The organism is Actinoplanes sp. NPDC048988 (assembly GCF_043197815.1).
Classification (GTDB): Bacteria; Actinomycetota; Actinomycetes; order Mycobacteriales; family Micromonosporaceae; genus Actinoplanes.
Genome location: NZ_JBICTW010000001.1, coordinates 968591 through 1024225, shown reverse-complemented (window position 1 = coordinate 1024225; position 55635 = coordinate 968591). Strand labels below are relative to the sequence as shown.

The 55635-nt window shown below is 71.3% G+C and carries 58 protein-coding genes (2 of these 58 only partly in view); 31 read left to right on the top strand and 27 right to left on the bottom strand.

The window, feature by feature from the left end; genetic code table 11:
* Positions 1 to 264: the 5' portion of a TldD/PmbA family protein gene (locus ACGFJ7_RS04495; protein WP_360243229.1), read on the bottom strand. 1173 nt of this gene lie to the left of the window's left edge; 264 of the gene's 1437 nt are visible here — the first part of the coding sequence; its start codon is at positions 262 to 264; the stop codon falls past the left edge of the window.
* 32 nt (positions 265 to 296) lie between these two features.
* Positions 297 to 2177 (bottom strand): prolyl oligopeptidase family serine peptidase, encoded by a 1881-nt coding sequence (locus ACGFJ7_RS04490; RefSeq protein ID WP_392640882.1) that lies wholly within the window; start codon positions 2175 to 2177, stop codon positions 297 to 299.
* Between the two features lie 39 nt (positions 2178 to 2216).
* Between ACGFJ7_RS04490 and mshB the strand changes: the two genes are divergently transcribed.
* The 4 genes from mshB to ACGFJ7_RS04470 all read left to right on the top strand — a co-directional run bounded on the left by mshB (position 2217) and on the right by ACGFJ7_RS04470 (position 6413).
* Complete coding sequence (gene mshB / locus ACGFJ7_RS04485) at positions 2217 to 3122, top strand: N-acetyl-1-D-myo-inositol-2-amino-2-deoxy-alpha-D-glucopyranoside deacetylase (RefSeq protein ID WP_392640879.1); 906 nt, start codon at positions 2217 to 2219, stop codon at positions 3120 to 3122.
* 62 nt (positions 3123 to 3184) lie between these two features.
* Positions 3185 to 3703, top strand: a complete 519-nt coding sequence (locus ACGFJ7_RS04480; protein ID WP_360243220.1) for a hypothetical protein — start codon at positions 3185 to 3187, stop codon at positions 3701 to 3703.
* Positions 3704 to 4191: 488 nt separating this feature from the next.
* Positions 4192 to 5946 carry a VanW family protein gene (locus tag ACGFJ7_RS04475; RefSeq protein ID WP_392640876.1) on the top strand — a complete coding sequence of 585 codons (1755 nt, stop codon included), beginning with the start codon at positions 4192 to 4194 and terminating at the stop codon, positions 5944 to 5946.
* Positions 5943 to 6413 (top strand): hypothetical protein, encoded by a 471-nt coding sequence (locus ACGFJ7_RS04470; protein WP_360243214.1) that lies wholly within the window; start codon positions 5943 to 5945, stop codon positions 6411 to 6413. Before ACGFJ7_RS04475 ends, ACGFJ7_RS04470 begins: the two co-directional genes overlap by 4 nt.
* Here ACGFJ7_RS04470 and ACGFJ7_RS04465 read toward each other — a convergent pair.
* Positions 6410 to 7372 carry a GNAT family N-acetyltransferase gene (locus tag ACGFJ7_RS04465; RefSeq protein ID WP_392640873.1) on the bottom strand — a complete coding sequence of 321 codons (963 nt, stop codon included), beginning with the start codon at positions 7370 to 7372 and terminating at the stop codon, positions 6410 to 6412. The genes ACGFJ7_RS04470 and ACGFJ7_RS04465 overlap by 4 nt on opposite strands.
* Positions 7373 to 7454: 82 nt before the next feature.
* Between ACGFJ7_RS04465 and fdxA the strand changes: the two genes are divergently transcribed.
* The 6 genes from fdxA to ACGFJ7_RS04435 all read left to right on the top strand — a co-directional run bounded on the left by fdxA (position 7455) and on the right by ACGFJ7_RS04435 (position 12238).
* Complete coding sequence (gene fdxA, locus ACGFJ7_RS04460; RefSeq protein WP_218854020.1) at positions 7455 to 7772, top strand: ferredoxin; 318 nt, start codon at positions 7455 to 7457, stop codon at positions 7770 to 7772.
* Positions 7769 to 8860 (top strand): succinyldiaminopimelate transaminase, encoded by a 1092-nt coding sequence (gene dapC / locus ACGFJ7_RS04455; protein WP_392640870.1) that lies wholly within the window; start codon positions 7769 to 7771, stop codon positions 8858 to 8860. Before fdxA ends, dapC begins: the two co-directional genes overlap by 4 nt.
* A 163-nt stretch (positions 8861 to 9023) precedes the next feature.
* On the top strand, positions 9024 to 9665 hold the full coding sequence (locus ACGFJ7_RS04450; RefSeq protein WP_392640867.1) for a hypothetical protein: 642 nt from the start codon (positions 9024 to 9026) through the stop codon (positions 9663 to 9665).
* A complete protein-coding gene (locus ACGFJ7_RS04445) occupies positions 9653 to 10207 on the top strand; it encodes a hypothetical protein (protein WP_392640864.1) in 555 nt (184 codons plus the stop codon). Before ACGFJ7_RS04450 ends, ACGFJ7_RS04445 begins: the two co-directional genes overlap by 13 nt.
* A 10-nt stretch (positions 10208 to 10217) precedes the next feature.
* Positions 10218 to 10853, top strand: coding sequence for an SIMPL domain-containing protein (locus ACGFJ7_RS04440; RefSeq protein ID WP_360243199.1), 636 nt, complete (start codon positions 10218 to 10220; stop codon positions 10851 to 10853).
* Between the two features lie 65 nt (positions 10854 to 10918).
* Positions 10919 to 12238 (top strand): DUF4407 domain-containing protein, encoded by a 1320-nt coding sequence (locus tag ACGFJ7_RS04435; protein WP_360243196.1) that lies wholly within the window; start codon positions 10919 to 10921, stop codon positions 12236 to 12238.
* Here ACGFJ7_RS04435 and ACGFJ7_RS04430 read toward each other — a convergent pair.
* The 6 genes from ACGFJ7_RS04430 to ACGFJ7_RS04405 all read right to left on the bottom strand — a co-directional run bounded on the left by ACGFJ7_RS04430 (position 12231) and on the right by ACGFJ7_RS04405 (position 16884).
* On the bottom strand, positions 12231 to 13226 hold the full coding sequence (locus ACGFJ7_RS04430; protein ID WP_392640861.1) for an SDR family oxidoreductase: 996 nt from the start codon (positions 13224 to 13226) through the stop codon (positions 12231 to 12233). The two genes, ACGFJ7_RS04435 and ACGFJ7_RS04430, sit on opposite strands and share 8 nt — an antisense overlap.
* A 36-nt stretch (positions 13227 to 13262) precedes the next feature.
* Positions 13263 to 13916: a hypothetical protein gene (locus ACGFJ7_RS04425; RefSeq protein ID WP_392640858.1), complete on the bottom strand. Its 654-nt coding sequence runs from the start codon at positions 13914 to 13916 to the stop codon at positions 13263 to 13265.
* 420 nt (positions 13917 to 14336) lie between these two features.
* Positions 14337 to 15005 carry a hypothetical protein gene (locus tag ACGFJ7_RS04420; RefSeq protein ID WP_392640855.1) on the bottom strand — a complete coding sequence of 223 codons (669 nt, stop codon included), beginning with the start codon at positions 15003 to 15005 and terminating at the stop codon, positions 14337 to 14339.
* 23 nt (positions 15006 to 15028) lie between these two features.
* The gene (locus ACGFJ7_RS04415) at positions 15029 to 15505 is read right to left on the bottom strand and encodes a hypothetical protein (protein ID WP_392640852.1); all 477 of its coding nucleotides are present in this window, start codon (positions 15503 to 15505) and stop codon (positions 15029 to 15031) included.
* Between the two features lie 70 nt (positions 15506 to 15575).
* Positions 15576 to 16064: a hypothetical protein gene (locus ACGFJ7_RS04410; RefSeq protein ID WP_392640849.1), complete on the bottom strand. Its 489-nt coding sequence runs from the start codon at positions 16062 to 16064 to the stop codon at positions 15576 to 15578.
* Between the two features lie 430 nt (positions 16065 to 16494).
* The gene (locus tag ACGFJ7_RS04405; RefSeq protein WP_360243178.1) at positions 16495 to 16884 is read right to left on the bottom strand and encodes a RidA family protein; all 390 of its coding nucleotides are present in this window, start codon (positions 16882 to 16884) and stop codon (positions 16495 to 16497) included.
* 31 nt (positions 16885 to 16915) lie between these two features.
* Here ACGFJ7_RS04405 and ACGFJ7_RS04400 point away from each other — a divergent pair, with 31 nt between their 5' ends.
* Together ACGFJ7_RS04400 and ACGFJ7_RS04395 are read left to right on the top strand one after the other, a co-directional pair.
* Positions 16916 to 17638, top strand: coding sequence for a class I SAM-dependent methyltransferase (locus ACGFJ7_RS04400; protein WP_392640846.1), 723 nt, complete (start codon positions 16916 to 16918; stop codon positions 17636 to 17638).
* A 16-nt stretch (positions 17639 to 17654) separates the two neighbouring features.
* Positions 17655 to 18404 (top strand): SDR family NAD(P)-dependent oxidoreductase, encoded by a 750-nt coding sequence (locus ACGFJ7_RS04395; protein WP_392640844.1) that lies wholly within the window; start codon positions 17655 to 17657, stop codon positions 18402 to 18404.
* Here ACGFJ7_RS04395 and ACGFJ7_RS04390 read toward each other — a convergent pair.
* From ACGFJ7_RS04390 to ACGFJ7_RS04365, 6 genes are all read right to left on the bottom strand, one after another.
* Complete coding sequence (locus tag ACGFJ7_RS04390; protein ID WP_392640841.1) at positions 18401 to 19108, bottom strand: carbon-nitrogen hydrolase family protein; 708 nt, start codon at positions 19106 to 19108, stop codon at positions 18401 to 18403. The genes ACGFJ7_RS04395 and ACGFJ7_RS04390 overlap by 4 nt on opposite strands.
* A gap of 29 nt (positions 19109 to 19137) precedes the next feature.
* The gene (locus tag ACGFJ7_RS04385) at positions 19138 to 19878 is read right to left on the bottom strand and encodes a class I SAM-dependent methyltransferase (protein WP_392640838.1); all 741 of its coding nucleotides are present in this window, start codon (positions 19876 to 19878) and stop codon (positions 19138 to 19140) included.
* A gap of 88 nt (positions 19879 to 19966) precedes the next feature.
* A complete protein-coding gene (locus tag ACGFJ7_RS04380) occupies positions 19967 to 20347 on the bottom strand; it encodes an SRPBCC domain-containing protein (protein WP_392640835.1) in 381 nt (126 codons plus the stop codon).
* Positions 20344 to 20652, bottom strand: a complete 309-nt coding sequence (locus tag ACGFJ7_RS04375) for a metalloregulator ArsR/SmtB family transcription factor (RefSeq protein ID WP_392641295.1) — start codon at positions 20650 to 20652, stop codon at positions 20344 to 20346. The genes ACGFJ7_RS04380 and ACGFJ7_RS04375 overlap by 4 nt, the downstream gene beginning before the upstream one ends.
* Positions 20653 to 20713: 61 nt before the next feature.
* The gene (locus ACGFJ7_RS04370; RefSeq protein WP_360243157.1) at positions 20714 to 21766 is read right to left on the bottom strand and encodes a MerR family transcriptional regulator; all 1053 of its coding nucleotides are present in this window, start codon (positions 21764 to 21766) and stop codon (positions 20714 to 20716) included.
* Between the two features lie 46 nt (positions 21767 to 21812).
* Positions 21813 to 22409, bottom strand: a complete 597-nt coding sequence (locus ACGFJ7_RS04365) for a LysE/ArgO family amino acid transporter (protein ID WP_392640832.1) — start codon at positions 22407 to 22409, stop codon at positions 21813 to 21815.
* A 69-nt stretch (positions 22410 to 22478) separates the two neighbouring features.
* Here ACGFJ7_RS04365 and ACGFJ7_RS04360 point away from each other — a divergent pair, with 69 nt between their 5' ends.
* Positions 22479 to 23291 (top strand): LysR family transcriptional regulator ArgP, encoded by an 813-nt coding sequence (locus ACGFJ7_RS04360; protein ID WP_392641293.1) that lies wholly within the window; start codon positions 22479 to 22481, stop codon positions 23289 to 23291.
* Here ACGFJ7_RS04360 and dapD read toward each other — a convergent pair.
* Positions 23288 to 24229, bottom strand: coding sequence for a 2,3,4,5-tetrahydropyridine-2,6-dicarboxylate N-succinyltransferase (gene dapD, locus ACGFJ7_RS04355; RefSeq protein ID WP_360243151.1), 942 nt, complete (start codon positions 24227 to 24229; stop codon positions 23288 to 23290). The genes ACGFJ7_RS04360 and dapD overlap by 4 nt on opposite strands.
* Positions 24230 to 24304: 75 nt before the next feature.
* On the opposite strand from dapD, the gene dapE reads away from it, so the two are divergent.
* Entirely contained in the window at positions 24305 to 25384 is a 1080-nt protein-coding gene (dapE, locus tag ACGFJ7_RS04350; RefSeq protein WP_360243148.1) for a succinyl-diaminopimelate desuccinylase, read from the top strand.
* Here the strand turns inward: dapE and ACGFJ7_RS04345 are convergent.
* Positions 25381 to 25572, bottom strand: coding sequence for a hypothetical protein (locus tag ACGFJ7_RS04345; RefSeq protein ID WP_360243145.1), 192 nt, complete (start codon positions 25570 to 25572; stop codon positions 25381 to 25383). The genes dapE and ACGFJ7_RS04345 overlap by 4 nt on opposite strands.
* 180 nt (positions 25573 to 25752) lie before the next feature.
* On the opposite strand from ACGFJ7_RS04345, the gene ACGFJ7_RS04340 reads away from it, so the two are divergent.
* The 5 genes from ACGFJ7_RS04340 to ACGFJ7_RS04320 all read left to right on the top strand — a co-directional run bounded on the left by ACGFJ7_RS04340 (position 25753) and on the right by ACGFJ7_RS04320 (position 36240).
* Entirely contained in the window at positions 25753 to 26532 is a 780-nt protein-coding gene (locus tag ACGFJ7_RS04340; RefSeq protein ID WP_360243142.1) for a TIGR00730 family Rossman fold protein, read from the top strand.
* Position 26533: 1 nt separating this feature from the next.
* Positions 26534 to 27079 carry a TIGR00730 family Rossman fold protein gene (locus ACGFJ7_RS04335; protein WP_360243139.1) on the top strand — a complete coding sequence of 182 codons (546 nt, stop codon included), beginning with the start codon at positions 26534 to 26536 and terminating at the stop codon, positions 27077 to 27079.
* Positions 27080 to 27326: 247 nt separating this feature from the next.
* The gene (locus ACGFJ7_RS04330) at positions 27327 to 28349 is read left to right on the top strand and encodes a LacI family DNA-binding transcriptional regulator (protein ID WP_360243136.1); all 1023 of its coding nucleotides are present in this window, start codon (positions 27327 to 27329) and stop codon (positions 28347 to 28349) included.
* A gap of 29 nt (positions 28350 to 28378) precedes the next feature.
* The gene (locus ACGFJ7_RS04325; RefSeq protein WP_392640827.1) at positions 28379 to 32863 is read left to right on the top strand and encodes a PD-(D/E)XK nuclease family protein; all 4485 of its coding nucleotides are present in this window, start codon (positions 28379 to 28381) and stop codon (positions 32861 to 32863) included.
* Positions 32860 to 36240 carry a UvrD-helicase domain-containing protein gene (locus tag ACGFJ7_RS04320; RefSeq protein ID WP_360243130.1) on the top strand — a complete coding sequence of 1127 codons (3381 nt, stop codon included), beginning with the start codon at positions 32860 to 32862 and terminating at the stop codon, positions 36238 to 36240. The genes ACGFJ7_RS04325 and ACGFJ7_RS04320 overlap by 4 nt, the downstream gene beginning before the upstream one ends.
* On the opposite strand, the gene ACGFJ7_RS04315 is transcribed toward ACGFJ7_RS04320, so the two are convergent.
* Positions 36221 to 36643, bottom strand: a complete 423-nt coding sequence (locus ACGFJ7_RS04315; RefSeq protein ID WP_360243127.1) for a pilus assembly protein CpaE — start codon at positions 36641 to 36643, stop codon at positions 36221 to 36223. The genes ACGFJ7_RS04320 and ACGFJ7_RS04315 overlap by 20 nt on opposite strands.
* A gap of 223 nt (positions 36644 to 36866) precedes the next feature.
* On the opposite strand from ACGFJ7_RS04315, the gene ACGFJ7_RS04310 reads away from it, so the two are divergent.
* Positions 36867 to 37070: a cold-shock protein gene (locus ACGFJ7_RS04310; RefSeq protein ID WP_015625344.1), complete on the top strand. Its 204-nt coding sequence runs from the start codon at positions 36867 to 36869 to the stop codon at positions 37068 to 37070.
* A gap of 87 nt (positions 37071 to 37157) precedes the next feature.
* Here the strand turns inward: ACGFJ7_RS04310 and ACGFJ7_RS04305 are convergent, their stop codons facing one another.
* Positions 37158 to 37871, bottom strand: a complete 714-nt coding sequence (locus ACGFJ7_RS04305; protein WP_392640822.1) for a lysophospholipid acyltransferase family protein — start codon at positions 37869 to 37871, stop codon at positions 37158 to 37160.
* Between the two features lie 111 nt (positions 37872 to 37982).
* On the opposite strand from ACGFJ7_RS04305, the gene ACGFJ7_RS04300 reads away from it, so the two are divergent.
* A complete protein-coding gene (locus ACGFJ7_RS04300) occupies positions 37983 to 38156 on the top strand; it encodes a hypothetical protein (RefSeq protein ID WP_360243121.1) in 174 nt (57 codons plus the stop codon).
* Between the two features lie 34 nt (positions 38157 to 38190).
* Positions 38191 to 39060 carry a hypothetical protein gene (locus tag ACGFJ7_RS04295; RefSeq protein WP_392640819.1) on the top strand — a complete coding sequence of 290 codons (870 nt, stop codon included), beginning with the start codon at positions 38191 to 38193 and terminating at the stop codon, positions 39058 to 39060.
* Here ACGFJ7_RS04295 and ACGFJ7_RS04290 read toward each other — a convergent pair.
* Genes ACGFJ7_RS04290 through ACGFJ7_RS04275 form a run of 4 tightly spaced genes read right to left on the bottom strand, consistent with a single transcriptional unit; the run spans position 39047 to position 42099 of the window.
* Positions 39047 to 39904, bottom strand: a complete 858-nt coding sequence (locus ACGFJ7_RS04290; protein WP_392640817.1) for an ABC transporter permease — start codon at positions 39902 to 39904, stop codon at positions 39047 to 39049. The genes ACGFJ7_RS04295 and ACGFJ7_RS04290 overlap by 14 nt on opposite strands.
* Positions 39894 to 40625, bottom strand: coding sequence for an ABC transporter ATP-binding protein (locus tag ACGFJ7_RS04285; protein WP_392640815.1), 732 nt, complete (start codon positions 40623 to 40625; stop codon positions 39894 to 39896). The genes ACGFJ7_RS04290 and ACGFJ7_RS04285 overlap by 11 nt, the downstream gene beginning before the upstream one ends.
* A 1-nt stretch (position 40626) precedes the next feature.
* Positions 40627 to 41688, bottom strand: a complete 1062-nt coding sequence (locus tag ACGFJ7_RS04280) for an ABC transporter substrate-binding protein (protein WP_392640812.1) — start codon at positions 41686 to 41688, stop codon at positions 40627 to 40629.
* A gap of 12 nt (positions 41689 to 41700) precedes the next feature.
* Complete coding sequence (locus ACGFJ7_RS04275) at positions 41701 to 42099, bottom strand: Rrf2 family transcriptional regulator (RefSeq protein WP_360243106.1); 399 nt, start codon at positions 42097 to 42099, stop codon at positions 41701 to 41703.
* A gap of 175 nt (positions 42100 to 42274) precedes the next feature.
* Here ACGFJ7_RS04275 and ACGFJ7_RS04270 point away from each other — a divergent pair, with 175 nt between their 5' ends.
* From ACGFJ7_RS04270 to ACGFJ7_RS04245, 6 genes are all read left to right on the top strand, one after another.
* Positions 42275 to 43582 (top strand): pitrilysin family protein, encoded by a 1308-nt coding sequence (locus ACGFJ7_RS04270; RefSeq protein ID WP_360243103.1) that lies wholly within the window; start codon positions 42275 to 42277, stop codon positions 43580 to 43582.
* Positions 43579 to 44898: a pitrilysin family protein gene (locus ACGFJ7_RS04265; RefSeq protein ID WP_360243100.1), complete on the top strand. Its 1320-nt coding sequence runs from the start codon at positions 43579 to 43581 to the stop codon at positions 44896 to 44898. The genes ACGFJ7_RS04270 and ACGFJ7_RS04265 overlap by 4 nt, the downstream gene beginning before the upstream one ends.
* Before the next feature lie 20 nt (positions 44899 to 44918).
* Positions 44919 to 45845 carry an NAD(+) diphosphatase gene (gene nudC, locus ACGFJ7_RS04260; RefSeq protein WP_392641291.1) on the top strand — a complete coding sequence of 309 codons (927 nt, stop codon included), beginning with the start codon at positions 44919 to 44921 and terminating at the stop codon, positions 45843 to 45845.
* 95 nt (positions 45846 to 45940) lie between these two features.
* A complete protein-coding gene (locus ACGFJ7_RS04255; protein WP_360243094.1) occupies positions 45941 to 46828 on the top strand; it encodes a phytanoyl-CoA dioxygenase family protein in 888 nt (295 codons plus the stop codon).
* 21 nt (positions 46829 to 46849) lie between these two features.
* A complete protein-coding gene (locus ACGFJ7_RS04250; RefSeq protein WP_360243091.1) occupies positions 46850 to 47290 on the top strand; it encodes a hypothetical protein in 441 nt (146 codons plus the stop codon).
* On the top strand, positions 47287 to 47751 hold the full coding sequence (locus ACGFJ7_RS04245) for a hypothetical protein (RefSeq protein ID WP_360243087.1): 465 nt from the start codon (positions 47287 to 47289) through the stop codon (positions 47749 to 47751). Before ACGFJ7_RS04250 ends, ACGFJ7_RS04245 begins: the two co-directional genes overlap by 4 nt.
* Here the strand turns inward: ACGFJ7_RS04245 and ACGFJ7_RS04240 are convergent.
* Positions 47744 to 47989: a mycoredoxin gene (locus ACGFJ7_RS04240; protein WP_097318005.1), complete on the bottom strand. Its 246-nt coding sequence runs from the start codon at positions 47987 to 47989 to the stop codon at positions 47744 to 47746. The two genes, ACGFJ7_RS04245 and ACGFJ7_RS04240, sit on opposite strands and share 8 nt — an antisense overlap.
* 81 nt (positions 47990 to 48070) lie before the next feature.
* On the opposite strand from ACGFJ7_RS04240, the gene ACGFJ7_RS04235 reads away from it, so the two are divergent.
* The 3 genes from ACGFJ7_RS04235 (at position 48071) to ACGFJ7_RS04225 (ending at position 51104) form a co-directional block, all read left to right on the top strand.
* Positions 48071 to 50203, top strand: coding sequence for an ATP-dependent DNA helicase UvrD2 (locus ACGFJ7_RS04235; protein ID WP_392640805.1), 2133 nt, complete (start codon positions 48071 to 48073; stop codon positions 50201 to 50203).
* Between the two features lie 126 nt (positions 50204 to 50329).
* Positions 50330 to 50596, top strand: a complete 267-nt coding sequence (locus ACGFJ7_RS04230; protein WP_392640803.1) for a hypothetical protein — start codon at positions 50330 to 50332, stop codon at positions 50594 to 50596.
* A 145-nt stretch (positions 50597 to 50741) separates the two neighbouring features.
* Positions 50742 to 51104 carry a WhiB family transcriptional regulator gene (locus ACGFJ7_RS04225; RefSeq protein WP_203768959.1) on the top strand — a complete coding sequence of 121 codons (363 nt, stop codon included), beginning with the start codon at positions 50742 to 50744 and terminating at the stop codon, positions 51102 to 51104.
* Positions 51105 to 51378: 274 nt separating this feature from the next.
* Here the strand turns inward: ACGFJ7_RS04225 and ACGFJ7_RS04220 are convergent, their stop codons facing one another.
* The 3 genes from ACGFJ7_RS04220 to ACGFJ7_RS04210 form a co-directional block, all read right to left on the bottom strand.
* Positions 51379 to 52647 carry a M18 family aminopeptidase gene (locus ACGFJ7_RS04220; RefSeq protein WP_392640800.1) on the bottom strand — a complete coding sequence of 423 codons (1269 nt, stop codon included), beginning with the start codon at positions 52645 to 52647 and terminating at the stop codon, positions 51379 to 51381.
* Positions 52648 to 52652: 5 nt separating this feature from the next.
* Entirely contained in the window at positions 52653 to 54008 is a 1356-nt protein-coding gene (locus ACGFJ7_RS04215; RefSeq protein ID WP_360243073.1) for an AarF/ABC1/UbiB kinase family protein, read from the bottom strand.
* Between the two features lie 707 nt (positions 54009 to 54715).
* A protein-coding gene (locus ACGFJ7_RS04210) for a ThiF family adenylyltransferase (RefSeq protein ID WP_360243070.1) crosses the window boundary here: on the bottom strand, positions 54716 to 55635 show its 3' portion. The gene runs 259 nt beyond the window's last position; only the last 920 of its 1179 coding nucleotides appear in the window; its start codon lies beyond the right edge, outside the window; it ends in the stop codon at positions 54716 to 54718.

Sequence of the window (55635 nt, the reverse complement as noted above, 5' to 3'; positions counted from 1 at the left end):
GGCCGTGGCGATCTGAGCCGCGCGGCGGCCGGCGGCGCGGGCCGCGGACTCGGACAGGTCGGGCACCGCGAAGAAGCCCCAGCTGGAGCCGACCAGAGCCCGGACGCCCAGGCCGGCGCTCTCGCCCGAACCGAGCTCCTCCACGTCGCCGTCGCGGGCGGTCATCGACTCGGTGCGCCGCAGCATGACGCGACAGTCGGCGTAACGGGCGCCGGCGTCCAGAGCGGCTTGCACCGCCGTGGCCGCCTCATCGAAGTGGCTCATGAACCGACCCTAGGGGACGGGTACGACAAACTTCAGCGCAGGAACGCCAGCTCCTCTTCGAGCGTGGCCGACTCCACAGCCGCGAAACCCGGCAGGGTGGCCCCCACGACCAGCAGAGAGTCGGTGGGCTCGGCGCCGCGCAGGCTGTGGTGGGCGTAGACGTCGGCCGAGTCGTGCCGGTCGCCCAGGTAGCGCTCGGCGAAGGGGGCCGGCAGGTCGTGCCAGTCGAGCACCGGCGAACGGGCCACGCCGCGATGGAAGATGTCGGGCCGGCGCAGCACAGCCATCGCCGCCAGCCACCCGCCGAGTCCGGCGCCGCGCACGGCCACGGTCGACAGGTCGAGGTCGGGATGCTTGCCGACCAGCGCGAACAAGGCGTCCACCTGATCGGCCAGCGAGACGTCGACGAGCCGGCGGTGCACGACCTTCTCGAAACTGGGCGCCACACCCGGCGTACCCCGGCCGTCGATCGTGACGACGGCGAAGCCGGCGTCGGCCCACCACTGCTTCTCGGGCCAGGTCAGCGGGTCGTGCACCACCTGCTGCCGTCCGGGGCCGTCGCCGAGCGTGACCAGCACCGGCAGGCGGGTGCCGCTGACGAAGGCCGCCGGGTACCGCACCGCGGCCGGCAGCCGCCGGTCGGTCACCCGCTCGAGAATCGGCGGGTTCGCGGCGGGCGGCGTCGCGGCCAGCGTGCGCAGGGTGGAGACGTGAGCCTCGCCGCGCCACACCTCGCCGTCGACGACCAGGACGTCGCCGCCGGCCTCGGCCCGATGCCAGCCGGGGGCCGAGGTGATCTTCTTGGCCTCGGCGCCACCGCCGCCCAGAGACGTACGCACGCGGAAGACGTCCTGACTCCACGGGTCGCCCTCGGTGCCCTCGACGATCAGGTCGGGCGCCCCCGACGGCCCGCCCGGGCGGGGCACCGAGCCGACGACCCGCCGGACGTAGAGGCCGGGCGGCGTCAACAGGCTGCCGTCGGCGAACAGGCAGCGCGCGTCGAAGCCGTCGTGGGCCAGCTCGCCGCCGACCAGCACCCGGCCGTCGGGCAGGTGCCGGGGCGTGCCGGTGACCGGCTCGACCCAGCGCGCGTCGGCCAGCTCGGCGTGCACCTGCGTCTCCCCGGTACGCGGATCGATCGCCAGCACCAGGCCGTGCTGCTGCAGGCGGCGCAGCACGGTGATCAGCGGGCCGCCGCTGTCGGCCCAGCGCACGTTGACCACGTACGGATAAGTCTCCCGGTCCCAATGCACGTCGACCCAGCCGTAGTCCAGGTCGAGCAGGTGCAGGCTGGTCGAGGCGGCCGTGCGCGCGGCGAGGATCTGGTTGCCGTCCGGCGCCCACCACCAGCCACGCCGCCGGCCGAACCGGCGGGCCGCGTCGTCGGGTACGCCCCAGGAGATGGATCCGCCGTGCTCACGCCAGGCGCTGTCCGGCTCGCCGGCCAGCAGCCGATCGCCCTCGGGACCGGCCACCCGCAGCGAGGCCGCCCCGTCCCGCCAGGTCACGTAGCCGATGCGGCGACCCTCGGGATCGGGCCGGGGATCCTCGACCGGCCCCTCGGCCGGCACGGCGGTCACCTCGCCGCTGACCAGGTCGGCCCGGCAGAGCCGGCCCTCGAACGCGAAGGCCGCCGTCCGGCAGTCACGATCGACGGCGTACGAGGTCACCGGTTTCGCCGAGACCAGCGTCTCGGTGGCGGTCGCCACATTCAGGACCCAGAGATTGCCGTACGGATCCTCCGGCCCCGACGAGCGCAGGAAAGCCACCCGTGCGCCGTCCCCGCCGACCGTCACCGCGTGCGGCGCGCCGTAGCGGAAGTGACCGGTGCGCTCCGCGAGTCCGGGGTAGTCCACCTGGACAGCATCGCTGATCACAATGCCTCCGCGCGCCCCAAACCGGCAGCCCGGCATCGCGAAACCTCCGCCGCGGTCCCGCGTAGAGTTGCGCCCGTGACTGACGCCCTGCCCGCACGCCGGCTGCTGCTGGTGCACGCCCACCCCGACGACGAGGTCACCGGCACCGGCGCCACCATGGCCCACTACGTGGCGTCCGGCGCCCACGTGACGCTCGTGACCTGCACTCTCGGCGAGGAGGGTGAGATCCACGTACCCGCACTCGCGCAGCTCGAGGCCGCTCAGGCCGACCAGCTCGGCGGCTACCGCATCGTCGAGCTCGAGCGCGCCTGCGCCGCGCTGGGGGTGACCGACCACCGCTTCCTCGGCGGCGCCGGGCGCTACCGCGACTCCGGGATGATGGGCCTGCCCACCAACGACAACCCGCGCGCGTTCTGGCAGGCCGACCTCGACGAGGCGGCCGGGCTGCTCCTCGAGATCATCCGCGAGATCCGGCCGCAGGTCATGATCACGTACGACCCGAACGGCTTCTACGGTCATCCCGACCACATCCAGGCCCACCGGGTGGCCATGCGGGCGGCCGAGCTGGCCGGCGACGAGGGCCCGGAGAAGATCTACTGGACCGCGATGCCGCTCAGCGTCCTGCGCGACGGCATGGAAGCGTTCCGCGAGCTCTCCGACAACCCGTTCGCCGACGTCGAGCGCGTGGAGGACCTGCCGTTCGGCCACCCCGACGACGAGATCGCCGCGCGGATCGACGGCACCGACTACTACCAGCAGAAAGTGGCGGCGATGCGCGCGCACGCCACCCAGATCCCCGACAACTCCTGGCTCTACGGCATCGCCGGCGACTTCGGCGGCGAGTTCATGGGCGTGGAGTACTACACGATCGCCAAGGGCGAGCGCGGCCCCGGCGAGGGCCCCCACGGCTGGGAGAGCGACCTGTTCAGCGGCCTGGGCCTCGAGCAGTCAGCCACGGCCTCGGAGGGCTCGGCCCGATGAGCCGGGCGGACACGGGCGCCCGCGTCCCGATGGCCCGTGCCGCTTCGGACGAGGAGACCGCGGTGAGCGCATCACAGACGGACGGCGACGAGACGACGGCCGACGTCGCGTCCGGCGAGCGGCCCACCATCGAGGTCGCACCGAAACGCCAGCCGTGGGCCGGCTACGAGTCGCTGATCCGGTGGGGCGGCCTGGTCGTCGCCATCCTGGCGTCGTTCGTGAGCGGCGTGTTCGAGCTGCTGCTGACCACGCTGCGCGCGGGCGACCTGGTGTCGGTGTGGCGCGGCGACGCGATCGGCTCCGGCGGCGGCCCACTGCTCGGCCTGTCGGTGGTGCTGGCCGCGGTGCTGAACTACGGCATCGCCTGGTTCGCCGTCACGACCACGCGCCGCAAGTGGGCGCTCGGGCCGCCCTGGGCCCTGTGGACGCTGATGATGCTGCTCGCGGCCGGCGTGCGCACAAGCGAGGGCGACTACCTGCTCGGCGGCGAGAACTGGATCGCCCTGGTGATGATCCTGGTCGGCAGCCTGACGTACGCGGTGTACTCCTATCGCTTGATCTTGAAGCGCACCCTTCCCTGAACCACCCACCGCACGCGATCCTGGTCAGGCCATTTCCGCCGATCATTCGCGCGTTCTCCACAGCCCCGCGCCTTATCCACAGGCCACCAGCACGATCTTGCGACTTTTCGCCATACTGACCGACGGGGGCTCCCCCTGGGAGGGCGGGCGTTGGGCGTTGGGCGTGGGCATGTGACGGATGAGCGAATCGAGATCGGCTGATATCGTGGCCGGCCGATTCGCGGGGCTTCCCGCGCCCGACGGTGAGGTGAGCGCGCGTGCCATCCAGCCCGGAAACTCCGTCCGCGGTCGCGGGTTCTGCCGCTGCTGGGCCTGCGCCAGCTGCGTCCGCGCCCGCTCCCGCTGCTGTGCCCGCGCCGGCTGCTGCTGTGCCCGCGCCCGCTGCTGGGTCCGCGCTGGCTAGTGCGTCTGCGCCGGCTACTGGGTCCGCGCCGGCTGCTGCGTCCGCGCCGGCTACTGGGCCAGAGCCCGCGCCCGCTGCTGAGCCCGTGCCCGCTGCTGAGCCCGTGCCGGCTGCTGGGCCCGCGCCCGCTCCTGCGCCGGCGCCCGCTGCTGCGCCGGCGCCTGCTGACGTGCCCGTGGCGGCACGGCCGCGGGTGAAGGCTCGTTGGCTGGTCGCGGGTGGTCTCGTCGCTGTGCTCGGCCTGGGGGCGGCCGGCGGCGGGGCCTATGTCACGGCCGGGGACATCCCGCGCGGAACCCAGGTGTTCGGGATTGATCTCGGGGCCACGTCGCGGGCTGAAGCCGAGCGCCTGATCAGCGCTGAGGCGCAGGCTCGGGCCACGCGGCCGGCACGGGTCGCGGTCGATGGCATAGCGGTGACCCTTCAGCCGGCGGCGGTGGGGCTTGCCATCGACGTTCCGGCGACTGTCGACGCGGCGGCCGGCAGTGGGCCGCGGTTCTTCGGGACCAGGGAGATCGCGGCCGTCGTCCGGGTCGACGAGCAGAAGCTCGAGGCGGTGCTCAGGAAGCAGGTCCCGGCCGGGCGGGTCACCATGAAGCGGCCGGGCCTCTCCTTCGCCGGTGTCGCGCCCGTGGCCACGTACCCCCAAGCCGGTCTTGACCTTGACCGGCGGGTCGCGGCCGCCAGGGTGCGTGAGGCTTGGCCCCTGGGGGATCTGGCCGTGGTGCCGCTTGTCGAGCGGACCCCGGTGACCACCAAAGCGCAGGTCGATGAGCTGATCGCCGGTCTGGCCAGGCCCGCGGTGGCGGCGCCGGTGACCGTGGCCGTGGGCGCTGTGAGGTTTCAGCTGGCGCCGGCGGCGATCGCGAAGGGGCTGGTCTTCCGCTCGGATGCCGATGGGCGGCTGACGCCGGCCATCGATGCGGCGAAACTGCGGGCCGCGGCCGCCGGGGAGTTCGCCAAGGCCGAGACGCCCGCCCAGCAGGCCAAGATCTCGCTGGCCGGTGGAGCTCCGAAGGTCGTCGCGAGTACGCCGGGCAAAGCCGTCGCGCTCGGCGGCGAGCTGCTCGCCGCGCTGCCGAAGCCGGCGCCGCGCGCGATCACCGCGACCCTCGTGGACACGCCGGCCAGTGGCACCGACGCCGAGCTGGCCGGGCTCGGGATCAAGGAGCGGGTGTCGACCTTCACCACGTACTTCACCGGGGGCGCGAAGTCGCCGCGCAGCCAGAACATCATCACGATCGCCAAGGCGGTCGACGGCGCCGTGGTCAAGCCGGGCGAGACGTTCTCCCTCAACGGGCACACCGGTGAGCGCGGCTACCACAACGGATACAAGGACGCGCCCGTGATCGTCAACGGGGTGCTCGAGCCGGGCGTCGCCGGTGGGGCCTCCCAATTCACGACGACTCTGTTCAACGCCGCCTACTACGCGGGTCTCGAGGACGTCGAGCACAAGCCGCACTCGTTCTACTTCTCGCGCTACCCGGCCGTCATCGAGTCGACGATCTTCTATCCCACCCTCGATCTCAGGTTCAAGAACACCACGCCGTACGGGATCCTCGTCGACACCGCGACCACGGGCCGTTCCGTGACCGTCTCGATGTGGGGCACCAAGGTCTACGACAGCGTGAAGACCGTGTACGGGCCGCGGCGCAACCGGACCAGCCCGCCCACCGTGCACCGCGAGGACGGGCCCCGGTGCCTAACTAGCAGCGGACTCCCAGGTTTCACTCAGGACGCATGGCGCGTCATCCGCAAAGATGGCCGGGAGATCGAGCGCAAGAAGTTCACCTGGCGCTACGATCCCGAACCACGATTCGTGTGCGGGGAGGAAGAATGAGGCAGCAGCGCTGGTTCCCGGCCGCCGCGCTGGCGGTCGGTCTGTTCGCGATAAATGTGGTGGCCCGGCTGCTCACGCGGTTCGTGTTCGACGGCGACGACGTCGCCGAGAACCGCGCCTCGATCACCATGTTCGCCCTGATCGGCCTGGTCCTCGCGGTCTACACCTTCATCGTGTCGCAGCGCCGCCGGCCCTCCGAGTGGCTTCTGCCCGACCTGGTGTTCGGCGCCGTCGGCGGCCTGCTGCTGACCATCCTGGTTGGACCGTTCATCAGCGGCGGGCAGCCGTTCTCGGGCGGCGCCGGCAACTTCTTCTCGCAGGTCTGGCTCTACGGCGGCTTCGCGATCGCGGGCACGCTCGTCGGGTACTGGGTGGCCATGATGCTGGGCAAGGACTACCGGTCGCGGTCACTGAAGGCCTACAGCGAGACCCGCCGGGCGAAACCGCGCCGGGTCGTCCGTCGCTAGAGCGGCGCTTCGCGCGTCAGGTACGTGTGGTGGGTCGTGAAGCCGATCCGGCCGTACAACGTCACCGCGGCCGTGTTGCGCTCCTCGACCTGAAGGTAGGCGCGGGTCGCGTTGTGCTGCGTGGCCCACTGGGCCAGGCCGCGCACCACGTGCTGGGCGAGACCGCGGCGGCGAGCGGCCGGGGCCGTCTGCAGCAGCGAGACGCCCAGCCGGCGGCCCGGGTCGGTGACCGCGCCCCGGGCGACCGCCATCAGCTCGCCGTCGCCGTCCCGGACCTGGGCGAACACGACCTCGTCGGGCCCGGTCAGGATGTGCGCCGCGGCCGCCGGCAGCGTGCCCTTGTGCTCGGCCACCATGGCGTACCAGTCGTCGCCGGGGGTGTCGGCCAACTCGACCGGTGGCAGGTCGGTGCGGGCCTCCAGGCGGGAGATCAAGGGCGTGAGCAGGGCCGTCTGTACGAGGGTGAGCGGCCGCGCCGTCCATCCGCGGGCGTCCAGGGCCGCGTTGACCGGGGCCGCGAGCGGCATCGGCGCGTTGATCAGCGGCCGCTGGCCGTGCGCGGTGTACCACTCGGTCACGGCGTCGATCGCCGCCTCGAGCGTGCGGTCGGGGTCGCCCACGGCCAGCGCGGAATTGGCCCGGCCGGTCCAGTTGCCGGCCGCGCGCAGGATCCAGCTGCCGAGCCGGGCCTGCACCGGGGCCGGCCAGGCGGCGTTCGCGGCGAGTTCCAGGTCGATGACGTCACGGGCCGGCGGGCGGCGGGCCGGCGGCACCCGCTTGGCCCGGTGCACCTCGCGCAGGGGCACCTTGACGGTGCCCTTGTCGGTGGCGATGGTGAGATCGGTGTCCGTGAGGTCGACCAGCTCGCCCAGGGCATCCGTGTAGAGCGTCCGGTCCGGGGTAACGCCTACAATTCGGCGTACCACCACCCGGTGTCCCACATCCTGCCGACGGAGCACGTGTCACCTCCTCCGGCGGAGATACTAGGCTCTGCAACTGTCGCCGGCGGTGAGCCGTGCGAGGCTTTGGAGGGAAAGACCCGTGACCTACATCATCGCTGAGCCGTGCGTCGATGTGCTCGACAAGGCATGCATCGAGGAATGCCCCGTCGACTGCATCTACGAGGGCAACCGGATGCTCTACATCCACCCCGATGAGTGCGTCGACTGCGGGGCGTGTGAGCCGGTCTGCCCGGTCGAGGCGATCTTCTACGAGGATGACGTCCCGGAGCAGTGGAAGGACTACACGAACGCGAACTACGAGTTCTTCGAGGACCTCGGCTCGCCCGGTGGCGCGGCCAAGGTCGGCAAGATCGACAAGGACTCGCCGTTCATCGTCGCCCTCCCGCCGAAGGCTTGAGCGCGCTTTCGGCGGCCCTGCCGGACTTTCCCTGGGATCTCCTGGAGCCCGCCAAGGCCAAGGCCGCCGCTCACCCCGACGGGATCGTCGACCTCTCGGTCGGCACCCCGGTCGACCCGGTTCCCGAGCTGATCCGGCGCGCCCTCGCGGAGGCGTCGGACGCTCCGGGGTACCCGTTGACCGCCGGCACCCCGGCGCTGCGGGCGGCGATCGGTGACTGGCTGGCCCGCGCGTGCCACGCGTCGGGCCCGCTGGGCGTGCTGCCCACGATCGGCTCCAAGGAGCTCGTGGCCTGGCTGCCGACCCTGCTCGGGGTCGGCCCGGGTGACGTCGTGGTGATCCCGTCGGTCTGCTATCCGACGTACGAGGTGGGGGTCCGGCTGGCCGGCGCGACGGTGATCCGGTCCGACTCGCTGACCGCGGTCGGGCCCACCCCGCGCGTCAAGCTGGTCTGGATCAACTCGCCGTCCAACCCGACCGGCAGGGTCCTGCCGGCCGAGCACCTGCGCAAGGTCGTCGACTGGGCGCGCGAGCGCGGCGCCGTGGTCGCCAGCGACGAGTGCTACCTGTCCCTGGGCTGGGAGACGCAGCCGGTCTCGGTGCTCGACGACGCGGTGACCGGCGGCGACTACACCGGCGTGATCGCCGTGCACTCGCTCTCCAAGCGGTCCAACCTGGCGGGATACCGGGCCGGGTTCGTCGGCGGCGACCCCGCCCTGATCGGCGAGCTCCTCGCGGTCCGTAAACACGCCGGCATGATCGTTCCGGCGCCCGTGCAGGCGGCCATGATCGCGGCCCTGGGCGACGAGACGCACCTGGCGGCCCAGCGCGACCTCTACGGCGCGCGCCGCGACACCCTGCGTACGGCGCTGGCGAAAGCCGGTTTCGAGATCAGCCACTCCGAGGCGGGCCTCTACCTGTGGTCGACTCGGGGCGAGGACAGCTGGCAGACCGTCGACTGGCTCGCTGAGCGGGGCATCCTGGCCGCACCGGGCGCTTTCTATGGGCCGGCGGCGGACAAGTACGTCCGGATCGCGCTGACCGCCACCGACGAGCGGGTCGCGGCGGCCGTCGCCCGTCTCACCTGATCACCGCTCGCCGTCGCTGATCGTGATCACCGGATCACTCCCCTGATCCGTACCTGAGATCGTCGAAACCGCTGATCAAGTCCCGAGGCGGGGATTCGCGGGGTCGAATGGCGGCCGGGTTGTGCGCTACTCTCGGTGGCAGCCGGAGATCGGGGGAGCGCCGGTGAACTCTTTCGTCCACGCACGCAAAACGGATAGCGATGCCCGCCTCGCCGACGCGCGGCGGTTCGTGTCCGATGTCGAGTCGTCGCCGAGCCAGGCCCAGCGGATCACCGGCCCGGACCGGACGGGCACCGCGTGGGCGGTGGTCGACTCGGTGGGCCGGTTCGTCGACATCGGACTACGGCCCGGCTGGTGGGATGCCCTGGGCTCGGACGACGTGGCCGCCGGCCTGATCGAGGCCCTGGAATCGGCCCGCATGAAAGCGGCATTGGTGCCACTGCTGAGGCGCCGCAACGGCACCCCGCAAAAGCCCGACACCATCGGCACGCTGACGCCATTGCCGGATCTGCCGTCGCCGGACGCGGCCGACTTTCTCGATGCCGCGCGAGGGCGGATCGCCGAGGCGTACCGGCTGATCGACGAGGCCGGCAAGCGGATGCGGGAGCGGCAGGCGCCCCGGGTCGTCGCCGGCCCGCGAGGTCTGTTCCGGCTGCATGTGCGCGGCGGGCGGATCGAGCGCGCCGAGGCCGGCCCGCGACGGCCCACTCCCGGCGATACCGAACGGCTTGTCGCCGACGCGCGTGACGCCCTCACCGAGCTGGCGCGGGGCCGCGACGACACCCTCGGCGTGTGGCGGAGCTGATGGCCGACGACGGCACCTTCCGTGCGGCCACCGAGTTGCTCCAGGAGGCGGCCGGGCGGCTGAGCGACGCGTGGCAGCAGCTCGCCGAGTCGGTGCGGGATCTGATCGAGCGATCCCGGCTCCTGCTGCGGGCCGACGGCGTCTGGCCGGCCGTCGTGCCGGATCTGCCGGCCCAGGTCGGCGAGGCCATCACGGCTGTCGACGGGCTGCTGGGCCGGCTCGGCCCCGGCGTCGAGCGGATCATCGAACTGCTGCGGGCGGTCGCGGGCCGGGCCGCGCCGGTTCTGTCGCTCATGGAGACCGCGATCTCCCGGTGGCTCGGCCCCGCCCGGGCGGGCAATGTCGCGTACTTCGCCGATCTGGGTCATCTCGGCGCCGACCTGACCGGCCGGTTCGTCGGGGCCGCGATCGAGGCCGACGAGACCGCGGCCGCCGGGCTGCCGGCGTACGCGGGAAATCTCCGCCGCCTGGCCGACCGGGTCGATCTTTCCGTGCGCCGGGCCGCCGACTGGGCCACCGACCTTCAGCGGCTGTCCGGGTAGCGTTTCGTCCATGAGCGAGCAACCGACGATCGTGGTCCGCGGCGAGGCGTTCCGCGAGGTGCCGCCCGAGCAGGCAGTCATCTCCGTGACCGTTTCGGCCCGCGACCGCGACCGTGAGACCGTGGTCAGCCGGCTGCTCGAGCGCTCGGCCGCGCTGCGGGCCGTGCTCGAGCGGGAGGACAGCGAGACCGGCGCGGTGCAGGTGTTCCCGGAGCTCAAGCGCGGCAGTGAGCGCGTCGTGGCGTACACGGGAAATGTCGACACCCGGGTGACCGTGACCGATTTCGACGCGCTGGGCGCCCTTCTGCTGCGGCTGGCCGGGCTCGAGTTCGCGACCGTGTCCGGGCCGTGGTGGCAGCTGCGTCCGGGCAGCAAGGCCGGCGGTGAGGTGCGGCGCGAGGCGATCGCCGACGCGCTGGCTCGCGCGAGGGAGTATGCGGCGGCGGTCGGCGCCCGGGTCGACCGGCTGGTCCAGATCGCCGACGAGGGTGTGGGCGGCGGCCCGGTGATGATGCGGGCCCAGAGCGTCGGCTTCGACATGGCGAGTGACCCCGACCGCGGGTTCGAGCTGGACCCGCAGCGGCAGACCGTGCAGGCGGCGGTCACGGTCCGGGTGACGATCACCGAGCCCGACCTCTCGGCCTAGCAGCAAGTTGTCCGCTATCGCGAAAACCGTCCGGAGAACCACCCTTTTCGGCAAGACTGGTCGACATGCCGAAGGGCCGCGGAGACGTCCTGCTGCGGGTCGCGAACGTCAACCCCGACAGCGTGACCACACACACCGACCGGGTTCTCTACTCCGCGATCGGTGCTTTCATCCTTCTCTACTTCGTGTACGCCACGCTCGGTGGCGCCGCTTTCATCGACGCCGGCTCCAACTACCAGCATCCCTGGTACCGCTGGCTGGTCGGCCCGATGGTCGCGGCGGGAGTGGTCGCGTACGACCGGGCCGTGGTGGGCCGGGTGTCGATCAGCTACGAACGGCTCGACTCCACCGATCCCCAGCACTTCCTGAAGCGGCCCACGATCGGCCTCTACGCGGGCCGGCTCGGCCTGGCGCTGCTGTTCGCCGTGCTCATCACCGAGCCGTTGATGCTCTCCCGCTATCAGGGCGAGATCGACGCCCGGCTCAACGAGGTGCACAACCAGCAGCTCAGTCAGATGGACAAAAGCGGAGTTATTGGTACGTACGTCGTACGGCTGGGCGAACTCAAGCGGGAGACGGCCGCCGATGACGCCGCCGTGCGCGACCTGACCGACCGGGCCGCCCAGAAACGGCACGACGCCCGCGACCTCTACGACCAGGCCCTCGCCGACTCGGCCGGCAACGGCGTGTCCCGGGCCGCCGGCTGCCCGAGCGGCGGCTACTGCGACTCCCTGGTCAAGCGCTCACGGTCGCTCGACGTCGAGGCGGCCACGCTCGACAAGCAGGCCGGGACGCTGCTCGACACGCAGCGCGCGGCCCGCGAGGCCCGCAACGCCGAGCAGGTGGAGCTGACCCGGCGGATCGGCGAGCAGCGGGCCCTGAACACCGAGTCGGTGCGCGACAACGCCGGCTTCGGCGCCCGCACCGCCGCCATGTGGCACCTCGTGACCACCGACTTCTGGGGCGTCGGCGTCTTCTACATCGGCATCATGCTGCTGCTGGTGGCGCTGGACTGCGCGGCCGTCGGGCTCAAGTTCGCCTCCAAGGGCAACGCGTACGAGCGCAACGAGGCCCGGGTCGCCCGCCGGCACGAGCACGAGGCCACCCTCCTGCACGAGCGCGGCATCCAGGACGCCCGCACGTACGGCGAGGCGATGGCGAAGGTCGTGGCCGAGAGCATCGAGGCCGCCACCCACGACGAGGAGGTGGCCCGCACCTCGGCCGAGCGGGCCGGCGAGGTGCTGCGCCACTCGGTCGTGGTGCCGGCCGAGGTCGAGGAACTGGCCGCGCACGACGGCAAGCACCACCGTGCGCTGCGCAGCGAACTCCTGCACGCGGAGCGGGAGCACGACGGCCGCCACCGCCGCAACATCCGCGCTATCTGAGCTTGTTCGCCGCCCAGACCAGGGCGGCGCCGGCCAGCCCGGCCGCGATCAGGCCGTGGTGCTGCGACAGCCAGAGCTGGGCGCTGCGGGACTTGGCCTGGTCGTCGAAATCGCCGTGCGCGCCCGCGTCCGGCTCGCCCCGGCCGTCGGCCGGATCCCACAGGTTGGCCGGCTCGTCGGCCGGGCGCTTCTCGTCGGTCTGCTGGCTGTCGAAGCCGGTCTTGGCCAGGTAGCGGTCGAGGACACCGGGCGCGACCGCGTTGGCGATCATCGTCCCCGCTGTGGAGCCGCCCACCCAGTATTCGCGGCGCTTCGGGTGCTCGGCCGCGTACAGGACGGCCTTGGCCGCCACCTCGGGCTGGTAGATCGGCGGCACCGGCTGGGCCTGGCGGGGCAGCCGGGACAGCACCCAGCGGAACTGCGGCGTGTTCACGGCGGGCATCAGCACCATCGTCGTGTGCACGTTGCTCTTGTCGTGCAGCAGCTCCACCCGCAGCGCCTCGTTGAAGCCCTGGATGGCGTGCTTGGCCCCGCAGTAGGCGGTCTGCAGCGGGATGCCGCGGTAGGACAGGGCCGACCCGACCTGCACGATCGTGCCGCGGTCGCGCGGCCGCATGCGGGTCAGCGCGGCCTTCGTGCCGTACACGTAGCCGAGGTAGGTCACCTCGGTGGTGCGGGTGAACTCGTCCATGCCGATGTCCGCGAAACGGGCGAACACCGAGCTGAACGCGTTGTTCACCCACAGGTCGATCGGGCCGAGCTCCTTCTCGATCCGGCCGGCCGCCTCGTCGACTGCGGCGAAGTCGGCCATGTCCACTTCCAGCGGCAGCGGGGTGCCGCCGGCGCGGCGCACGTCCTCGGCGGCCGCGGCCAGGCCGTCCGATCCGCGCGCCAGCAGAGCGACCGCGTCGCCGCGCGCCGCCAGCCGGCGGGCCACCGCCCGGCCGATGCCGCCGCTCGCGCCGGTCACTACGGAGATCCTTGTCATGAGGTGCAGGTTCCGCGATAACGGCCCGAGGAAACCTCAATCCGACGTCTGGCGTACGCCGGAGGCCTGTACCGGCACGGTGAAGATCGCCCCCTCGCACGCGGCCGCGGCGTTCCGGTTCATGGTGAGGGCCGTGGTGACGGCGAACGCGCGGACGGCGTTCTGCTCCACCTCCCAGGTCACGTCGAACCGGGGCCGGGTGAACACGACGGCGGCACCGGTGCAGCCGGCGTCGCGGTGCTCGGGGTCGGCGACGATGTTGCCGGTGCCCGGGCCGACCGCGGTGATCCGGATGGGGTAGCCGGTGTCATTGGTGACGGTGACGGTCAGATTCCCGCTGTCCCCGCGCCGCAGCGGCACGTTCAGGTCGGACCGCCCGCGCAGGGCCAGCTCGACCGGCCCGGCGTCGGAGACGGGCCGCGTCTCGGACCCGGTGATCTGCCAGTAGGCCCAGGCCGCACCCGCGTTGACCACGACCGCGGCGACCGCCGCGACACTCAGGATGGTCCGGGTACGCCGGTCCAGCTTGGCGCCGCGGCGGACGTCGCCCGGGCTGCGCACCTCCCACGTCGGCTCCTCGTGGTCGGCCGTCTCGAGCTCGATGTGCATGTCACCGGTCCGGTTGCCGTTCCTGCCGCGGTCGCGGTTGCCGCCTTCACGCAGCCGAGTGAGGACTTCACGCCGCATCATGACGGTGCCTCCATGTTCGCGCGCTCCTCCTCGACGGCCGGTGTTTACTGTTTGTACAACGGTCGCCGACGACGCCGGGTCATGTGATCGGGATTCCGTCCGCCGATGTGCGCGCATAAATCGCACAAGCCCGCCTGTCCGGCCTAACCCGGTCGGGGGAACCCCCGTGACAAACGAGCGCGGCCGCGCTGACCTGGGCTTTCGTACAGAGTGGCCATTATCGGCGCGGACGCGGCCCTAGCAGCGAAAACCAAAAAAGCAAATCCACGGCACCCCGCCCGGTACGAATGGATGTCGCGTTCTCGGAGCATCGCCCAGATCGCGTCGAACGGACTAATTCGACCGGGCTAATCGAGGCCCCGGCTAAATCGATCGAGCCCCCGGCGCGGGACCCCGCCGGGGGCTCGATCATTTCCCCACCTATTCAGGAATGTCCGCCGGTGCCGAGTCGCTGGCGGACGGCTCGACCGGTTTCGGTGGCTGCTCCGAAGGGGTCGTCCCGCTGGTGGATGGCGGCGAGTCACCGGGCGTGGGCCCGGCCGTCGGACTCGACCGCGAAACGGCCGCCGGCGCGGTGCCGGAAACGACGGCGGCCTCGGTAGAAGCTGTGGGAACGGGTGCGGCGGGCGTGGCGGTCGGAGCGGCACGGGCGACTTCGGCGACGGCCTGCGCGGCCTTCGTCGGCGCCGGGAAGTTGAGCTTGGTGCTTCTGCCGCCCTCGGCCCCGGTCCAGAGGGCGAAGCGAGGAACAATCGTCCAGTACCACCGCCCACCCGCCACCTCGTCGGCCCCGAAGACGACCGACTCGGTTGCCTTTCCCGTCGCGGCGACGGCGCGCGAGATGCTCGGCAGCATCGGCACATCGACACTGTGCGCCGTCACGACGTAGTGGTCCATCCGGATCCCCGGCGCGATCTCCTGCGCACTCCAACTCACCACTGCGGCCTTGGACTGCTTCGCGACGCTGGGTTTCACCCCTCGTGGCATACCGGCGGTGCGTGCCCTGACTTCGGCGGATCCGCCGATCATCCAATCGGCTTCAGCGACGAGAGTGCCGGCGATTCCGAGTGCCGCTACGGTGGCGCCCACCAACAGGTATCTCGCCTGGTTCCTCATCGCCCGGCCTTCCAGCCCGTTCCGGTCAGTGCGATGGTGAACTTGGTGTTCGCGCACTTGGGCGTCGCGCCCCTGGGCATGGTCACCGCTATCGAGCCGGACAAAGTAACGCGTTGGTGCGGCCGGACGGCAACGGGCAGGCGCCCGTTGTAATCACCGACCCGGAGGTTGGCCGGCGTGGCTGGGCAGTCGCGCCGAGCTGTTCCCACCACGCGGGCGTCGAGGCTTCCCAGGGTCAAGGGAAAGTCGAAGGGGTTGACCACACTCACCTTGATCCGGCGGGTAGCGCCGGGGTAGAGACTCGTCACCGGCTGGCCAGTCAGCGAGAGCCGGACACTACCGCTGTCATCGCGGTCGCCATGGGTGAGGACCATGGCCTGCTCATCGGGCGTGCCTTGCTGGCCGGAGGCCGCTACGACGCAGGCCATCACCAGCGTGGCGGTGGCCGTGATGGCGGTCAGCCATGCCTTCAAGGTCGCCTCACTCGGATCGAAGGTGTGCTTTCGGTGCGGGTGGGTGCGTCACGCACCCACCCGTGGCACATCAGCTGGCGGCGATCTCGCCGCTCATCGTCGCGGTGACCTTGAGGGTCTGGTTCGCGCAGGCCGGGTCGGCATACTGACCCATTTTGATGGTGCCGAGGACGACCGCCGTGGGTGATTGGCCGGCCGGGATGACGGTGTTGTTCGGAACCGGACCGAAGCTCAGGTCGGCCTCTTTCACGCCACAGCTCTTGGAGTCCGACTCGACCTTGTCGATCTTGATCTCATTGATCTTCACCGGGTAGTCGTTTTCGTTGTTGACGGTCGCCGGGGGGATGGTGACCGAGTGCCCCGGCCAGAGGCGCGTCTCCGGACTCGTGCCGGCGATCTTCACTGTGGTCGTCACAACCTTGATCGCCGAGGAGGAGGCGCTGACGTCCGCGCTTCCCTTGAACCAGCCGGAGGCGTAGGCGAACGCGGCGGTTCCTCCGGCGACGGCGAGGACGGCGCCGGCGACGAGTGCGGCGGAACGCTTGGTGAACTTACGCATTTCGGGGTCCTCCTGGGACGGTCAACTAATCGCTTGTGAATGGTGTGGCCGGTGCTCTCGGCGTTCCGGCGCTGCGACAAAGATGACCGAACCCGTACGGAGAAACGATAGTGCTTCCGCCCGTGCTGTTCCGCACGTGAAGACAAGCGACTACCGCCGTTCCGTTGACCCCGCAAGGATGACGGGAACGTGAGCCTTCAAGCTCCGGGCTTGCGTCTGAGATCGTCCGAACCGCCGTGACCAGTGACAACGAGTCGCTATCAGCCGGCTGCCACGGCATCAACCAAAGTTGAGATCCACTGATCCGATACGGCGCTGTAATGTGAGAAATGGGGGTTCAAAATCGCGATACTTGCCGCTCGGCAAGTGCGCCTGGACACTAATGAGTGACGCTATTTTCCCAGTGCGTCACCTGAAAGAGGCTTCCAGGCTATGCCTCTGTCGCGGCGATGGCCTCGATCTCGACTTTGAAGGCGGGATCGACCAGAGCGGCCACCTGGACGAGCGAGCTCGCGGGCGGCTTCGTACGGTCGATGACCTCGTCCCGGGCCGTACGGAAAGCTCCCAGATCGCCCAGGTCCGTCAGAAAGACGGTCAGCTTGACCACATCGGACATCGAGGCTCCGGCGGCGGCCAGCGCCGCCGCGACGTTGCGGAAGACCTGGCGCGTCTGTTCCAGCGCGTCGCCCGGGCCCACGAGCTGCCCGTCCGCGTCGAGCGGCACCTGGCCCGAGACCAGCACCAGCGCGCCGGTGACGGTGACCGCGTGGCTGTATCCGTTGGTCGGCGGCGTTCCCTCGGGCCGCAAATGGTGCTGCACGGGATCGAGCCTAGCCGCTACGGTCGGGTCCATGGCTCTGGTCTTCGGCGAGGTGGCCGGTCTCTACGACGACGTACGCCCCGGCTATCCGGAACAACTGCGCCGGGCCATCGCCGAGCGGGCGCCGGACGGCCGCGCCGTGGACATCGGCGCCGGCACCGGCAAGGGCACCGAGGTGCTGCTCGGCCTGTGCGACGACGTCACCGCGATCGAGCCCGACCCGCGTATGGCCGCCGTCCTGCGCGCCAAGTTCCCCGGCGTCCAGATTCTCGAGACCACCTTCGAGCAGTGGGCGCCTCCGGCCGGCGGCGTGGCCCTGCTCGCCTGCGCGATGGCCTGGCACTGGATGGATGCCGGGACCCGCAACCGCCGCGCCGCGGACGCGCTGGCCCCCGGCGGTGTTCTGGCGGTCTTCGGGCATCGGTTCGGCTACGCCGACGCCGCCCAGTCGGTGGCCATCGGTGAGGTCTTCGACCGGGCCGGCCGCGACGTGCCGATGCGGCCGGCCCACTGGATCGCCGAGGACGTTCGCGGCTGCGGCGTGTGGCCGAGCGTCGAGGAGCTTGAGTGGCATGCGGACCTGCGGCTCAGCACCGACGGCTATCTGGCCCTGACCGAGACCTTCTCGCCGTTCCGGCGGCACCCGCCGGCGATGCGGCGCCGCGTGCTCGACGATCTGCGCGCGGCGATCGACGGCTTCGGCGGCACGATCACCCTCGACCTGCACACGACCCTGGTGCTGGCGCGGCGATGAAAGACGGGAGCGGGAGATGCTGCTGAACGACCGGAACGCGATCATCTACGGCGGTGGCGGTTCCGTCGGCGGAGCCATGGCCAGGGCTTTCGCGGCTCAAGGGGCCAGGGTCTTTCTGGCCGGCCGTACGGCGTCACGCCTGGACCGGGTCGCCGGCGCGATCCGGGAGGCCGGCGGGCGGGCCGAGACCGCCGTGCTCGACGCGCTGGACGAGGCGGCGGTCGACGCGCACGCGGCCGAGGTCGGGCAGATCGACATCTCGGTGAACGTGACCTCGACGTACGACGTGCAGGGCACCCCGTTGGCCGAGATGGCCGTCGACGACTACCTGGCGCCGGTGGCCAAGCCGCTGCGCTCGCAGTTCCTGACCACGCGGGCCGCCGCCCGCCACATGATCCCGCGCAGGCGGGGCGTGATCCTGTTCTTCGGCGGCGAGGGCGACAAGGCGGCCAACCGCATGCACCGCCTCGGCGGCCTGCTGGCCGGGTTCGCCGCCGTCGAGGCGCTGCGCCGCCAGCTCGCGGCCGAGTTGGGGGAGCACGGCATCCGGGTGGTCACGCTGGCCACGTCCGGCATCGCCGAGTCGCTGCCGGACGACATGCCCGGGGCCGAGGAGATCCGCCAGATGATCACCGCGACCACCCTGCTGGGCCGCGCCGCCACCCTGGAGGACGTGGGGAACGCGGCCGTCTTCGCCGCGTCGGACTGGGCCCGCACGATCACGGGCGCCAGCATCAACGTCAGCTGCGGAGCGTTTCTGGACTAGACGCGGGCCAGCTGCTCGGCGAAGAGCGTGGCCCGGGCCATCTCACCCGGGGCGCGGCCGGTGCGGGCGGCGACCAGGCCGTCCGGCTGCCAGATGCCCGAGCGGCCGGCGGTGGCCGGATAGGACGGGCCGCTCGCGCCGGCGCACGAGGCGATGGCGGTCCACACGCCGTACGTGGTGCTGATCCGCCGCGCCCGCTCGGCCAGCACGACGTCGTCGGCGGGCTCGTCGACCACACCGGCCACGTAGGCGTCGATGCCGAGCGCGGCCGTGTCGGCCGCCTGCTGCTCGATGCCGGTGTCGCGGCAGATGCCCAGGCCCAGGCGCCAGCCGTCGACCTCGACGACCTCCGGGCCGCCACCGGCCAGGAAGCGGCCCTCGGTGTGGTGCGGGTACTGCTTGCGGTAGACGACCTGCACGCCGTCGGCGTCGACGCGCAGCATGGCGATGTACGGGCCCGGCACCGGCGCGCCGACCAGCGCGACGGTGTCGGTGGCGGTACACGAATCCACCAGCGGGGCCAGGCGCGGATCGTCGGGCTTGAGCAGGGGCGCGTCCAGGTCGTACCCGGTGAGCGAGAGCTCGGGGAAGACCACCACGCGGGCGGCGGCCGCGCGAACCGCGGAGGCGTGCCGCGTGACGTTGGCGGTGATGTCGAGCGGGTGTACCGGCGGTTGGGCGACGGCGATGACCAGAGAGCGCATGGGGCGATCTTCCTGTGGGGGATGCGGTTCTAAGGACGTACTGCTTGCACGAGGAAACGGTGCGCGGTCACGGTCAGCCCGCCGTGCAGGCGGATGAACGTGTCCAGTCGGGCGAGAGCCTCGGAGTAGCGGCTCGGGGTGAAGTCGCGGATCTGCCAGGGCAGGTCGCGCAGTTGGCGGATCACGGCACCGATGTCGTGGAAGGTGACCGGCGGGCGCTCCTCGCGCACGTCGGTGACTTCGAGTCCGGCGGCGCTGAGCGCGTCCACCGCGACGTCGGCGTTCCAGGGCTGGCGGTGGGCCGGCGGCGCGTCCAGCGCGTGGTTGAGCCCGGCCAGGTCGTCGCTGCCGACCTGCTGGGTGAGGAGGCGGCCGCCGGGCCGCAGCAGTCGGACGATGTCGGACGCGGGGAGCCGCCCATGCCGGCTCAGCACCACGTCGAATTCGTCCTCGCCGCCGGGAAGTTCGGTCAGCACCGGCACGTCGAACGGCGCCAGCCTGTCCCGGGCGACGGGGGTGTTGCGCGCCCAGCTCTCCACCGCGACGGTGTGCCGGGGGAGCGGGGTCAGCTCGGCCAGCAGCTCGCCGCTGCCGGTGTCGAGATCGAGCAGCGAGCCGGCGTCGCGCAGGAGAGCGCGGGCGATCGTGGGGTACGACCAGGTCGGCTCCGAACCGACGTGACGCCCGTCCAGCCAGGCGAACTCCCAGCCGGTAGCGCGCTCGCCGACGGCCGGGTCGGCCGTGTCCTCGTATCGCTGACCGATGCGCACACCCCGACGGTAACCACTCTTCCTATGTCCGAAGCAGGGGGTGTGACATGGCTCAAAACAAGATCCGGGTTAACCGGTCGTTAACTGCTCAGACCGCCGCGGCTTCGACTCGGCGAAGCAGGCCCGGCCAGCCCCGGCCCATTCCGTGCAGCGGCATCGAGTCGGGCACGAAGCCGTCATGAACCAGGAAAAGCCGCGTTCCGCCGCCCTCCGGCTCCAGCCGCCACGTGATGGTGGTGTCGAGGACCCCCTCGGCGAACGTGTACCGCAGCAGCTTCTCCTGCTCCACCTCCAGCACCTCGCACCACTGCGGTCCCCACTCCCGCATGTCGAGGGTGAAGCGGTGGCCGACGACCGGCTTGATGTCGCCGGGCGCCCACCACTTCTCGAGCAGGGCGGGCTCGGTCAGCGCCCGCCACACGGCAGCGGGTGGCCGGGCGATGAACTGGTCGCACTCGATGCTGCTCACAGGTCTTCCGCTCCCTCGACGAAGTCGCGCAGCGCGGTCAGACGCCCGCGCCAGTACCGCTCGAACGGGTGAAGCCAGTCGCTCACCTCGGCCAGCGGATCGGCGGCCAGGTGGTAGTAGCGATGCCGGCCTCGCGGCTCCTCGACGACCAGCCGCGCCTGCCGCAGCACCGCCAGATGTTCGGAGACGGCCGGCCGGCTCAACGAGAACCGCCCGGCCAGCTCCCCGGCGGGCAGCGGCCCGTCACGCAGCGCTTCCAGCAACTCCCGGCGCACCGGATTGGCCAGCGCCCCGAAGACATCCATCTCTGGCACGCACCCATAATGCGTCGGAAATCTCCGACACGTCAAGCCGTCGCCAGTCGGCTCAGCGTCTCACCGGCATCAGGATCGAGAAGCGGGAATCATCGCCGGGAACTCGGACGGCGAGGGGTTTGATGGGTCCGTCCAGCTCGAGGATCAGCTGGCCGGCGTTGCCGGCATCGAGAGCCTGCAGCAGGAACTCCCGATTCACGGCTACGTGGCTTCCCGTGTTCGTCGCCCACTCGCTTTCCGGGACGGGACGGACGCCCCCGTCGGGGTCGAAACCCAGGACCGTGACCTCGTACGCCATGCCGTCATGCTCCCGGGTCGCCGCCGGGCCGGTCGCCACCGCCGCGCGCAGGGCGGCCGTGTCGATCGTGGCCCGGCGGCTCGGGTCGGCCAGGCCGTCGAGCAGCCGTCGATGGTCGGGGAAGTCCAGGTCGAGCGGCTTGCCGTCGATGGTCCGGCCGTCGGGCAGGTCGACCCGCACGTCGACCGCGGCCAGATCGACCACGACCGGGCCGTTGACCAGCCGAGGGCGCACGGCGTCGAGGAAGTCGAGCGGCAGGACGGCCCGGGCCGGCGGCCCCTCGACGGTGGCGGCGACGCTCGCCACGGCCATCCGGAAGCGGTCGGTGGCGACCAGGGTGAGCACGTCGCCGGTGACGTCGAACAGGACGGTGCCGAGCATGGGCAGCGTCGGGTCGGCCGACGCGGCGAACCGGACGGCGTCGATCGTGGCGGCCAGCGCGGCGCCGGGCAGGGTCAGGCGGGTCATCAGATGCTCCTCCAGGTCGAGCAGGGCGTGGATGCGCAGGAGCTCACGCTTCGCGTCGGCCAGCCCGTCCTCGAGCCGGCGGCGGTGGTCGGCCAGCCGCCGGCGCACGGCATCGGGATGGTGCAGCTCGCGAACGGCCTCGGCGATCTCCGGCACCGGCAGGCCGACCCGGCGCAGGCCGGCGATCAGCCGCGCCGCCCGGACCTGCTCGGCGGCGTAGCGGCGATAGCCCGTCGCCGGGTCCACCTCGGCCGGGACGAGCACGCCCGCGCCGTCGTAGTACCGCAGCGCGCTGATGCTGAGCCCACTGGCCCGCGCCACCTCGCCGATGCTCCGCATGTCTCCTCGCACCCCTGAGAACCTGGTGCCTCGACCTGGTCGAGGGTCAACCCGCCACCAGTGTCACCGCCACCGCGAGCATCACCAAGGCGATGAAGCCGTCCAGAATCCGCCAGGCCGCGGGACGGGCCAGCAGCGGGGCCAGGCGGTGGGCGCCGGCGCCGAGCGCGGTGAACCAGACCAGGCTCGCGGCGGCCGCGCCGGCGCCGAAGAGCCAGCGGTGCGGATGTTGCTGGGCGACCGAGCCGAGCAGCAGCACCGTGTCGAGGTAGACGTGCGGGTTCAGATAGGTCAGGGCCAGGCAGGTGAGCAGGGTCGCGCCCAGGGTGGCGGGTGCGCGTTCGGCCGGGTTCAGGGCGGCCGGGCGGAGGGCACGGCGGGCGGCCAGTACGGCGTACGTGATCAGGAAGGCTGCCCCGACCCAGCGGATGATCGTGACCATGTCGGGGCGGGCGGTGACCACGGCGCCGAGCCCGCCGATGCCGGCCAGGATCAGGAAGAGGTCGGAGAGGGCGCAGACCAGGACGACGGCGAGCACGTGCTCGCGGCGCAGGCCCTGGCGCAGGACGAAGGCGTTCTGGGCGCCGATGGCGACGATCAGGACGGCGGACGCGGCGAACCCGGCGAGGACGGAGGTGAGCACGCTTTCGACGGTAGGAGTGCTCCATCCCGTACTCAAGCTAAAGATTTTGAGGTTGCATTAGATTCTCTAATCATGGACTTCGCTCAGTTGGCCACGTTCCAGGCAGTTGTCGACTCGGGCAGCTTCGAGGCGGCGGCCCGCCAGCTGCACGTGACGCCGTCGGCGGTGAGCCAGCGGATCAAGGCGCTGGAGCGTTCGGTGGGCCAGGTTCTCCTCCGGCGGGCCAAGCCGTGTGTGGCGACGCCGGCCGGTGAGGCTCTGGTGCGGTTCGCCGGGCAGGTGGCGCTGCTGGAGCGGGAGGCGCTGAGCCAGGCCCGCGACGGCACCCGGGTGTCGATCGTGGTGAACGCGGACTCGTTGCTGACCTGGTTCCTGCCGGCGCTGGCCGAGGTGCCGGGCCCGCGGTACGAGCTGCACACCGACGATCAGGATTACACCGCTGACCTGCTGCGGTCGGGGACGGCGATGGCCGCCGTGACCGCCGATCATGTGGCCGTGCAGGGATGCCGGATCGAGTCTTTGGGTGCTATGCGGTATTTGCCGGTGGGCCGCCCCGGGACGACCGCGATGATCGTCTACAACCGCAAAGATCAGTTGCAGCACCGGTTCCTGGAGTCCATCCAGACCGATATGTCGGAAATGCCAATCCATTACGTCCCAGCGGCGGCGGCCTTCGTCGAGGCGATCAAGCTAGGGCTGGGCTGGGGGATGGTGCCCTCGTCGATCGCGGAAAGCGGGATCGCCGCCGGGCACTATGTCCAATTATTTCCAGGCAAGTTCCTCGACGTGCCGCTCTACTGGCAGTACTGGCGGATCGGATCAGAGGTGCTGGAAGACCTGACGGCCGCCGTCAAAACGGCGGCCGCCATCTCACTGATCTAGTCGTTCGCGTGCAGAGCGGCGTTGAGCTCGATGCCCGTACCCTTGCGCGGCCGCGCCTCGAGCGCCCCCGTCACCGAGTTGCGCCAGAACAGCAGGTTGTCGAGGCCGGAGAGCTCGCGGGCCTTGACCACCCGGCCGTCCGGCAGCGTCAGCTTCGAGCCGGCCGTGATGTAGACGCCCGCTTCCACCACGCAGTCGTCGCCGAGCGAGATGCCGATGCCCGCGTTCGCGCCGATCAGGCTGCGCTCGCCGATGCGCACCTTGTCCTTGCCGCCGCCGGAGAGCGTGCCCATGATGGACGACCCGCCGCCGATGTCGGAGCCGTCGCCGACCACGACACCCTGCACGATCCGGCCCTCGACCATCGAGGTGCCCAGCGTGCCGGCGTTGAAGTTGATGAAGCCCTCGTGCATGACCGTCGTGCCCGGGGCCAGGTGGGCGCCGAGGCGCACCCGGTCGGCGTCGGCGATCCGCACGCCCGACGGGGTCACGTAGTCGGTCATCCGCGGGAACTTGTCGACGCCGTACACCGCCAGGTGGCGGCCGGCGGCCCGCTCGATGAAGCGCAGCTCGTCGACCCGGTCCGGCGGGCAGGGGCCGGCCGAGGTCCAGGCCACGTTGGCCAGCGCGCCGAAGACGCCGTCGAGGTTCAGCCCGTTCGGAACCACCAGCCGGTGCGAGAGCAGGTGCAGCCGCAGGTACGCGTCGGAGGCGTCCTTGATCGGGTCGGCCAGCGAGCCGATCGTGGTGCGTACCTCGACCGTCGACAGGCCGGGCAGCGCCTTGGGCCCGGTCAGCCCGGCCGGCAGCACCGCCGGCTCGGCCGGCAGCTCGCCCAGTCCGAGGAAGGGGTACCAGGTGTCGAGGACCTGGCCATCCGCGGTCACGGTGGCGAGGCCGATGCCCCAGGCGGGGGAGGTCGAGATCGCGTTGTCCACGGCCGGAACTCTACTGGGCGTGATGAGGATCGTAAGTCGATGGGTGATTCACTTCCGGCCGGTATCGTGCGGCCTATGGCCAACCCCCTGACCCCGGACGTGTTGGTCGACCCCGTGCAGCTCACCCGCGCCCTGGTCGACGTCGAGTCCGTCTCCCGCGACGAGCGGCGGATCGCCGGCTACGTCGAAGAAGCCCTCCGCCAGATGCCTCACCTCAGCGTGGACCGGCTCGGCAACACGGTGATGGCCCGTACGGATCTGGGTCGCGAACAGCGGGTGGTGCTCGCCGGCCACCTCGACACGGTGCCGCTGAACGACAACTTCCCGTCGACCGTCGTCGACGACCTCATCTACGGCTGCGGCACCTCCGACATGAAGTCGGGCGTCGCCCTGGCCCTGCACCTGGCGGCCACCCTGCCCGACCCGGGCTACGACATCACCTACCTCTTCTACGAGGCCGAGGAGATCGATTCCCAGTTCAACGGCCTGCGCCTGGTCGCCGAGGACCGGCCCGACTGGCTGCGGGCCGACTTCGCCGTGCTGCTGGAGCCGACGTACGGCGTGGTCGAGGCCGGTTGCCAGGGGACACTTCGGGTGCGGGTACGCACGACGGGCCGCCGGGCGCACACGGCCCGCGCCTGGCGCGGCGTCAACGCGATCCACGCGGCGGGCGAGGTGCTGCGGCGACTCTCGGATTACCGGGCCCGCACGGTCACGATCGACGGCTGTACGTTCCGGGAAGGGCTCAGCGCCGTACGCATCTCGGGCGGTGTCGCCGGAAACGTCGTGCCGGACGAGTGTGTCGTCGAGGTCAACATGCGGTTCGCCCCGGACCGTACGGAAAAGCAGGCCTTGGAACACGTGCACGAGGTCTTCGAGGGCTTCGACGTGGAGCTGACCGACTCGGCACCGGGCGCGATGCCCGGCCTGACCGCGGAGCCGGCGCGTGAGTTCCTGGCCGCCGTGGGCGCGGAGCCGGCGGCGAAGCTGGGCTGGACGGACGTGGCGCGTTTCGCCGCGCTGGGCATCCCGGCCCTCAACTACGGCCCGGGCGACCCGCTGCTGGCCCACGCGCAGGACGAGCACGTCGAGATCGGCAAGATCCGCGACGGGGCGGCGACCCTGCACCGCTGGCTGGCTCCGGCCGACTTCTAGGCGTGTTTGATACGCACCCGGCCGACCGCGGGCGCCGGGTGCGGCAGCGCCATCGGCGGGATCTCCATCGTCTCCTCGGGGTCGGTTGCGGCTCCGGCGCCGAACGCCATCCGCCGCTCCTCGACCACCAGCCGGATCCGCCGCTGCATGCGGCGCTGCATCTTCAGGCGTTCGTATCGGGTCGTCACGGTGGCTCCTTAAGCCCGGGTGGCCGTGCGTGCCGCGAGAGATTTCGGTAACTGTACAGACGCATGAGAGCTACCGTCCGTTGCTTCAATCTGGCAAAAAGGTCGGCGGCCCGCAATCCTCTTACCGAAACCCACCCGGTTGTTCACCGGGTTACTGGCCGTCCGCACTACCTTTTAGGCATGACGGACAGCACCAACGGGCGACGCCAGGGCGGAGCGGAGCGTCATCGCGGCGCCGTCACCCTGCGCCGCGAGTCGATTCCACCGAGCACCGCCGACGAGAAGCTCCTCGATTCCCACCATCGGCGCGAGTGGAAGACCAAGGACGCATGGCGGGCGCTGCGCATCCTGTCCGAGTTCGTCGAGGGCTTCGACACCCTGGCCGACCTGCCGCCCGCGGTCAGCGTCTTCGGCTCGGCCCGCAGCACCCCCGACAGCCCCGAGTGCGAGCTCGCCGCCGACCTCGGCGCGGCCCTGGCCGAGGCGGGCTACGCGGTGATCACCGGCGGCGGTCCCGGCGTGATGGAGGCGGCCAATCGCGGTGCCACCGAGGCCGGCGGCATGTCGATCGGGCTCGGCATCGAGCTGCCGTTCGAGCAGGGCATCAACGACTGGGTCGACATCGGCATCGACTTCCGCTACTTCTTCGTCCGCAAGACGATGTTCGTCAAGTACGCGCAGGCGTTCGTCGTGCTGCCCGGCGGCTTCGGCACGCTCGACGAGCTGTTCGAGGCGATCACGCTGGTACAGACCAAGAAGGTCACCCGCTTCCCGGTGATCCTGATGGGTACGAAGTACTGGTCCGGCCTGTTCGACTGGCTCAAGGGGACGATGCTGACCGACGGCAAGATCAGCGAGGCCGACCTGGAGCTGCTGCGGGTCACCGACGACGTCGACGAGGCGGTTCAGATCATCGTGGACGCCGACGCGGCGCTCGCCGAGGCGAACGGGAAGCGCTGACGTGGCGGCCATCTGCGTCTTCTGCGCTTCCTCCAGCACCCTCGAGCAGAAATGGCTCGACCTGGCCACCCGCACCGGCTCGGAGTTGGGTGCCCGCGGCCACTCGCTGGTGTCCGGCGGCGGCTGCGTCGGCATGATGGGCGCGGTGGCCGACGGCGCCCGCTCGGCCGGCGCCCACACCCTCGGCGTCATCCCGCAGTCGCTGGTCGACCTCGAGGTGGCCGACCTGGCCTCCGACGAGCTGATCGTCACCAACGACATGGGCGCCCGCAAAAACCTCATGATCGAGCGGTCGGACGCGTTCATCACCCTGCCCGGCGGGCTCGGCACGCTCGACGAGCTCTTCGAGGTGTGGACGACCGCGACCCTCGACCTGCACGACAAGCCGATCGTGCTGCTCGACCCGGAGGGCTTCTACGACGGGCTGGTCGCCTGGCTCGGCCAACTGGCCGACACGGCGTTCGTCCGCTCGGCCGCCCTCGAACGGGTGATCATCGCGAAATCGATAGGCGCCGCTCTCGACGCGATCGAGGAGCGCCTGGCCTAGGGGCGTCCCGCCGGACGGGTGTCACCACACCCACCCGGCGGGACCAGGGCCCCGGCGAGCCCGCCGGCGGACGGGGCGCGCCGAGCGCGTTCTCACCGGACGCGCCGGCGCGCTCGCGCCGGCCGCCGGCGGCGTCGCGCTCGCCGGGGGCTGAATGCGTTTAGCCCGACCGTGCTCCTGCCCGGCCCTGCCGTCAATAGATGTCGATCAGTGGTTTCCGTTTGGCGGGTCGTGGTTGACTGCCGTCATGCCCCCGCAACGGGCGACCCTCATGCAGGTCGCACAGCGGGCCGGCGTGTCCCGCAGCACCGCCTCCTTCGTCCTGGCCGGACGCCACGTGGACATGAGGATCTCCGAAGATGCCCGGCAACGGGTCCTCCGGGCGGCCCAGGAGCTGGACTACCGGCCCAACCTCATGGCACGCAGCCTCCGTACCAAAGTGACCAGGACGATCGCGCTGATCTCGGACACGCTGGCCTCCGACCCGTACGCCGGCCGGGCCATCCAGGGCAGCCTGGCCGCCGCCGTGGCCCAGGGGAACCTGCTGTTCATCGGCGAGACCGACGGCGACCCGGTGGTCGAGGAGAAGCTGATCTCCGACTTCCTCGACCGGCAGGTCGACGCCTTCATCTACGCGAGCATGTTCACCCGTCACGTGCGCGTGCCCAAGCTGCTCCGGGACCGCCCGGTCGTGCTGCTCAACTGCCTGACCCGGGGCGCGCGGCCGGCCCAGCACCAGATCATCCCGGACGAGCTGACGGCCGGGGCCGACGCCGCCCGTACCCTGCTCCAGGCCGGCCATCGGCAGCGCATCCACCTGGTCGGTACGCCCGCGGCCAAGGTCTTCGCCGGCCGGGAACGGCTCGCCGGCATCCGGGCGGCGCTGGCCGACGAGGGCGTCAAACTCGCCGGCGTCGTCGAATGCGACTGGTGGCCCGACTCGGCGTACGAGGCCGTCTCCCGGGCCCTGGCCGAGGGATTCGACCCGAGCGGGCTGATCTGCCTGAACGACCGCGTCGCCCTCGGCGCCTATCAGGCCCTCCGCGACGCCGGCCGCGCGATACCGCGGGACGTGTCGGTGGTGTCGTTCGACGACTCCGAGCTCGCCGCGTGGCTGCGGCCGCAGCTCACGAGCATCGCCCTGCCGCACTATCAGCTCGGCTGGGAAGCGGTTCAAACCCTTCTCGGTCCCGTACGCGACCCCGCGGTCACCCGCCTGCCGATGCCGGTCCGGATGCGCGCCTCGGTCGGCCGACCGCCCGGTGAATAACGTCGTACCCTCGTGGTTTCCTTGATGCCGTGAGCACGCCGGCCACCTCCGCCGCGGTGCGCCGGCCGGCGTACCGCCTTGTCCGGCGCCCTCCGGCGCCCCTGCCGCCGATCGAGGAAGACCCCTTCCAGAGGTACGTGGTCTCGCACACCGACGGGCCTCTCCTGGTGGTCGGCGGCCCCGGCACGGGCAAGACGACCACGCTGGTCGAGTCGGTGGCCGCCCGCGTCGCCGAGGGCGTGGACCCGGAAAGCATCCTGGTCCTCACCTTCGGCCGCCGCGGTTCGGCCGCCCTGCGCGACCGCATCGAGGCGCGCATCGCCGGCGACGAGGGCCGCATCGTGCACGAGCCCCTGGTGCGCACCTTCCACGCGTACGCCTTCGGCCTGCTCCGCCGGGCCGCCGCCGAACGCGGCGAGCCCTCGCCCCGCCTGCTCACCGGCCCCGAGCAGGACCTGATCATCCGCGAGCTCCTCGAGGTGGCCGGCGACCCCGAGGCCCCCGACGAGATCGGCTGGCCCGAGTCCCTGCGCCCGGCCCTGCCCACGAAGGCCTTCGCCCAGCAGCTCCGCGACCTCATGCAGCGCGCCGCCGAACGCGGCATCGGCCCGGCCGACCTGGCCCGCCTCGGCGAACGCCTGGGCCGCGCCGACTGGCCGGCCGCGGCCCGCTTCCTCCGCGAGTACGTGGCGGTCCTGGCCCTGCGCGACGTCACCACCCGCGGCTCCACGGCGTACGACCCGGCCGAGTTGATCCGCGCCGCCTCCGGCCTGCTGCTGGACACCCCCGGCCTCCTCGAGGCCGAACGCCGCCGCCTCTCCCACGTCTACGTCGACGAACTGGCCGACACCGACCCGGCCCAGATCGAGCTCCTGTCCCTGGTCGCCGGCGGCGGCAAGCCCCTGGTGGCCTTCGCCGACCCGGACGCCTCGATCTACGGCTTCCGAGGCGCCGACCCGGGCGTGGTCTCCACCTTCCCGTCCCACTTCCGCACAGCCTCCGGCGCCGTGGCGGAAACCTTGACCCTCCACACGAACTACCGGGCCCCGGCCCCACTGCTGGGCGCCACGAGCCGAGTCGCCCGCCGCATGCGCGGCCCCATCGGCCACCGCCCGATGCACCCACCGGAGCCCTCAGCCCCACCCGCCTCTGCGCCGGAGTCCTCAGCTCCGCCCGAGTCCTCCGCCCCACTCGTTCCTTCCCACGGCCTTTCACCTTCGACCGCGCTCGACACTTCACACGGCCCTTCGCCTTCGGCCGGCTCTTCGCCTTCGGCCGCGCTTGGCACTTCCCGCGACCCTTCGCCTTCGGCCGGTCCTTCGCCTTCGGCCGGTCCTTCGCCTTCGGCCGGTCCTTCGCCTTCGCCTGGTCCTTCGCCTTCGCCCGGTCCTTCGCCTTCGGCCGGGCAGTCAGCGTCGCTGGGTCCTTCGCGCGCGCCTCTACCTCCGCGCGAACCTTCCGGCGCGGCGATGCTTTCTCCGGAGCCGCAAGACGCCGCGTCAGGCGATCCCCGCTCGGCGCCCCCGGGCGAGCAATCAACTTCCGATTCGCCTCCACTATCCGGAAATATCGTGACTTCCGGCTCGGCGGGTGAGGGCGTCCTGCGGCATGGCGAGGGCGCCTCAAGTCAAGGCGCCTCGGGTCCGGGCGCCTCGGGTCCGGGCGCCTCGGGTCCGGGCGCCTCGGGTCCGGGCGCCTCGGGTCCGGGCGCCTCGAGTCAGGGCGCCTCGGGTCCGGGTCATGGCCTCTTGGGTCGCGGTGAGGGCGTCTCGGGTCGCGGTGAGGGTGCTTCGCGTCGGGGCGAAGGTGGTGGGCTTGCGGCGGGGGCGGTTGTCCGGATTTTTCGGGCGGCCACGGCTGAAGCTGCCTATGTGGCGCATGCCCTTCGGGAGGCGCATCTGCTCCAAGGAGTGCCGTGGTCGCGGATGGCCGTGGTGCTGAGGTCGACTTCTTTGCAGCTTCCCTCGTTGCAGCGGGCGCTGACGGCGGCCGGTGTGCCGACCGTGACGCACGCTGAGGATCTGCCTCTTCATCTTCAGCCGGCCGTGGCGCCCTTCCTTCTGCTTCTGCGGTGTGCGCTCTCGCCGGAAGTGCTCAACGAAGAGGCGGCCGTCGCCCTGCTGCACTCGCCGCTCGGTGGGGCCGATCCGCTGGCGGAGCGGCGACTGCGGCAGGGGCTCCGGGCGCTGGCGCTGTCCGCCGGTGACCGGCGGCCGTCGGGGGAACTGCTGGTCGACGCGGTGCGCGATCCGGCCGGGCTGGACATGGTGGAGCGGCGCTGGGCGCACCCGGCGCAGCAGGTGGCGCGGCTGCTCGCGACGGCGCGGGAGGCGGCCGCGGCGCCCGGGGCCACGGCCGAGCAGGTGCTGTGGACGATCTGGAAGGCCAGCGGGCTGGCCGACCGGTGGTACGCGATGAGCACCCGCAACGGCCCCGCCCCGGAGAACGCGGACGCCGGCCGGGCCCGGCAGTGGCGGGCCGAGGCAGCCGATCGGGACCTCGACTCCATGGTGGTGCTCTTCGACGCCGCGGCCCGGTTCGTCGACCGGCTGCCCGGCGCGCGGACGGAGGTCTTCCTCGACCACGTTCTCGCCCAGGACCTGCCGGCCGACTCGATCGCCCCGAGCGCCGACCGGGGCGAGGCGGTACGGCTGCTGACCGCCCACGCCGCCAAGGGCCTGGAGTGGGACGTCGTCGTGCTGGCCGGCGTCCAGGAAGGCATCTGGCCCGACCTGCGCCTGCGCGGCAGCCTGCTCGGCTCCGAGCGCCTGGTCGACTTCATCGCCGGCCGGGCCGCCTCCGGCGCGGCCGCGGTCGTCGGTCAGACCTCGGCCATGCTCGACGAGGAACGCCGTCTGTTCTATGTGGCCGCCACCCGGGCCCGCCGCAAACTGATCGCCACCGCCGTCGCCTCGGCCGGCGTCGGCGGTTCCGAGGGCGAGGAACAGCCCAGCCGCTTCCTCAGCGAACTGGCCGAACCCGAGCCGGGCCCCGAATCCCCACCACCAGACCCCGGCGACCCGGGTCCCACCGAGCCCGACGCCGACCCGTCCGACCCGGGCCCGACCGAGCCCGACCCGGACGACTCCGACCCCGGCCCATCCGACCCGGACCCGTGGGAAACCGAGCAGGACCACGACCCGTCCCCGGCCGGTGGCACGTCCGCGCCTGACGGTGAACCGACGCCGCTGACCCCCCTCGGGCAGGCACGCGCGAATCCGAGCCGGGCATCCGAGGCTCGGCTCGAAGAGGCGATCCTGTTCGGGCCGCGGGCCGACATCGAGCCGGGTTATGAGACGCCGGCCGGCCGGCCGAGCGAGGACCCGGCGGGCGACGTCCGCGCAGGCGAAGAGCAGGCGCCCAGAGAACAAGCGGGCGGAGAACACGCGGCCGGCGAGCACGTGGGCAGAGAACACGCGGCCAGCGAGCACGTGGGCAGTGAGCACGCGGGCAGTGAGCACGCGGGCAGTGAGCACGCGGGCGACGAGCGGGCGGACGAGGAGCGGGCGCAGGGGGAGCCCGGCGAGCTGACCATGGGGCGCCCTCCTCGGGCGCTCACTCTGGCGGCGCTGGTGGCCGAGCTTCGTACGGTCGTGGTCGGCAGCAACCAGACGCCCAGCCGGCGGCGGGCCGCGGCGGCGGAACTGGCCAAACTGGCCCGGGCCGGTGTGCCCGGGGCCCACCCGGACGAGTGGTGGGGGCTGCGGCCCCTTTCCGACGACCGGCCCCTCGTCGACGAGGGGGAGCCCGTCAAGGTCACTCCCTCCTCGATGGAGAGCGCCCTCCGATGCAGCCTCCGCTGGCTCTTGGAACGGCATGGCGGCGCCGCCCCGGCCGGGCCCGCTCAGGGGGTCGGCAACCTGGTCCACGCCGCCGCCATGCTGGCCGAGAACGCCAACGCCGATCGGGAGAAGCTGGTCGAATACGTGAGCGCTCGCTTCGACGCGATCGAGCTGGCCGCCCGCTGGCTGGCCGGGCCCGAGCAGGAACGCGCCCAGGGCATGGTCGACAAGCTGTTGCGCTGGCTCGCCTCCAATCCTCGGCGGCTTCTCGCCATCGAGCACGAGTTCACCGTGCGGCTGGAGGACGAGCGGCGGCCGATCGAGCTGACCGGGCGGGTCGACCGGCTCGAGATCGACGACGACGGGCGCCTGGTGGTCATCGATCTCAAGACCGGTAAGACCACCGCCGTCTCCTCCGCCGATCTCGAGGAGCACGCCCAGCTCGCCGGCTATCAGACCGCCGTGCAGGCCGGCGCCTTCGGCGACTACGGCGACGAGTCCGGCGGCGCCGCCCTCGTGCAGCTCGGGCCCGGCAAGGACGCCCGCGAGCAGATGCAGCTGCCGCTGGCCGACGCCGCCGATCCCGAGTGGGCGCAGGCGATGGTCCGGCGGACCGCCGAGACGATGGCCGCCGCCACTTTCTCGGCCGTCGCCAACAGTCGTTGCCGGGTCTGCCCGGTCCGCACCAGTTGCCCCATCTCCGGTAAAGGCCGCCAAGTGGTGGAGCAGTGACCCAGCCGAGTCTTTTCGCCGACGAGCCGTCGGCGCCGCGCCGCCGCGCCGATGCCGGGCCCCGTTACACGCCGGAGGAGCTGGCGCGGCTTCTCCGGCTGCACCGGCCCACTCCGGAGCAGGCCGAGATCATCTCCGCGCCGGTCGAGCCGCTGCTCGTGGTGGCGGGGGCCGGGTCCGGCAAGACCGAGACGATGGCCTCGCGGGTGGTCTGGCTGGTCGCCAACGGCTACGCCCACCCGGACGAGATCCTCGGCCTGACCTTCACCCGCAAGGCGGCCGGCGAGCTCGCCCACCGGGTCCGCACGCGCCTCGGCCAGCTTGTTCGCCGCCTCGGCCGGGATGACGCGCTGGCCGGTGAGGCCACGATCTCGACCTATCACTCGTACGCGGCCCGGGTCGTGACCGAGCACGGCCTGCGCGCCGGTTTCGAACCGTCGGCCCGCCTGCTCACCGAGGCCGCCCGCTGGCAGATCGTCGACTCGCTGGTCCGGTCGTACACGGGCGAGATGACCGGCGTGAACCGGGCGCCCGGGACCGTCACCGACGACGTGCTGGCCCTGTCCGGCGAGTTGGCCGAGCATCTGGTCGCCCCGGACGATCTGGCCGCGTGGACCGGCCGGTTCTTCGCCGAGGTGCAGGAGCTGCCCGGCCGCGTCTACAAGGACGTGTCCGACATGCTGGGCCGGCAGCGCCTGCGTCTCACCCTGCTTCCGCTGGTTCGCCTCTACGAGCAGCGCAAGCTCGACCTGGAGGCGATGGACTTCGGCGATCAGATGGCCCGGGCCGCGACGGTGGCCCGCGATCATCCCGAGGTGGGTGAGATCGAGCGCGGCCGCTTCAAGATCGTCCTACTGGACGAGTATCAGGACACCAGCCACGCGCAGGTGACCATGTTGAACAATCTGTTCGGCGGCGGTCACCCGGTCACCGCGGTCGGCGACCCCTGCCAGTCGATCTACGGCTGGCGCGGCGCCTCGGCCGGCACGCTCGAGCGGTTCCCGTCCGAGTTCCCCCGCCGCGACGGCACTCGGGCCCGGATCCGGGCGCTGACCCGCAGCTGGCGCAACCGCCCCGAGATTCTTCAGGTCGCCAATGTGCTCTCCGAGCCGTTGCGGGCGTTCGGCGCCCGGGTCGAGGAGCTGCGGTCGGCGGCGAAGGTGTCCGATGTCGGCGGCCGTACGGTCTCGTGCGCGCTGCTGCCGACCTTCGCCGACGAGGCCGACTGGATCGCCGACTCGATGCTGCGGGCCTGGCAGATCGCCGCCGGGATGCCGGGCTCGCCGCCCGACGAGATCCCGATCGAGAAGCGGCCGACCAGCGCCGTCCTGGTCCGGGTGCGCAGCCAGATCGCGGCGATCGAGGAGGCGCTGCGCGATCGGGGGCTGCCGGTCGAGGTGGTCGGCCTGGGCGGGCTTCTGGACACCCCGGAGGTACGCGACGTCGTCTGCACGATGCGGGTGCTGGCCGATCCGACGGACGGGGCCTCGCTGCTGCGTCTGCTCACCGGCGCCCGCTGGCGGATCGGCCCGCGCGACCTGGTGGCGCTGCACCGGCGGGCCCGTCAGCTGGCCGCGGCCCGGGCCGCCGTCGTGGCCGGGGCCGAGCCGGACGACGTGGTCGGCGACCGTCTCGACGACGCCACCCTGGTCGAGGCGATGGCCGACCTGGGCGCGCCGCAGCTGTACTCGGCCGAGGGCTATGCGCGCCTGCACGCGTACAGCCGGGAATTGAGTGCCCTGCGGCAGCGCCTGGACCAGCCGTTGCCCGATCTGGTGGCGGACATCGAGCGGACCGCGGGCCTGGACGTCGAGGTCGCGGTGCGCGGCTGGGCGGCGGGCGACGCCGGCCTGGCCCGGGGCCATCTGGACGCGCTGGGCGACACCGCCGCCCGCTACGCCGCCGAGACCGACGGGGGCACGCTGGCCGGGTTCCTCGCCTTCCTGGCCGCGGCCGAGGAGGAGGAGCGGGGCCTCGAGCCGGGTCAGGTCGACGTGGTCGAGGGGGCGGTGCAAATCCTCACCGCGCACGCCGCCAAGGGCCTGGAGTGGGATGTCGTCTCGGTGGCCGGCCTGAGCCGCGGCGTGTGGCCGGGGCAGAGCCGCAACACCGACCACTATCTGATGGGTGTGGGCGTCCTGCCGTTCCCGCTGCGTGGCGACCGGGACGGCCTGCCGCGGCTCGACCTGTCCGAGGCGCTGGACCAGAAGGACGTGGTCGGCGCGGTCACCGCGTTCGGCCGGGCCTGGCGGGAGCACGACGAGCGGGAGGAACGCCGCCTGGCCTACGTCGCGGTGACCCGGCCCCGGCGCCTGCTGCTCTGCTCCGGCTACTGGTGGGGCGACGGCGTGAAGCGCCCGCGCGGCCCGTCGGTCTTCCTGGACGAGATCCGCGCGACCTGCGACGAGGGCGCCGGGGTGGTCGACGTCTGGACGCCGGAGCCCGCCCCGGGTGCCACGAACCCGGCCGACCAGCAGGACAAGCGGGTGGAGTGGCCGTCCGACCCGCTGGGCCGGCGGCGCCCGGCCATGGCCGCCGCGGCCGACCTGATCCGCCGGATGATCGCCCAGCCCGATCCGTCGGCCGCCGAGGCGTTCGTCGAGCTGGCCGAGCAGGAACCGGAGATCCTGGCCCGGGCCGGCCTGGCCGCCGATCTGGCCGGCATGCCGGCCGACGGGCAGGAGGACATCGACCGGTGGCGTACGGAGGCCGATCTGCTGCTGGCCGAGCGTGACGAGCGGGCCCGCCGGGACGGCCCGATCGAGGTGGCCCTGCCCGGGCACCTGTCCGTCTCGCAGCTGGTCGTGCTGCGCCGCGACCCGCAGGCGCTGGCCCGGTCGCTGCGCCGCCCGCTGCCGCCCCGGCCGATGCCGCACGCCCGGCGCGGCACGGCCTTCCACACCTGGCTGGAGCAGCGGTTCGGCGCCGAGCGGCTGATCGACATCGACGAGCTGCCGGGTGCGGCCGACGAGGACGCGGCCGCCGACGAGGAACTGGCCGCGCTGCAGGAGGCGTTCCTGGCCAGCGAGTGGGCCGACCGTACGCCGGTCGAGGTCGAGGTCCCGTTCGCGACCACGATCGCCGGGGTGGTCGTGCGCGGCCGGATGGACGCGGTCTTCGCCGAGTCGGCCAACCGGTACGACGTCATCGACTGGAAGACCGGCCGCCGGCCCGAGGGCGCCGACGCCGAGGCGGCCGCGATTCAGCTCGCGGCGTACCGGATCGCCTGGGCCTCGCTGGCCGGGGTGCCGGTCAACCGGGTCCGGGCCGCCTTCCACTACGTCCGCGAGCAGGTCACGGTACGCCCGGTCGACCTGCTCAGCGCCGAGGAGCTGGCCGCCCTGGTCGAGCGGATACCTACTCCAACGGGTGATTGAGCCCGGCCGCCGCCAAAAGGTGCAACAGGGCTGCCGCGTACGCCCCCTCGGTCGTCTCCGCCGCGAAACTCCGCTGCTCGCCGAGCAGGTCGATCAGCACCTCGTACCCGTCGGGTCCCCGCCTGAGCTGCTGGAACGTTCCGCCGAGGAGTTCGCGCAGCTGATCCTCGCGGGGCAGCCACACCGTCTCGTCCATTTCGACGTCGTCGAGGGCCCACTCGGTGGTGCCGTTGAAGCCGATCACCGGCCCCTCCGGCATCGAATGCACCTCGATGGTCATGTTGCTGAGGACGAAGACCTCGTCGTCCAGGTCCCGATCGGGGATGGCGAACCGGTCGCCCAGCGCCGGTTTCCAGGTCAGCCCGGCCTCCTTGAGCTGTCCCGCGAGTTGTACTCCGATCACCGGCAGTCCCCCTTCTTCGTGTTAGGCTCTCCGCGTTGTCAGTTTGGTTCCCAAGTACTCAGGAGCGCCTGTGGGGAAGTCTGCCCCAGGCGCTCTTTGTCGTAACCCGGGTTTCTCCGGTACGGGCGATCAGTACGACAGCACGAGACTCACGAAGTGTGGGTCTTACTATTTCGTTCCCGTCCATACTGGTCGGGAACGATCGACCGTCGAGGAGACGAGCATGGTTACCGGCGTTGTGAAGTGGTTCAACGCGGACAAGGGCTTCGGGTTCATCACCCCGGACGACGGCGGCGCCGACGTCTTCGCCCACTTCTCCGCTATCCAGACTTCCGGCTACCGTTCGCTGGACGAGAACCAGCGTGTGGAGTTCGAGGTCACGCAGGGCCAGAAGGGCCCGCAGGCCGCGAACATCCGCCCGCTCTGATCTCCGTCCAGATCAGGTAGCAGGTAGCACGACAAGAACGGCGCCGCACCCCGGCCGGGGTGCGGCGCCGCTTCGTTTCCGGCGTGGTCAGACCGCCGCGGCCTCGGGCAGCGGCGCGGTGCCGCCCAGGTGGGCCGGGAGCCACCAGCGGTCCTCAGGACCGGAGGGCTTGTCCGGGTACGCCCGTTGGGCCGCGTCCAGAAGCGCGCTGAGCCGTTCCTTGAGCGTCGCGGTGAGCGCGTCGGGCGACACGCCCTTGGGCATCTCGATCGCCTCGCCGATCTTGATGATGATCGGCACGTGGCGCTTGCCCAGCTCCTTCTTGTGCCCCTTGGTCCAGAGCCGCTGCGGCCCCCAGACCACCATGGGAACCAAAGGCACTTTGGCCGTACGGGCCAGCCGCACCGCCCCGGACTTGAGCTCCTTGACGGTGAACGACTCGCTGATCGTCGCCTCCGGGAAGACGCCGACCACCTCGCCGTCCTTGAGGGCCTGAGTCGCCTCGCGGAACGACGCGGCGCCGGCGTCGCGGTCGACCGGGATGTGCCGCATGCCGCGCATCAACGGGCCGCTGATCTTGTGGTCGAAAACGCTCTTCTTGGCCATGAAACGGACGAGCCGCTTGGTCGGCTGGGCGCCGAGCCCGCAGAAGATGAAGTCCAGATAGCTCACGTGGTTGCTCGCTAGAACCGCCCCGCCCTCCGACGGGATGTTCTCGGCTCCGTCGATCTGAATCTTCATGTCGAGCGCGCGGAACCAAGCCTTCGCTGTCGCGACGACCGGGGGATACACGAGTTCCATGGCAAGACGGTAGCGGAACTCGCTGAATTTCTCCTGGGCCGGATGCAACGGAACGCCCCTATCGAGCGTCTAACCATTGTCTGGTCTTTTTTCGAGAGGGGAGGCGACGGCATGCGGGGTCCCTCGGCCCGCCGGGAGCTGGCATTCGTGTTCGCCTTCGCCTCGGTGGGTGTCGTGCTGGTTCTCGCCGTGGCCTTCACCCCGTGGTATCCGGCTCTGTCCGATCCGGCCGGCGTCGCTCCCGCCGTGTGGCACCAGATGATGGCCTTGGTCGGGGGCGTCTAGGGCCCGTTCACGATCGTGGTGTTCACTGGGATTCATGTCCGACCAGACGTGGCAACGACCGGGCGGTGGCTTCGGCTCCGGGCTCGTCACGGGTGTGCCGTCGCAGCCGCCGCCACCGTCGGATCCGCCGCACGGAGACAAAGGCGGCGATGACAAAGACCGGCAGAAGCGGCAGATCCGGATTTTCGCCGCGATCGCCGGGGGCATTCTCGCTTTAGGTCTGACCATTTTGCTGGTCGTGGTGCTCTCGTCGGACACCAATCCGTTCCGCGACCGGGCCTCGGCGCCGACCGATGTCCGGCCGCCCCTCGCGCAGGCCTGCCCGGCGCCCAGCGAGTCGCCCAGTGCCGGCGCGACCCAGGCGCCCACCGCCCCGCCGCCGGAGTCGGGCAAGCGGACGGCAGACACCGAGGCCGGTATCTCCTACAAGGCTTACGGCGCCCCGTGGGTTTCGTGGGACACCGTTTGGCGGGCCGGGACGCTCGAGGTTCCGTACAAGGTCGGCCAGCACTTCGTCACCGAGCAGTACAGCGGCGGCAGCTACCACGCCTCGATCCTGTCGGCCGCGGTGCCGGCGGCCGACAACGACGCGGTGACGCTGAACCTGGAGTGCGTGGGCCGTCAGGTGGCGTCCGACGTGCGCGCCGAGTACTACCCGCAGCCGAACACGATGGACGCCATCCGGGACGAGCTGACCACGCTGGGCGGCCGTCCGGCCTGGGTGAGCGAGTTCCGCCTGCACTTCACGTCCCCGGGCCTGACCGCCACCGACGAGCTCTCGGCGGTGGCGGTCATCGACGTCGGAAAGACGACGGCTGCGGTCCTGTACGTCTCGATCCCGGGAACCCACAAACAGTTCGATTACGTGGTCGAAGACGTACTCAAATCGGTCAGGCCTCTTTAAGACCCCAGCGCTTGCGCAGGGCGTTGTCGGCGGCGTTGAAGAGGACGTCGATCAGGATGCCGATGATCAGGACGACGATGATGTAGCAGATGACCAGGCTCGAGTCGCTGAGGTCGCGGGCCTGCTGCATCCGTACGCCGATGGACAGCGCCCCCGGCACGATGACCAGCAGCTCACCCGCCATCAGGCTGCGCCACGAGAACGCCCACCCCTGCTTGAGACCGGAGATGAACGACGGCAGCGACGCCGGCAGGATCAGGTGCCGGTATTTCGCGAGGCCGCGCATCCCCAGCACCTGGCCCACCCGCAGCCACGTCCGCGGCACGTAGTCGATGCCGCTGATCAGGCCGTTCGCCACCGAGGGGGCCGCGCCCAGCACCACCACGAACAGGATGGCGCTCTCGCTGAGCTGGAAGAGCAGGATGGCCAGCGGGAACCACATGATCGAGGGCATCGTCTGCAGGCCGGTGATCAGCGAGCCGATCGCCGCCCGCAGCGGGGCGAACTGGGAGACCAGCGCCCCGATCACCGTGCCGATGACCACGGCCAGCAGGAAGCCGGTGAAGGCCCGGGTCATCGTCACCCGTACGCCGTCCCAGAAGTCGGCCGTCGTGATCACCGTGCCGAGGTCGGTGAAGACCGTCTCGGGCGACGGGAGCACGTAGATCGGCTTCCACTCGGCCCAGACCGTGATCTGCCAGACGAGCAGGACGATCGCGATGGCCAGGAGCTTGGGCCAGGTGCTCTTCCAGATCCGCTTGCCGGCGTTGCCCCTCTGGCGCTTCGGCGCGAGCTCCAGCGCGTCCAGGCCGCTGACGGCCCGGTCCAGGGTTTCAGTTGCCATGACGGGCCACCTCCGCGCGGAGCCGATCGGTGATCTCGGCGGCCTGGACCGAGACCTCGGGGGAGTCGATGCGCCGGGGGCGTTCGTGGGTGACCGCGTAGTCCTCGATCACCCGGCCCGGCCGGCTGCTGAGCAGGATGACCCGGTCGCCGAGCCGAACCGCCTCGCGCACGTTGTGCGTGACGAACAGGACGGTCAGCTCCTGCTCCCGCCAGATCCGCTCGAGCTCGTCGTGCAGGATGTCGCGGGTCATCGCGTCGAGCGCCCCGAACGGCTCGTCCATGAGCAGGACGTCGGCGTTCTGGGCCAGGGCGCGCGCCAGCGCGACGCGCTGGCGCATGCCACCCGACAGTTCGTGCGGCCGGTTGTCGCCGAAGCCCCGCAGCCGGACGATCTCCAGCAGCTCGTCGGCCCGCTGCCGGCGCTCGGCCCGGCCCGCGCCCTGCAACCGCAACGGCAGCTCGACGTTGGCCCGCACCGAGAGCCAGGGGAACAGGGCCGCCTCCTGGAACATCAGCGAGACCTTGCGGTCGCCGATGTCCAGCGTTCCGCCGCTGACCTGGTCGAGCCCGGCCACGAGGGAGAGCAGGGTGCTCTTGCCGCAGCCGGACGCGCCGAGCAGGCAGACGAACTCGCCTCGCTGGACGGTGAGCGAGACCCGGTCCAGGGCCAGTAGTGAGCCGTACTCCTTGGAGACGTTCTCCAGCTGAAGGACGCTCATGTCAGGCCGCGGAGTCGCTGATCTCGGGCTTACCGGCGGCCTTGAGCAGCTCGTTGAGCGGCCCGAGGTCATAGATGCCCTTGAGATCGACCGGCTTGAGCAGACCGACGTCCTCGGCGTGCTTCGCGCTGGTGTACAGCGACGAGGCGACCGGGTCGGCGGTGAAGGTCAGGTTCTTGAACGAGGACTCGAGCACGTTGTCCTTGAGCGGCTTGCCGCTGAGCGCCTTGATCTGCTCGTTGGCCGCCTTCTGGGCGCCGGCGTTGTCCTTCTCGATCTCGTCGAGGGCCTGCAGGTGGCCCTGGAGCAGCTTCTTCACGGTGGCCGGGTACTTCTTGAGGAAGTCCTGGGTGACGATCAGGTGGGTGGTGACGAACAGCCCGTTGGGCCACAGGTCCTTCTCGTTCACCAGCACCTTGCCCTTGGACTCGAGCACCAGGCGGCTCAGATTGGGCTCGGGCACCCAGGCGCCGTCGATCGAGCCCTGCGCGAACGCCTGGAGCGCTGTCGCGTTGTCCTGCGGCAGCACGGAGACGTCCCCGCCGCCCTGCGTGTCGGCGTTGAGGCCGTTCTGCTTGAGCCAGGCGCGCAGCGCGACGTCCTGGGTGTTGCCCAGCTGCGGGGTGGCGATCTTCTTGCCCTTGAGGTCGGCCGGGCTGTTGATGCCCTCCTTGACCACGAGGCCGGCGCCGCCGGAGGTGCTGCCCGCAATGATCTTCAGGCCGCTGCCCTTGGACTGGGCCCAGCCGTTGATGGCCGGGTTCGGGCCGATGTACGTGGCGTCGATCGCACCGGAGAACAGCGCCTCGATGGCGGCCGGTCCGGCGTTGAAGGTCTTCGTCTCGAGCTTGGTGCTGCCGAGCGCGGTCTGGAAGTAGCCCTTGTTGACACCGATCAGGGCCGGGGCGTGGGTGATGTTGGGGAAGTAGCCGAGGCGGATGGCGCTCGCCTCCGAGGTGCTGCCGCCGGCGCTGTCGTCGTTGCCACCACAGGCGGACAGGAGCGAGGCGGACAGCACGGCGGTGACGGCGAGGGCGAGCGCACGTATGGTGCGGGAGCTCATGGCTCTCTACTCCTAGATGTTGTTGAGTTGGGCCAGGGTCCGGTGGTCGACGACGCCCTCGATGGCCTCCTCGACGGCGACCCACACGTCGCGCAGCCCGATGGCCGCGCCGCGGTAGGCCGTGGTGCCGGTGGGCATGCCGCGCACGGTGGTCAGGGCGCCCCCGACCGCGCGGACGACGTCGCCGACCGTGATCTCGGTGGCCGCGCGGGCCAGGGCGTATCCGCCGTCGACGCCGCGGTGGCTGTGCAACAGGCCGGAGCGGCGCAGGTCGAGCAGGATGCCTTGCAGAAAGCTGAGCGGGATGTCCTGGGCGGCGGCCAGTGTCGCGGCCTTGACCAGGTGCGGGTGCTCCGCGGCGACGGCGAGCATCGCCCGGACGGCGTAGTCGGTTCGCGCCGAGACGTACACGGTTCCCCCTGACCGGCCGCGCCATTGTCTGTCTTACCTATCTAGCGGATAGGAATAATGGTCTAAGTAGAGATTGGACGCAACCCCCGGGTCAACCCCCGTCCGTATGACGGGATGCGATCACTCGGTGACCGGCCGCCGCCACAGTGGCCGCCGAAGGCGCTAATGTCATTTTGTGGCGCGCAGAATCAAGATCCCCGCGACGAAATATCCGGTCGAGCGATTCACCCTGGACAACGGTTTGCGGGTGGTGCTCACCCCCGATCGCAGCGCCCCGGTCGTCGGCGTGGCGGTCGTGTACGACGTCGGCATCCGTTCCGAGCCCGAGGGCCGCACCGGCTTCGCCCATCTCTTCGAGCACCTGATGTTCCAGGGCTCGGAAAACCTGGAGAAGCTGGCGCACTTCCGGCACGTGCAGGGCGCCGGCGGCACCTTCAACGGCTCGACCCACCTCGACTTCACCGACTACTACGAGGCGCTGCCGTCCGGCGCGCTCGAGCGGGCCCTGTTCCTCGAGGCCGACCGCATGCGCGGGCCCCGGCTCACCGAGGAGAACCTGCTCAACCAGATCGACGTGGTCAAGGAGGAGATCCGGGTCAACGTGCTGAACCGGCCGTACGGCGGGTTCCCGTGGCTGCGCCTGCCCCCGGTGATGTTCTCCACGTTCGCCAACTCCCACGACGGCTACGGCTCCTTCGGCGACCTCGACAGCGCCACCGTCGAGGACGCGCAGAACTTCTTCGACCGCTACTACGCCTGCGGGAACGCGACGCTCGCGGTGGCCGGTGACTTCGACGTGGCCACGGCCACCGAGATGATCAAGCGGCACTTCGGCGACGTGCCGGCCCGGCCCGCGCCCGAGCGGCCCGACTTCGACGAGCCCGACCTCGACAGCGAGCGCCGCGACACGTACACCGACCGCCTGGCCCCGCTGCCCGGCGTGGCCAGCGCCTGGCGGGTGCCCGACCCGATCGGCGCCTTCCCGGACTACCTGCCCTATGTGGTCCTGGCCGAGGTGCTCACCGACGGCGACGCGTCCCGCCTGGTCGAGCGCCTGGTGCAGCGCGACCGCACGGTGACCAGCATCGGTGGCTACATCGGCTTCATGGGCGACGAGTTCCAGGTGCGCAACCCCACCGCGCTGCTCCTGCAGGCGCACATGCCGCCCGGCGGCGACGCGGAAAAGGTGCTGCGCACGGTCGACGAGGAGCTCGACCGGCTGGCCGTCGACGGACTGCGGCCCGGCGAGCTCGAGCGCACCCAGGCCCGTATCGCCACCCACCTGCTGCGCGACACCGACCCGGTGCTCGGCCGGGCGCTGCCGATGGCCGTGCTCGAGTTGCAGCGCGGCCGCCCCGAAATGCTCAACGAGCTGCCCAAGCTGGTCGGCGAGGTGACCGAGGCGCAGATCGTCGCCGCCGCGGCCACCCTGCGCCCCGAACGTCGCGCCACTGTCGAGGTCATTCCGGGAGCTACCGCATGAGCACCAAAGTCCTGCCCGACCTGATCCCGGACGCCAAGCTCAAGCTTCCCCGCGAGGCCGAGCGCACCATCGCCGGCGGACTCACCGTGATCGCCATCCGGCGGCCCGCGGTTCCGCTGGTCGAGCTGCGGCTGCGGGTGCCGTTCGGCAAGTCGCCGCTGCCCCGGGCCACCCTGCTGTCGCAGGCGCTGTTCACCGGCACCGGCACGATGACCAGCGTCGACATCGCGGCCGAGCTGCAGGCGGTCGGTGGTGGCCTCTCCGCCGGCCTCGACCCCGACAAGCTGCTGATCAGCGGCAACTCGCTGGCCGCGGGGCTCGACCGGATGCTCGAGATCCTGGCCGCGGTGCTGACCGACCCCGGCTACCCCAAGGACGAGGTCGCCACCGAGCGCGACCGCCTGATCGACCACATCCAGGTCGCGCAGAGCCAGCCGGCCCACCTGGCCCGCACGGCCCTGCTCAAGCGGATCTACGGCAAGCACCCGTACGCCATCCAGACCCCCGAGCCGGAGCAGGTCCGCGCCGTCCGCCCGGCCCAGCTGCGCGCGCTGCACGCCGAGCGGGTCCGCCCCGAGGGCGCGGTGCTGGTGCTGGTCGGCGACATCAACCCGGAAAAGGCGATCGACGCCGCCGAGAAGGCGCTCGGCAGCTGGACCGGCCCGGCCAAGGACGGCACGATCCCGCCCACCCCGCCGCTGGAGCCGGGCCCGCTGCTGCTCGTCGACCGGCCGGGCGCGGTGCAGTCGTCGCTGCGGATGGCGCTGCCGGCGCTGGAGCGCACCGACCCCGACTACGCCGCCCTGCAACTGGCCAACCTGGTCTTCGGCGGCTACTTCTCGTCGCGCTGGGTCGAGAACATCCGTGAGGACAAGGGCTACACGTACGGCCCGCACACCGGCATCGAGCACTTCGCGGCCGGTTCGGCGCTGATGGTGTCGGCCGAGGTGGCCACCGAGGTGACCGGCCCGTCGCTGCTCGAGACCGTGTACGAGCTGGGCCGCATCGCCAGCCTCCCGCCCGGCGAGGACGAGCTGGAGCAGGCCCGGCGCTACGCCCTGGGCACGCTGCGGCTGAGCATGTCCACCCAGGCCGGGCTGGCCGGCCTGGCCGGCATGTACGCCGGCATCGGCCTGCGCCTGGACCACCTGCGCGAGTACACGGCCGCGCTCGCCTCGGCCACCCGTGAGCAGGTGGCCGACGTGGCGTCGCGGTTCCTCGCGCCGTCCCGGGCGGTCACCGTCGTGCTCGGCGACGCCGACAAGGTCGAGGGCCCGCTCTCCGCGCTCACGACCGTGGAACGCGGCGCCGAGTGAGCGCTCCCGAACAACCCGACCTGCACGAGCAGCCCGGTTCGCCGCCACTGGCCCGCACCACCCTGGACCGGGCGGCCCACCATCGTACTGACGAAGCTTGGTTGTCCGAGGCCTGGAAGCGGGGCCTGGTCCTCGTCATCGACCTGTCCAAGGGCGGTCGTGCCCTGGTCCGGCAGGACGCCCTGGTCCTGGTCGGCTCGGCCGAGGCGCCGGAGGGTGAGCACTGGTTCCTCGGCGAGGACCGCGACGGCACCCCGCTCTGGACCGTCGACGCGGCGCTGCCCGAGGTCTCCGGCGCCCGCCCGGCGACCCTGCGCGACGTCGGCCACCTGCTCAGCGACCGTGACGCCGGTATCTTCACGACGGCCGCCGCGCTCGGCAACTGGCATCGGAGCCACAAGTTCTCGCCGCGTACCGGTCAGCCGACCAAGGTGATCGAGGCCGGCTGGGCCCGGGTCGACGAGGACGGCAACACGATGTGGCCGCGCACCGACCCGGCCATGATCGTGCTGGTGCACGACGGCCGGCCCGGGCCCGAGGGCCGCTGCCTGCTCGGCCACAACGCCACCTGGGGCGCGGCGCCGGACGGTGGGCTGCGCTTCTCCTGCCTGGCCGGCTACGTCGAGCCGGGCGAGTCGGCCGAGGCCAGCGTCGTGCGCGAGGTCGGCGAGGAGGTCGGCCTGCGGCTGAAGACCTTGCGGTACGCGGGCAGCCAGTCCTGGCCGTTCCCGGGCTCGCTGATGCTCGGCTACCACGCGACGGCCGACCCCGATCAGCCGCTCACGCTCGACCCGGCGGAGATCGACCAGGCGCACTGGTTCTCCCGCGACGACATCGCGAAGATGATCGCGGGCGACTACCACCACCCGGAAACGGGTGTCCGGATGGGCCTCCCGATGCCTTCTTCGATTGCTTTCTATCTCATTGAGAGCTGGCTGGCTGTTTGAACTTTCTCTAATCAAAAAAGTTTTCGGCTTCCTTGGTAACCCTGGCCCGCCACCGACTCGTCTTCGCTATACAAAGACCGAGAGGTGGAAATTCGATGACGCAGGTGGAAGCGCCCGCATGGGCTCCGATGACGACCGGCGAGCGCGCTCAGTTCGACCGGGACGGCTTTCTCGTCGTACGTGGGGTGTTGTCCTCCAGCGAGATCGACGTCGCCCGCACCGCTGTTCTCGGCGCCTTTCAGCGGGCGGGCGAGCCGGGCGGTCACGGCCTCGGGCCGACCGGCGCCCTGCACCAGCTCTCCGCGGTGACCTCGCTGCCCGAGCTGGCCTTCCTGCTCGACCACCCGGTGGCGTTCCGCTATGTCTGGTCGCTGCTCGGCTGGAACGTGCACGTCTATCACTCGCACATCGACGTGCATCCGCAGATTCAGCGGAAGCAGAAGGACTGGTGGCACTGGCATCAGGACGGGGGCCGGCAGAACCGGGAGATCGAAACCGATCCGCGCCCGATGATGTCGGTGAAGCTCGCGTACTGGCTTTCCGATGTGAGTGAGCCCGGCCGCGGCAATTTCACCGTTCTGCCGGGCAGTCACAAGACCAACTGGCTGCCCGGGCCGCCGACCCGCGGCGTGCCGTGGCCCCAGCCCGAGGGCGCCCTCCAGATCACGGCCGGCCCCGGCGATCTGGTCGTCTTCGACCGCCGCCTGTGGCACGCCCGGTCCGACAACTACTCGCCGGTCACCCGGGTCGGCGCGTTCTTCGGGTACACGTACCGCTGGATCGCCGGCCGCGACGAGACCGCCGACCTGCCGCACCGCCCCGAGTGGGCCGGCTTCACCGACGTGCAGCGCCAGCTGCTCGGGCATGCCGGAGACGGCAGCGGCGACCACGCCTGGGGTCACTTTCCGCAGACCACGCCGCTGTACGGCGTACTGAAGGGGCAGGGTCTGCTGGACTCCAGCATTCCGGCACTGATCCCGTAGGCCCGGCATTAACATCCGTATGTGGTACAAAACGGGACATTAGTCAAGACGGCGACGGCGGCGGGCCGGCTCGTCCTCGAGGCACTCGGTGAGGAGCACCCGGCGCGGTCGCTGTCCCGTCTGAGCGATTCACCGGGCGCGGTCCGGCTGCTGCGCGAGCTGTTCACCGTGGCGGTGCGCCGCAGCTTCGTCGGGCGTGACCCGCGGGACGTCACCGGATATGTGCGCGACCTGCTCGAATACCAATCCCTGCCGACCGGCGGCGCGCTGGCGCGCGAGGCCGAGGCGGTGATCAGGTCGGCCGTCGGCGAGCCCGACCTGGCGTACCGGATTCCGGACCTGCGCCGCTTCGAGCTGATCTGTTACGTCGTGGGCGATCTCGTACGCCCGCCCGGCATCCCGCCGGCCCACCTCATCGACCTGGTCGAGCAGGCCGAGCACCGGGTGGAGCGGTCGTCGTGAGCGCCGTCTTCCCGCCCGAGCCGCGGCTCGGCCACCTGCTGCAGGCGGTGGCCCGCAACGACGTGCCGGCCCGGCTGAGCGCGCCGGCGGGCGACACGGAGCGGCGCGTGTGGGAGATCGCTTTCGGTCTCATGGTGCGCCGCCGCTTCCTGACCGACAGCCCGCTGGCCGAGATCGGCCGCAGCGTGGCCACGGCGGTGAACTTCCACGCCGCGGCGGCGCTGCCCGCGCTCGACGCGGAGATGCTGGTGCGCGAGGCGCTGGGCGAGAAGGTGCCGGTCGAGGACATCGACGGGACCGTCCGCTCCGGCGTACATCTGCTGTTGTCGGCTTCTCTCGCCGACGAGCTGGCGATGACCGACGGCGAGCTCGACGACCTGATCAAGCAGGCCGAGAAGCTCGCCGTCCCGATTCCCATGCCGGCGGTGGCCGAGGAACAGCCCCCGGCGGAGGTCAGCTAGCGGCCAGCGCGGCCAGGTGCTCCTTGACCTGGACGATGGACGGGTTGGTCAGCGCCGACCCGTCGTCGAACTTCAAGGTCGGCACCGTCTGGTTGCCGCCGTTGACGCTCATCACGAAGTCGGCCGCGGCCGGCTCACGCTCGATGTCCACGACGTCGTAGGCGATGCCCTCACGGTCGAGCTGCGACTTGAGGCGGTGGCAGTAGCCACACCAGGACGTCGAGTACATGGTCAGCATCGGTCAGGATCCCTTCGGATGGGTCACATGGCACAGCGCCTTCAGCCACAACGCCCGACCCGGGTGTCATGATTCCCTGTTGTGCTGACTGATGCGGTGCTGGCCGGGCTCGACCCCGAACAGCGGACGGCGGTGACCGCCCCGGCGGGCCCGGTCTGCATCCTGGCCGGCGCGGGCACCGGCAAGACCCGGGCGATCACCCACCGCATCGCCTACCGGACCCTGGCCGGCGAGGTGAACCCGCGGCACATCCTGGCCGTGACCTTCACCGCCCGCGCCGCCGCCGAGATGCGGTCGCGGCTCACCGAGCTCGGCGCCCGTGGCGTGCAGGCGCGCACCTTCCACGCGGCGGCGCTGCGCCAGGTGCGCTACTTCGCCCCGCGGCTGCTCGAGGGCCGGGCCATGCCCGAGCTGCTGGAGAGCAAGGCCCGGGTGGTCGGGCTGGCCGCGGCCCGGGTCGGCGTGCGGGCCGACCGCACCGGCGCCCGCGACCTGGCCAGCGAGATCGAATGGGCCAAGTCGTCGCTGGTCGAGCCGGGGGAGTACCCGGTGGCGGCGACCAAGGCGCTGCGCGAGCCGCCGTTCGAGACGGCCAAGGTGGCCGAGGTCTTCGCCGCCTACGAGGAGCTCAAGCGGCGGCAGGGCGTGATCGACTTCGAGGACATGCTGCGGGCCGCGGTCTGGGGCATCGAGGACCACCCGGACGTGGCCGAGCAGATCCGCGCGCAGTACCGGCACTTCGTCGTCGACGAGTACCAGGACGTCAACCCGCTCCAGCAGCGGCTGCTGGAGGCGTGGCTGGGCGGCCGGGACGACCTGACCGTGGTCGGCGACGCCAGCCAGACGATCTACTCGTTCACCGGCGCCACCGCGTCGTACCTGATCGACTTCCCGCGGCAGCGGCGCGACGCGGTGGTGGTCCGGCTGGTCCGCGACTACCGCTCCACCCCGCAGGTCGTCGGCCTGGCCAACGCCGTGATCCGGCAGGCCCGGGGCAACGAGGCCCGGCTGCGGCTGGAACTCGTCGGCCAGCGCCCGCCCGGCGCCGAGCCCGAGCTGAAGATCTTCCCGGACGAGACGGGCGAGGCGGCCGCGGTGGCCAAGAAGTGCCGCGAGCTGATCGGCGCGGGCACGCCGGCGAGCGAGATCGCGGTGCTCTTCCGGACGAACGCGCAATCCGAGGCGTACGAAAAGGCATTGGCCGAGGCCGAGGTGCCGTACGTGGTCCGCGGGGCCGAGCGGTTCTTCGAGCGCACCGAGATCCGCCAGGCCATGATCGCGCTGCGCGCGGCCGTCCGCTCGATCCCCGGCGAGACCCCGCTCGTGCAGGCCGTCGTGGAGGGGCTGGCCGCGACCGGATGGCAGCGCGAGAAGCCGCCGCCCGGTGGCGCCGCCCGTGAGCAGTGGGAGGCGCTGGCCGCCCTGGTCACCCTGGCCGAGGAGTACGCGAAGAGCCCCACTTTGGAGCCGATCGGCCAGGCCGGCGCCGTGCAGCGCGACCTGACGCTGTCCGGCTTCAACGACGAGCTGGCCCGCCGGGCCGAGCAGCAGCACGCGCCGACCGTCGCCGGCGTCACCCTGGCCTCCCTGCACTCGGCCAAGGGCCTCGAATGGGACGCGGTCTTCCTGGTCGGCCTGGCCGACGGAACCCTTCCCACCACGTACGCCAAGACGCCCGAGCAGCTGGAGGAGGAGCGCCGCCTGCTCTATGTGGGGGTCACCCGGGCGAGGCAGTACCTGTGGCTCTCGTACGGGCAGATGCGCTCGTCGGGCGGACGGGCCCGCCGCCCCTGCCGGTTCCTGCCGCAGCTCGAGCGCCACTCCACGACCGAACGGGCCGGCGCCGACCGGAGTCGGAAACCCGACCGAAGGCGCCCGCAGGTCTCGTCCTGCCGCATCTGCGGGGCCACGCTGCTGGCCGGCGCCGACCGCAAGCTGGGCCGCTGCCCGACCTGCCCGTCCGATCTCGACGAGGATCTCTACGAGCGCCTGAAGACTTGGCGCGCGACTATGGCCGAAGAACTCAGCGTTCCTGCTTACGTGGTGTTCACCGACGCCACGTTGGTGGCGATCGCCGAGCGCCGCCCGGGCAATCCGGCCGAGCTTCTGGCCATCGCCGGAATCGGGCCGCGGAAGCTCGGTCAGTACGGGCCCGCGGTGTTCGCTCTGGTCGGTGGCGCGGACCCGGTTTCGGCCGCCTCGGAAAAACTTTGAGAATCAACCCGTTAATTCGTTTGCCCTCCCGTGTGGGGCAGGCATAGCCTCAGAACACAGCTCACCGAGCGGCAACGTTCGGCGAGGTCAGAAGACGAGTGCAAGCAATTGGAGGAGGTGGCAGACATGGAGATCTTCGAGATGACGATGACGCGACCGTCGATGCCGCTGACCCTTGCCTGCGCTCCGTCCGCTCTCCAGTCGGCTGCCCCCGTGGCAGTGCTGGCCGCTGAGCGGGCTCCGGTGTCGCTGGTGCACCAGGTCTCCGCCCGGGCCGAGCTGGGCGGCGCTGCGCGCATCGAAGGCACCACTGGGTTCAAGGGCAGCAATGTCTCCATCAAGCGCTACACGGATGGTGGCAGCGGTGTCCCGCCTCGAGGAAGGCCGGTCTGACAGACTCAGACCTCCGGCTCACCTCGAGGCCGCGGAACCCGTAACCGGGATCCGCGGCCTTAATTTTTTGCCGGCTCACCGGCCGGACGCACGACCTGAACGGCGATCCAGAAGATCGAAGAGAAGAGAGAGGTGACCGGGCTTTATGAGTCTGGCGCTGGCCCCACTCGACGTGAGCGTCGAGATCGAGGCAAACCTGCCCTGTCGGAAGTTCGACCCGGACCTGTGGTTCTCGGACTCCCCGGCTCAGCTGGAACTGGCCAAGTCGCTCTGCGGGGACTGCCCGCTGCGCGTCGAGTGCCTGGCCGGCGCGGTCGAGCGGAACGAGCCCTGGGGTGTCTGGGGTGGCGAGATCTTCGAGCGCGGTGCCGTGGTTCCGCGCAAGCGGCCGCGTGGCCGTCCCCGTAAGGCTGACGTGGCGCGCGACGCCGAGCTGGCCCACGAGGTCGAGGAGCGGCTCGCCGCGAACGGACTCGACTCCCGCAACTCCGTCCGCCTGGCGGCATGACGTGAACACCCTCCCCAACCCCCTCACCCGAAAGCCGAGCATCGAGATGAACCCGAACGGAACGAAGATGAGACTCCTCCAAGAAGCGTTGTCCCGTGCCCGAATGCGTCGGCCTCAGAGTGACTACACACCTGAGGCACACCGTCCCGCCCGTCGAGTAGCCATGGAGGCCCAGCACCGGGCCTCGCGCGAACTCGGTGGTGGACGCTTCTAGACACCGATGAGATGAGAACGGCCCGTCCGCTTCGTGCGGACGGGCCGTTCGTTTCTCTGCTCAGGCTCCCGCTGAGAGGAACACCGTGATCGCGGCGGCCAGGTAGGCCGGGTCGTCGACGTGGGTGAGCTCGCGGGCCGAGTGCATCGACAGCAGCGGGATGCCGACGTCCAGCGTGGGGATGCCGAGCCGGGCCGCCGTCATCGGGCCGATCGTCGAGCCGCACGGGACGGCGTTGTTCGAGACGAACTCCTGCCACGGCACGCCCGCCTTGGCGCAGGTGCGGGCCCACAGCGCGGCGCCGGTCGCGTCGGTCGTGTACCGCTGCACCGCGTTGATCTTCAGCAGGGGGCCGCCACCGGCGACGGGCCGGTTCACCGGGTCGTGCTTCTCCGGGCGGTTCGGGTGTACGGCGTGACCGGCGTCCGAGGAGAGGCACCACGAGCCGGCGATGGCGCGGGCCAGATCGGAGCGGTCGCCACCGAGCGCGGACGACACCCGCTCGAGCACGTCGGCCAGGAACGGGCCGGCGGCGCCGGAGCGGCTCTCGGAGCCGACCTCCTCGTGGTCGAACGCGGCCAGGATCGCGATGGCGCCGGACGGCTCGGCGGCCAGCAGCGCGGTCACCCCGGCGTGCACCGAGGAGAGGTTGTCGAGGCGGGCCGAGGCGAACAGCTTGCCGTCCTGACCGAATCGGGCCGGCGCGGCGCTGTCGACGGTGATGATGTCGTAGCCGGCGACGGCCTCGCTGTCGACGCCGGCCAGCCCGGCCAGGTGACCGACCACGTCGGCCTCGCTCGCCGCGCCAACCCCGAAGACCGGCTGGACCTCGCGCTGCCGGTCGGGGGCGAAGCCGCTGTTCAGCTCGCGGTCGAGGTGGATGGCCAGGTGCGGGATGCGGGCGAAGGGCCCGGTCCGCACCAGGTGGCTGGTGCCGTCGCGGTGCACGACGCGGCCGGCCAGCTCCAGTTCACGGTCGAACCAGGAGGCGACGATCGGCCCCCCGTACACCTCGACCCCGGCCTGCAACCAGCCGTGAGCGGCCGTCGAGGGTTTCGGCTTGAGCTTGAAGCCGGGCGAGTCGGTGTGCGCGCCGAGAATCCGGAACGGGGTGCCGGCGTTCGCGTCCTCGGGAATGGCCAGCGCGATGACCGAGCCGTCCCGCACGATGAGCAGCCGCGCGCCCGGCCGGACCTCGCCGCGCCAGTCGGCGGTCTCGTCGAGCGTGCGGTACCCGGCCTCGCCCAGACGGCGGGCCACCTCGGCCGCCGCGTGGTACGAGCTGGGTGAGGCGGAGACGAAGGCGGCCAGATCGTCGATGTGGGTCATGGCCTTCAGGCTACGGGCGCCTCGTGCGCGAATCCCGGCAGCCACTTCTGCAGGATCGCGCGGTACGGCGCGCGGGCCTCGAGCTGGCACAGCACACCGATCGAGCCGAGCGTCACCCGGTGGATCAGCAGGTACGACGGTGGCAGGTTCAGCTTGCGGCTGAGCTGGTACGCCGGTGAGCGCGGGTTGCTGAGCCGGGTGGCCTCGCCGCGCAGCCAGGCCCTGGTGAACCGGAACTCGTCGACCGCGACGGGCTCGATCATCGGCCGCAGGAAGTTGAGCACGGCCCGGGCGTCGATCTCGTCGTCGGGCTTGATGAAGCCCTCCTCGCGCAGGCCGTCGGCCACGCCGTCGGCGTCGTCGTCGAGGGCGAGCCGCACCAGCCGGCCGATCGCCTCCGGATGCCCACCGGGGAGCCGGGCCACCGCGCCGAAGTCGATGACGCCGAGCCGCCCGTCGGCCAGCATCCGAAAGTTGCCCGGGTGCGGGTCGGCGTGCAGCAGCCCGGCGCGGGCCGGCGCCGAGAAGTGCAGCAGGGCCATGAGCCGCCCGGCCTCGTCCCGCTCGGCCTCGGTGCCGTCCGCGATCACCTTGGCCAGCGGCGTGCCCTCGACCCACTCGGTCACCAGCACCCGCGGCGCCGAAGCGATCACCTTGGGCACGAAGATCTCCGGGTCCCCGGCGTACGCGGTGGCGAAGGCGCGCTGCGTCTCGGCCTCCATCGCGTAGTCGAGCTCCTCGGTGATCCGATCCTTGAGCTCGGCCAGCAGCGGCTTGATGTCCATTCCGGGCTGAATGATCTTGAACATGCCGGCCAGCCGGGACAGCTGCTTCAGATCGGCCAGCAGGGCCTCGCCGGCCCCCGGATATTGCACCTTGACGGCCACGTTCACGGTCTTGGGCTTGGCGTTCTTGCGCGCCGGGGGCAGTTTCCACACCGCCCGGTGCACCTGCCCGATGCTGGCCGCGGCGGCCGGGCTGTCGTCGAACTCGGCGAACAGCTCACGCCAGTCGGGCCCGAGCTGCTCGGCGAGCGCCTTGTGCAGCGCGGCCACCGGCATCGGTGGGGCCGCTTCCTGCAGCTTGGTCAGTGCCTGCCGGTAAGGCCCGGCCATCTCCTCGGGCATGGCCGCCTCGAAGACCGACAGCGCCTGCCCGAACTTCATGGCGCCACCCTTGAGCTGCCCCAGCACGCTGAAGAGCTGCTCGGCGGTGCGCTGCTGAATGTCGGCCGAGATGACGTCGGTGGCGATTCCGACGGCCCGCTTGCCCAGCCCCAGAGCCGTCCGCCCGGCGAACCCGAGAGGAAGCGAGGCCAGCTTGGCCGTACGGGCCGCCGCCCGCCGCGGTATGTCGCTCACCAGATCATTGTGACCGACGCCGCGCCATTACTCGGCCCGCCTGGGGTGGCTTCGCCGTACTTGCCCGCAAAAGTCCGTTACAAGTTTCCTGCCCCTCCACAAACCCCACCCCTTCTGACCTCAATCTCCACAGCCTTCTACTCAATATCCACACCCTTCTACTCGGCCTCCACGGCTTCCTACTCGGCCTCCACAGCCTTCTACTCGGCTCCACGGCCTTCTACTCGGCCGCACATGAGGCGGCGGACCTCGGCGACGTGGTCCGGGGCGGCACCTCGCCGGTGGCCCGTCTTCGGTGCTTCCGCCACGGCCCCTTTCGCCCGTCGCTTCCACCGCCTGCTGTGCGCGTGCGGGGAAGGCGGTACGCCCTCTCTGGCGCGGTCCTCCGCCACTTCGCGCAGGGAGCGCTGGCCCCAGATCGGCGGCACCAGCGGATACGGACCTCGGCTGCGTGGTCCTTGACGCCTTATGCGTCTTTAAGCCCTTTCGACATATATTGCGCCCGGGGCCGCTCTAGCTCCGGCTCGCTCCGCGTTCTGCCCGGGTCGTTCCGGCGGCTGCGCGCAGTGCGGAGGCGCGCTGGCGATGTGTAGCAGTGGACTGCCTCAGCTGGAGTAGCACGGAGGCGCGCCGGCGATGTGTGGCAGTGGACTGCCTCAACTGGAGCAGCGCGGAGGCGCGCCGGCGATGTGTGGCGGTGGACTGCCTCAGGTGGAGGTGGGTGTCCTCAAGGTTGCGCCTCCCTTCGAGGGGCGCACGGGTTTTCGCTCCGATGGGCGCTGGGTGGGGACGGGGCGGCGCCGGGGGCGGGTGCAGCCGCAGCGGGGATGGGGTGGCCAGGTGCGGCGGCGGAAGTGGCCCGGGCCGGTGATCTCGATGGTGGCGCCCAGGGTTTCCGGGGTGTCGCCGTCCAGGTAGGCCAGGGCCTCGGCGGTGGCGTAGGCGGTGGCCGCCAGCAAGGTTGTCACCGCGCACGGTTCCGGGACTGGTGGGCGGGGTGCGCCGGGCCAGGTCGCGTCGCGGTCTCGTCGGTGCAGGTCGAGGCAGGCCAGGCACGGGCCGCCGGTGCGGGGGACCAGGGGGCCGATCACGGCGGCGCCCTCGCGGATGGTCACCGCCAGGTGGGGTTGGCCGCGGGCGGCGTGTGCGGCGGCGACCAGGATCGTGGGCTCGTCGTGGTCGAGCTGGACGACCAGGGACGGCCGGGCTGTGCGGAGGCGGCGGGTGTCGACGCCCGGCATGATCTCGGACAGGGCTTCGGTGGTGGCCTCGCTGCGCGGGGCGCCGACCGCGCCGCTGCGGAACGGGCCGGCGGCCAGCTCGTCCTGGTGGACGGCGCCGGAGATGTTCGGCTGCACGTGGCCGACGCCGGCCTCGGCCAGCGCGACCGCGATGGGCGCGCCGAGACGGCCACGCCCTGTGATCAACACCGAGGCGACCTGCCGTCGCCGAAGTGTGGTGGCGGGTGGGGCCCGGCGCTCCGGCGCGGGCGCGGGGGTGGCCGCCGCCTCGCCGGCGGGTGCCCGGCGGGTTCGGCGGTCGCGGAAGGCCAGGGCGGTGGCCTCGCCGAGCAGGCGCTGGTGGACGCCGCCGGTCGAGGTGCGCGGGACCAGGGCGGTGGCCGGCA

Bases quoted from the DNA above. Each gene is read 5' to 3' on its own strand.
- ACGFJ7_RS04490 (WP_392640882.1), bottom strand. From the start codon at position 2,177: ATGCCGGGCTGCCGGTTTGGGGCGCGCGGAGGCATTGTGATCAGCGAT.
- ACGFJ7_RS04470 (WP_360243214.1), top strand. From the start codon at position 5,943: ATGAGGCAGCAGCGCTGGTTCCCGGCCGCCGCGCTGGCGGTCGGTCTG.
- ACGFJ7_RS04440 (WP_360243199.1), top strand. From the start codon at position 10,218: ATGAGCGAGCAACCGACGATCGTGGTCCGCGGCGAGGCGTTCCGCGAG.
- ACGFJ7_RS04435 (WP_360243196.1), top strand. From the start codon at position 10,919: ATGCCGAAGGGCCGCGGAGACGTCCTGCTGCGGGTCGCGAACGTCAAC.
- ACGFJ7_RS04430 (WP_392640861.1), bottom strand. From the start codon at position 13,226: ATGACAAGGATCTCCGTAGTGACCGGCGCGAGCGGCGGCATCGGCCGG.
- ACGFJ7_RS04425 (WP_392640858.1), bottom strand. From the start codon at position 13,916: ATGATGCGGCGTGAAGTCCTCACTCGGCTGCGTGAAGGCGGCAACCGC.
- ACGFJ7_RS04410 (WP_392640849.1), bottom strand. From the start codon at position 16,064: ATGCGTAAGTTCACCAAGCGTTCCGCCGCACTCGTCGCCGGCGCCGTC.
- ACGFJ7_RS04400 (WP_392640846.1), top strand. From the start codon at position 16,916: ATGGCTCTGGTCTTCGGCGAGGTGGCCGGTCTCTACGACGACGTACGC.
- ACGFJ7_RS04395 (WP_392640844.1), top strand. From the start codon at position 17,655: ATGCTGCTGAACGACCGGAACGCGATCATCTACGGCGGTGGCGGTTCC.
- ACGFJ7_RS04390 (WP_392640841.1), bottom strand. From the start codon at position 19,108: ATGCGCTCTCTGGTCATCGCCGTCGCCCAACCGCCGGTACACCCGCTC.
- ACGFJ7_RS04375 (WP_392641295.1), bottom strand. From the start codon at position 20,652: ATGGATGTCTTCGGGGCGCTGGCCAATCCGGTGCGCCGGGAGTTGCTG.
- ACGFJ7_RS04370 (WP_360243157.1), bottom strand. From the start codon at position 21,766: ATGCGGAGCATCGGCGAGGTGGCGCGGGCCAGTGGGCTCAGCATCAGC.
- dapE (WP_360243148.1), top strand. From the start codon at position 24,305: ATGGCCAACCCCCTGACCCCGGACGTGTTGGTCGACCCCGTGCAGCTC.
- ACGFJ7_RS04340 (WP_360243142.1), top strand. From the start codon at position 25,753: ATGACGGACAGCACCAACGGGCGACGCCAGGGCGGAGCGGAGCGTCAT.
- ACGFJ7_RS04330 (WP_360243136.1), top strand. From the start codon at position 27,327: ATGCCCCCGCAACGGGCGACCCTCATGCAGGTCGCACAGCGGGCCGGC.
- ACGFJ7_RS04310 (WP_015625344.1), top strand. From the start codon at position 36,867: ATGGTTACCGGCGTTGTGAAGTGGTTCAACGCGGACAAGGGCTTCGGG.
- ACGFJ7_RS04305 (WP_392640822.1), bottom strand. From the start codon at position 37,871: ATGGAACTCGTGTATCCCCCGGTCGTCGCGACAGCGAAGGCTTGGTTC.
- ACGFJ7_RS04300 (WP_360243121.1), top strand. From the start codon at position 37,983: ATGCGGGGTCCCTCGGCCCGCCGGGAGCTGGCATTCGTGTTCGCCTTC.
- ACGFJ7_RS04295 (WP_392640819.1), top strand. From the start codon at position 38,191: ATGTCCGACCAGACGTGGCAACGACCGGGCGGTGGCTTCGGCTCCGGG.
- ACGFJ7_RS04290 (WP_392640817.1), bottom strand. From the start codon at position 39,904: ATGGCAACTGAAACCCTGGACCGGGCCGTCAGCGGCCTGGACGCGCTG.
- ACGFJ7_RS04285 (WP_392640815.1), bottom strand. From the start codon at position 40,625: ATGAGCGTCCTTCAGCTGGAGAACGTCTCCAAGGAGTACGGCTCACTA.
- ACGFJ7_RS04280 (WP_392640812.1), bottom strand. From the start codon at position 41,688: ATGAGCTCCCGCACCATACGTGCGCTCGCCCTCGCCGTCACCGCCGTG.
- ACGFJ7_RS04265 (WP_360243100.1), top strand. From the start codon at position 43,579: ATGAGCACCAAAGTCCTGCCCGACCTGATCCCGGACGCCAAGCTCAAG.
- ACGFJ7_RS04255 (WP_360243094.1), top strand. From the start codon at position 45,941: ATGACGCAGGTGGAAGCGCCCGCATGGGCTCCGATGACGACCGGCGAG.
- ACGFJ7_RS04240 (WP_097318005.1), bottom strand. From the start codon at position 47,989: ATGCTGACCATGTACTCGACGTCCTGGTGTGGCTACTGCCACCGCCTC.
- ACGFJ7_RS04230 (WP_392640803.1), top strand. From the start codon at position 50,330: ATGGAGATCTTCGAGATGACGATGACGCGACCGTCGATGCCGCTGACC.
- ACGFJ7_RS04225 (WP_203768959.1), top strand. From the start codon at position 50,742: ATGAGTCTGGCGCTGGCCCCACTCGACGTGAGCGTCGAGATCGAGGCA.
- ACGFJ7_RS04220 (WP_392640800.1), bottom strand. From the start codon at position 52,647: ATGACCCACATCGACGATCTGGCCGCCTTCGTCTCCGCCTCACCCAGC.